This window comes from Mycobacterium kyogaense (assembly GCF_003254575.1).
GTDB lineage: Bacteria > Actinomycetota > Actinomycetes > Mycobacteriales > Mycobacteriaceae > Mycobacterium > Mycobacterium kyogaense.
The window spans coordinates 1-56,328 of sequence record NZ_QJUA01000011.1 but is presented as its reverse complement, the minus strand read 5'-3'; the positions used below and the strand labels follow the sequence as shown (position 1 = coordinate 56,328).

Below are 56,328 nucleotides of genomic sequence, written 5' to 3'. Positions count from 1 at the left end.
AGTTGAAGAAGTCACCGTAGATGCCGCCCGCCCGGCCGATGATCTTCAGCGCGGTCGGGACGCGGACCAGCAGGTCGTTGAGCTGATCCTTCTGATCGACCAGCGGCTGCTGGAGGATCTCGAGCTTGCTGGTGGTCTGCTGCAGCAGTGGCCGGTTGTCGGCCAGCAGGTCGGCGATCGTGCCGGCGGCATCGCTGATGTCTGCCACCGACTTGGCGATCGGATCGGCCCGATTCTTCAGTCCGGTGATCAGGGTCTCGAAGTTCTTGACCGTGTCGTCGAACTGCTGCTGGTGCTTGACCGTGGTGGCCAGCACGGTGTTCAGGTTGTTGATCACCTCTCCGATCGCCTGGTCCCGATCGGCCAGCGCGGACGTCAGCGACGCGGTCTGATCCAGAATGTCGTTGATGGTGCCGCCCTGACCCTGGAAGACCGTCACGATCGACTGCGCGATCGTGTTGACCTTCTCCGGATCGAGCGACTGGAACACCGGGCGGAAGCCGCCGATCAGTGCGTCGAGGTCGAGGGCCGGCTCGGTGCGCTCGACCGGGATCGTGCCGCCGGGCTGCAGCCGGGTGTTGCTGTCACCGCGCTTGAGCTCGAGGTAGCGGTCACCGATCAGGTTCAGGTAGCGGACCGATGCGGTGGTCTCGTCGAACAGATCGAGTGAGCGGTCCACGTCGAAGTCGACCTGGGCCTTGCTGCCCCCGTCGATCAGCTTCACGTCCTTGACCTTGCCGACCTCCACGCCCGACGCACGGACGAACTGCCCGGAGCGCAGGCCGCTGGTGTTGGTGAAGATCGCGGAGTAGCTGTTGGTGCGGTCGAAGCGCATCTGCCCGAACACCACGATGATGAGCGCGGTGAACAGCAGCAGCACCAGGGAGAACGCCCCCAGCTTGATCGCGGTTCCGGTGATTTTCATGGGTTGATCGTGTGCTCCCCGACTTGGCGGCCCCAGACGTACTCGGTGAGCAGCGGCTGGCCCAGTTCCAGGTGGTTGTACGGCGCGATCGACGCTCCGGTGTCCATCACCAGGTACGGCGACGGCCACAGATCGCGGGTGACGGGCTGCCAGCAGCCGGGGCGGCCCTCGGGCCCACCCTTGGCGTTCACCCGCGGCAGGTTGTCGGGATAGACGTAGGCGTTACCGGCGCCCAGCCCGATCAACTCCGAGTGGGTGCGCAGCGAGTAGCCGTTACCGCCCAGCGAGGCGGCGACCTTCGGCTCCACGTCGTGGTAGTTGCGGATGGTGCAGAACAGCGCGGGGCTGTACTTGTCCAGCAGCGCCGAGGTGGGCACCAGGTCCTTGAGGCCGCGCTGCAGGTACGGGCCGCCGCGCTCGAAGATGTCGCCGCCGTTGTTGCCGAATCCGACCGCGGCCATCAACGCCTGGTCGACGTTGCCCTGCTGCTCGTTGAGGGTGCGCGCGGTGGTCACCGCGTTCTGCAGGCCGTCGAACAGGTCGGGTGATGCATCGGCGTACACGTCGGCCAAGTCGGCGAGAAGCTGGTTGTCGCGGCGCAACTGCGGCATCTGCGGGTTGATCTCGTCGAGGATCTGATTCCCGTTGACGATCGACTGACCGAACCGGTCGCCGAGCCCGCTGAGCGCCTGTGCCGTCGCGGTCAGCGTCTGGTTCAACTTGATCGGGTCGACCTGACCGGCAACCGACACCACGGTCTCGAACAGGGTGTTGAACTCGGTGGTGACCTTGGTGACGTCGATGACGTCGGAGCTGTTGATCCGCTGCGGGGACGGATTGTCCGGCGATGAGAACGACACGTACTTGTTGCCGAACACCGTCGTCGCGCTGATGTCGGCGGTGACGTTCTGCGGGATCAGGCCGAGGTACTTGGGGTCGACCTCGAGCAGGATCTTCGCCCGCGGCTCCTCACCGACGGTGACCTGCTCGACCTCGCCGACCCGGCCGATCTCGACACCGTTGTAGGTGACCTTGGCGCCCGGGTCCATGGACAGGCCGGACCGGGCGGCCATCATCGTCAGCTGCGTGCGTGGGAGGAAGTCCCCGCGGAACTGGAAGAAGACCAGCACCAGGACGACGATCGCCACGAGTGCCATGACGAGACCCGCGAGCTTGTACGGCGGCGTGCGCTTGGTGTTCATGGGTGCGGTCATGGCTACACCGTCAGGTTGAAGTTCGGATCGACGCCGTAGAGCGCCAACGAGGCGAACAGGACCACACAGACGATCGCGATGAGCGAGGCGCGCATCGACCGGCCGACAGCCTCACCGACGCCGACCGGACCGCCGCTGGCGTAGAAGCCGTAGTAGCAGTGGTTCAGCATGACGATGACCGAGATGATGACGGCCTGGACGAACGACCAGAACACGTCGTCGGGGCGCAGGAACGTGCGGAAGTAATGCTCGTAGGTTCCGGTCGACTGCCCGTAGATCAGCGTCGTCGTGACCTGCGCCGAGATGAAACTCATGATGATCGCCATCGCGTACAGCGGGATGATGACCACGAAGCCGGCCACGATGCGCGTCGACACCAGGTAGGAGATGGACTTGATGCCCATCACCTCGAGGGCGTCGATCTCTTCGCTGATGCGCATGGCGCCCAGCTCCGCGGTGGCGCCGGCGCCGACGGTGGCTGCCAGCGCCTGCCCGGCGACGACCGGAGCGGCGATCCGGACGTTGATCAGCGCCGCGAAGAAGCCGGTGAACGCCTCGACACCGATGTTGCCCAGTGATGCGAAGCCCTGGATGGCGACCAGTGAGGATCCCGACAGGGTGACGAAGCCGACGATGGCGACGGTGCCACCGATGACGGCCATGGCACCGGTGCCCATGCCGATCTCGGCGACCAGGCGCAGCATCTCTTTGCGGTAGTAGCGGACGGCGTGGCCGATGGAGCCGACCGCGGTGACCACGAACCAGGCGACGTGGCCCATCGAGTCCAGCCCGCGGGCGGGCGCACCGGCCACCTTCTGAGCGGTGGCGACTCCGCGGGGGAACCGCGAGCGCAGGACAGCGCCAGTGGACATGTCAGCTCCCCGTTCCGAATTTGACGCCGATGGTGGTCAGCACCACGTTGACGGCGAACAGCGCGATGACGCACAGCACCAGCGTCTCGTTCACCGCGGTTCCGACGCCCTTGGCGCCGCCGGCGCAGGTGAGCCCGCGGTAGCAGCCGACCAGCCCGGCGATCAGCCCGAAGGTGAGCGCCTTGATCAGCGAGATGAGGACCTCGGGCAACCCGGTGACCAGGGTCAGCGTCGACACGTAGGCACCGGCCGACACGTTCTGCAGATACACACCGAAGACGAAGCCGCCGACCAGGCCGATCGTGATGACCGCGCCGTTGAGCAGCATCGCGACGAACGTGGAGGCGATCACGCGGGGCACCACCAGGCGGTGGATCGGGTCGATGCCGAGCACCTCGAGGGCGTCGATCTCCTCGCGGATGGTGCGGGCGCCGAGGTCGGCGCAGATCGCGGTGGACCCGGCGCCGGCGACCACCAGCACGGTGACCAGCGGGCCGAGCTGGGTGACCGCACCCAGGGCCGCACCGGCGCCGGAGATGTCGGCCGCGCCGAACTCGGTGAGCAGGATGTTCAGCGTGAAGATGAGCAGCACCGTCAGCGGGATGGACACCGCGACGGTGGGCAGGAACGCGACGCGCAGCAGGAACCAGCTCTGCAAGATGAACTCGCGCCACTGGAACGGCGGCCGCAGCAGGGCCTTGCCGACCAGCACGCACATGCGGACGAATCCGCCGACCGCTGTCAGCGCGGGCCTGACCTGATCGCGCACGTAGCCCGTCAGGTTGGAATTCGTCGTCACCGCGAAGTCCCCGCGACGCAATCGTCGGAGATGTAGCGCACCGGCAGCACCTGTCGCACGCTCCCTTCCAGCCCCGACCCCAGACGTGTGAGCCACGTCTTACTACCGGTCGGTAGTAAGACGGACCACCGGACTGTACCCGATGTCAGGGACGCCGCGTACCGCATCGGCGGGATTGCGCACTCAACCGTTAGCACTGGCTCCCCCTACCTGTTGGCCTCACTGCTGCCCCGTCGAAACCGTTGTCCGCGTGGAACTTTCGTCGGCGTCAATCTCAGACTCCGTCGCTGGGGTGTATCCGAAGCGATTCCGCAGCTCCGTCTTGAGCACCTTGCCGGCCGGGTTGCGGGGCAGCGTCTCGATGATTTCGAGGACGCGGGGGTGCTTGTAGCGGGCCAACCGCTCGGTGAGGAACGCGTCGAGGTCGGCCAGCGACAGCGGCGCGTTCCCAGCCGATGTCAGCGAAGTTCGCAGGGCTACCACAGCAACGGGCACCTCCCCCCACTTCGGGTCCGGGCGGCCGATCACGGCGGCCTCGGCGATGTCCGGGTGTGCGGCGAGCGCGTTCTCCACCTCGGCGCAGTAGATGTTCTCCCCGCCGGAGATGATCATGTCCTTCTTGCGGTCGACGACCCAGATGTAGCCCTCGGCGTCCTGCCGAACCAGATCCCCGGAGTGAAACCAGCCCCCGGCGAAGGCCTCCGCGGTGGCGTCGGGGTTGTTCCAGTAGCCGGCCATCAGCGTCGGGGCGCGGTAGACGATCTCGCCGACCTGGCCCACGGGCACGTCGTTCATCTCGTCGTCGACGACGCGGGCCGACACCGTGGGAATCACCTTGCCCACCGAGCCGAGCTTGCGCAGCGCGTCCTCGCCCAACAGCATGCAGGTCACCGGCGACATCTCCGTCTGCCCGAACGCGGCGAGGATGGCCGCGCCCGGGAACGTGTCGGCCATCTCGCGCAGCAGCGTGTCCGAGGCGGGTGCGGCGCCCCAGGACAACACCCGCAGCGTCAGGTCGCGCGGACGAGCGCGCTGCGCGGCGCAGACCGCCTGCCACTGGGCCGGCACCAGGAAGATGCCCGTCACCTTCTCCGCGGCGAGCACGTCGAGAAGCTGGTCCGGGTCGAAGGCGCCGAGCGGGTAGAGCACGGTCGGCCGGCCGAGAAGCAGTCCGACGATCGTGTTGCCGACACCCGCGATGTGGAACAGCGGCACGCCGACGAACCCGATGTCGCGGTTGAGGTCGGCGCCGTTGGTGAACAGGTGGGTCATCGCCTGCCCGGCCAGGTTGTTGTGGGTGAGCACGGCACCCTTGGGCCGGCCGGTGGTGCCGGAGGTGTACATGATCAGCGCCGGCGAGTCGTCCGGCACGTCGACGGCCGGACACGACGCGTTCTCGGCGAGCAGGTCCTCGTACCCGAGCACCCCCTGTCCGGTCTCGCCGCCGGCGACGACGACCGTCTGCAGCGTGGCGTCCAGGTCACGCACCGCGGTCGCCACACCGGCGAGGACGGGTTCGGTCACGACGATCGACGCGCCGCAGTCCGAGACGAGGAACGCGATCTCCGGCGGCGTCATCCGGAAGTTCACCGGAACCGCGATCGCGCCGAGCTTGTTGACCGCGATCGTCGCCTCGATGAACTCCGGCCGATTGAGCATCAGGATCAGCACGCGGTCCCCGGCGCCGACGCCTCGTTGATGCAAGGCCCCGGCCAGGGCGGTGACGCGGCGATCGAGCTCGGCCCAGGTGGTGGTGGCGCCGAGGAACCGCAGCGCGGTGTTCTGCGGTTGCATCAGCGCGTGCCGGGAGAGCTGATTGGCCCAGTTCTGCCTGCGGGCCAGATACGGCTGCTCCAGATCGGATGTCACCAGGATCGCTCCGTCGTCCTTCGAATTCGTGAGTTGCGCGGTGATGATATTTGATCAAACATTGTGTTGCCTGGGTCACACTATGGCCAAGGCGCCGTCGGGACAACCCGTCGCGCACCCTCGGGGGAAGGGCGTCATCGCCATGTCAGCTCCGGCCGGTCTCCCGCCGTCCGGCAGGGTTCGGCGGGAACAGCTGTCCGACGAGGTCGCCGGCCGGCTGCGCACGGAGATCGTGACCGGCGCGCTGCGCCCGGACACCTTCGTTCGGCTCGACGAGACCGCTGCTCGCCTCGGTGTGAGCATCACCCCCGTGCGCGAAGCCCTGCGGACGCTGCGGGGCGAGGGCATGGTCGAACTCGAGCCACATCGGGGTCACCGCGTGGTGCCGCTGTCGCGCACCGATATCGAAGACATCTTCTGGATGCAGTCCACGATCGCGCGGGAACTGGCCGCCACCACGACCTTGCGTATCACCGAATCCCAGATCGACGAGCTCACCGAGCTCAATGCCAAGCTGGCCGATGCCGTGCACCGGGACGACGCCGATGGCATCGTGGCGGCCGAGTTCGCATTCCACCGCGCCGTCAACCGTGCCTCCGGACGGATCAAGCTGGCCTGGTTCCTGTTGCACGCCAGCCGCTACCTGCCGCCGCACGTGTTCGCCTCGGACCCCCGCTGGGGCGCTGACGTGGTGGCCGGTCACGAGGTGCTGATCGACGCGCTGCGCAGGCGCGACGTCGCCACGGTGACGCGCCTGACCGAGGACCAGTTCACCGACGGATTGGCGCGGCTTTTGGAATACCTCGACGGAGTCGGTCTGTGGGGGTCTTCTCCCTAAGTCGCAGCCAGCTGTTCGGCACGCGTTTTCAGGTTCCCGGCGAGATAGTCGAGGGTGTCGCCGATCGCCTTCTTCACCATCGGTTTCGGCAGCGGCAGGGTGGTCTCGACGTCGAGGTCCACGGTGAGCAGCGACGTCGGCCCCATGGCCACCACGGAGAACTTCTGCTCCTGCTTCTCGAAGTGATCGCCCTGCTGCAGCATCGTGAAGATCTGGTTCTCGCCCGGGTAGTAGACCGCGGTGATGAACGTGCCGGCCTGGCCCTGCACGACCACGTCGAGACGCAGCTGGCTGGGTCTGCCGTCGGGGTAGCGGGCGAGGACCCAGCAGCCCTTGATCTCCTCGTTCCACTGCGGGTACGCCTCGAAATCGGCGACGATCGCCATGATCGACTCGGCGGGGGCTGCGACCTCCACGGTTTTACTCACCAGCGGCATCGGGTGAGCATAGCGACTTCGCACTCACCTCATACCGGCGTGGCGATGCCCTCCCGGCGCAGCGCGGGAACGACGAGCGCCCTCAGTTCCCGGCCGACCTCGAACTGCTTGCCGGGCAGGGTGCGCGCCACCATCTGCACGTTGATCGTGTCCACCTGGATGCTTTCGACGCCCATCACCTGGGGCTCGTCGAGCAGCAGGTGCGCGAGGCGATCGGTGCGCAGCGCCTGTGCCGACACGTCGCGCAGCACGTCGTTGACAGCGACGATGTCCGCGGTCGCGGGCAGCGGGATGTCGATGACGGCGCGCGCCCAGTCCTTGGACAGGTTCAGGGACTTGACGATCGTGCCGTTGGGGATCGTGTAGACCTCCCCGTCACCGGTGCGCAGCCGGGTCACCCGCAGCGTGACCGCTTCGACCGTGCCGCGCGCGGTGCCGCCGCCGGTGATCGTCAGCTCGACCAGATCGCCGAAGCCGTACTGCTTCTCGGTGATCACGAAGAATCCGCTGAGGAGATCGCCGACGATGCGCTGCGCACCGAATCCGAGCGCACCGCCGAGCACAGCGGCCGGGGCGACGAGCGAACCGATCGGGAAACCCAGTCGGGCCGCGACGTCGAGCGCGACGCCGGTGTAGAGAAGCGTGATCGCCACCGAAGCGAGCACGGACACCAGGGCCTGACGATGTCTGGAGCTCTGCGAATGCTCGGCGTCGTCGCGGGTTCCCAACCGGCGGCTGACGCGGCGGGCGATCGCACGGATGGCCCGGGTGACGAGCACGGCGAACACGACGACGAGCGCGATGTGCAGTCCGGTGGTGAGCAGCCACCGGATGACGGTGTCGATCAGCGCCCGGCGCTCCGCGTCGTCGGCGGAAGCAGCGCCAGCGCGGCAACGTATCCGTGCCGCGGAGCGGCGGCGGGGTAACCCGCGCGCACGTAGGCGCGCGCTCGCGTGAGGATCCGTGGGGCCTTCATGGCCGCATGGTCTACCCCGGAGCGGGTGCCCCCAAACCCAGGGCGGTCTTGAGGTCCCGTGCGTTGCGGACGGCGTTGCCGCCGAGATCGTTGTTGAAGTAGACGAGAACATCGCGGCCCTGGGCGTCCCATTCCCGTACCCGGTCGGCCCACCAGCGCAGGTCGTCGCCGCTGTAGGAGCCGCCGTAGAGCGCGCCGGGGTCCGGGCCGTGCAGCCTCACGTACACGAACGGCGCCGTCGCGCGCAGGACGCACGGCAGTCCGGAGCCGCTCATCACCACGTAGGCCGCCGCGTGCCGTTCCAGCACGTCGAACGCGGCCGCCGACTCGTGCCACGACGGATGCCGGAATTCGACGGCGACCGGGATCGCGGCCGGCATGACGTCCAGGAAGTGATCGAGCCGCTGGAGTGTCTCCGCGTCGCGCTCCATCGTCGGCGGCAGCTGCACCAGCAGCGGGCCGGCACGGTCGCCGAGCTCGCCCCACCCGCGGTGCAGCCGCTCCACCCAGATCTCGGGGGACCTCAGGCGGCGTGCGTGCGTCAGGCCCCTGGGCGCTTTGACGGCCATCAGGAACCCGGGCGGGACCTGGTCACGCCACCGGGCGAACCAGGCATCCGGCGACCACCGGTAGAAGCTGCCGTTGAGTTCGACGGTGTCGAACTCGGCGGCGTACCGCCCCAGGCGCTGCGCTGCCGGCAGCCCTCGTTCGTAGAGCACGCCGATCCAGTGGTTGTAGGACCACCCCGAGGTGCCGACGCGGATCGTCACGCCTGCGCGGGTACCCCGCCGTTTCATGATCAGCACCGTTTGAAGTTCACGGCATCGGAAATCGCTACGCCGTGACCGCGACGAGGTCGGACTACCGACCGCTGCTTCAGGAGCTGCTGTTCGCCTACGGGCCGTGCGGCCAGGAGGACGCGGTGCGGGACGTCTGCCGGCGAGAGCTCACCCCGCTGGGCACGATGTATCCGGGCAACTTCGGCCTGGGAGCGGTCGCCGTGCTGGGCCGGCACACGACGGTGTGCGGGGTCCTCGCTCTGGGCTCCGAGCACACCACCCAGGAGAGCCCCCGGATCTGGCGGACGAAACCGGACCAGGGCGGCAAGGCCTTGGATTGGCCCGACGTGTACGTCTTCACCGGACTGGACGCGGACGGGCTGCGCCAGGCCGGCATCGAGCCGGGCACCCGCGTGTGCGTCGACCGGACCAGACGTACCGCCGTCGACGTCGGTGACGACTATCTCGGCTGCTACTTCCTGGATGACCGTGCCGCCGTCACGGCGCTGCTGTGCGCCGCCCGCGAGCTGCGCGCCGGACCCGCGCCCGCGGACGATGTGTACCTGGTGTTCACCACCGACGAGGAGGTCGGCGGGGTCGGGGGTGGCTACGCCAGCCGAACGCTGCCGGGTGAGCTGACCCTGGCGCTGGAGGTCGGCCCGACCGAACCGGAGTACGGCACGCGGGTCAGCGGCGGTCCGATCGTCGCCTACAGCGACGCCCTGTGCGTGTACGACAAGGCTGTGGCCGACCGATTGATGGACGTCGCCGACGAGTTGGGGCTCGCACCGCAGGCCGCGGTGCTGGGCGCCTTCGAATCCGACGCATCCCACGCGAAGGCGAACGGGCACACTCCCCGGGCCGGACTGCTGTGCCTGCCGACGCTGAGCACGCACGGCTACGAGGTGATCGCAAAAACCGCGATTCCCGCGATGGCCGCCGTGCTGCGCGAGTTCCTGCGTCGGCCGTCCGGCTAGGCGCCCGAGCTGGCCTGGGCCTGGTCCACGCCGAGAGGGGTGGTCTCCCGCACCGCTTCGTCACGGATGAGGCCACGCAGCAGCGCTGTGCTGAACTCGACGGCGATCTCCTGGGCGGTGCGGCGGCCGTGTGGGCGCAGCCAGCGGTAGGACCCCAGGGTCATCCCGATGTAGCCGAGCGCGAGGACGTGGGAATCGCACTCGTAGAACTCGCCGCTGGCGATGCCGCGGTCGATGACGTCGCGCACGTGCTCGTAGACCTGGGTTTCCTTCTCCCGGATGTAGGCCACCTGCTCCTCGGTGAACCACTCGGTGATGTAGGGGCCCTCTTGGAAGTACACGGCGGCGCGTTCGATGTCGCCGGCGATCCCGACCAGCAGGCGCCGGGTGAAGTGGTAGATCGTCTCGCGTGCCGACGCCGACGGATCGTCGTGGAGTGCGCCGACGGTGAAGTCCGCGGCACCCTTGTAGATGTCGTAGAGGATGAGCGACTTGCTCGCGTAGTAGTGGTAGACGGTCGCCTTGTTCAGCCCGACGGCGTCGGCGACGTCGTCCATCCGGGTGCCGTGATATCCGCGTGCGGCGAACAGCCGGGTGGCCACAGACAACAACTCTTCGCGCCGGGACATCCCGTTGCCCGCGCCGGACGGCACAGCGGTCTCAGACATGGTGACTCACTCTAAAAGGGACCGACCGGCCCACGCTCCACTAACTGGTTGGTTCAGTCTAGGTGGTTGCCCTGTGACCGCGGTCTCGTCCGGTCTAGACTCGTCGCAAGCGTGCACGCCAGCCCGACGGAGGTATTGCGGTGGACCCGAATCCCGATTACGACGCGAGCGACGAGCTCGAGTACGGCATCAACTGGTTCGCCTGGATCCTGCGCGGCGTGTACCCGCCACCGGCGTACCCGCCGGTCTAGTCCGCCGCCACCATTCGCCCAAACCGACGTTTGGGCGCAATCGTGCGAGTGAGTCGCACCATTTCGTCGAGTTCGGCACGGCTCCAGAGCACCGCCGCTGACACATGGCCCCGAATGTCGGCGACCCAGTCTCGCGGCGGCACCGGCTCACGGTCGGGTGGCCACAGCAGCGGACGGTCGACACGCACCAATTCCGCGCCGGGCGTGGGCCACATGTCCTCGGAGTAGCGCTCCCCGCACTTGCGGCATCGCACCTCGTAGCGCATCCCGTGCGGAACGGATTCGATGAAGACGTAGTCCGCCATCGACACGCACCGCGGACATCTCGCCAGACCTCGCTCGACCACCATGCTCACGCCGATCATCGTGCGGCTCACAGGCCAGTGGGCGCACCGGTCCGGTCGATGTCGTTGCGGGATCGGTGCCGTTTCGAGACCCAGCCTCAGGATCGTCAGGCCGCTGCGGCTTTGACCGCCCGGCCGACCTCGGCGCGCAACCGGCCGTACTCCGGGGATCGCCGCAATTCGTCGGGATCGACACCCGAGCGCGGCAGGTCCACCGGGATGTCCAGCGCGACCTGCCCCGGCCGGCGGCTGAGCACGATGATCCGCGAGCCCAGGAACGCCGCCTCGTCGGCGCTGTGCGTGACGAACACGGTGGTGCGACCGGATTCGGCGCTCACCGCTCGCACGTCCTCCTGCAGCCGCTCACGCGTTAGCGCGTCGAGCGCGGCGAACGGCTCGTCGAGCAGGAACAGCGGTGTCTCCGCGGCGAGTGCCCGAGCGATCGCGACTCGTTGCTGCTGACCGCCGCTGATCTCCCAGATGCGGCGATGTGCCATGCCGGACAACCCCACCCGGTCGAGCAGTTGTTCGCGCCGCTCGGCCCGTCGCTCACGCGGCACCTTCGCGTAGGTGAGCGCCAGCTCCACGTTGCCGCCCACGGTCCGCCACGGGAACAGCCGCGGCTGTTGGAACACCACGCCCGCGCTGACGCCGGGACTCGGTGGCGCACCGCCGATCTCGACCGAGCCCTGGGTCGGCGTCTCGAAGCCGGCGAGCAGTCGCAGCAGCGTGGACTTGCCACACCCCGATGCGCCGACGAGTACGACGAAGGAGCCGGGCTCGATGGTCAGATCGACCGGGCCGACCGCAGTCACCGCGTTCCGGCCGCTGCCGTATCGGTGCGAGACCGCGTTGACCCGGATCGCCGTGTCAGTGGTCGCGGTCATGGAGCGAGAACATCCGGCAGACCCTTGGTGTAGATCGCATCCTGGAAGGTCTGCAGGTTGGCCGCCGACGGGATCTGCTTCTGCTCGGCGAGGAACTGCGACGCGCTCTGCAGGTTCACCGCGATGTTGCCCGGCTTTCCCTCTGCGCCAAGCCATTCCGGCGACGCAACCTGTTGGGGCGTCAGGTACACGCCCTGCTTGAGCTGCCCGGCGACCGCATCCGGGGTCAGCCCGATTTCGGCGGCGATCGCCGTGGCGGCTGCCTGGGGATCGCTCTGGATCAACGACAGCGCACGCGCCTCCTGCTGACGCCAGACGTCGACGACGTCTGAGTGCTTGGCTGCGAAATCGTCGGAGACGGCGCCGAGGTCCAGGGTCGGCTTCCCGTCCTTGGCCAACTGGCGGCTGGTGATCAGGTCCTTGCCGGTCTTGCGCAACTCGTCCAGCGTCGGCAGCCAGGTGTAGGCCGCGTCGATGTCACCGCGCTCCCAGGCCGCGAGGATGGCCTGCGGTTGCAGATCGACGAGCTGAACGTCGTTGGGCGACAACCCGTTCTGGTTCAATGCTGCGAGTAGGCTGTAGTGCGCGGTCGACGCGAACGGTGTGCCGATGCGCTTGCCCTTCAGCTGGGCGATCGTGTCGACGCCGCTGCCGTTGCGGGCGACCAGCGCCTCGTTGTCACCCGCGACGTCGAGCACGAACGCCACCTTGTAGGGGATGTTGAGCGGAGCCGAGAGGCCGCGCGCCACCGGGCTCGACCCCAGCGCGCCGAAATCGAGTTCCTTGGCGATGAACGCGGTGTTGACGTCGGCGCCGGAGTCGAACTTCGTCCACTTGATGTTGTAGTCGGGCAGCGCGTCCTCGAGCCAGCGCTTGTTCTTGACGATCAGGTCACCGCTGGGGAAGGCCTGGTAGCCGATGCGGATCGTCTCCTTGGACGCATCCTGACCGCTGTTGTCGACCGAGCAGCCGCTCAGCGTCAGCACCGAGATCAGTGCCGTGATCAGCACGGCCAGTGACCATTTCAGCTTCATACTTTTCCTCTCCAGGGGACTGCGCGCCGCTCCAGGGCACGCAGAAGACCGTCGATGACCAGACCCGAGAAGCCGATCGCGAAGATGCCGACCAGCACGACGGGGGTGTTGTTGTAGTTGCTCGCGTCTTTGACGAGGCCGCCGATCCCGGGAATGCCGTTGAACAGCTCCGCGGCGACCACCGACGAGTACGCCATCCCGACGGCCAGCCGAATCCCGGTGAACGTCTCGGGCAGGGCCGACGGGATGACGACGTCGCGGATCACCTGCCGCCGTGTCGCACCGAGAGCGCGGGCGGCTTCCTGCAGCGCGACGGGCGCGGCGACGACGGCGGCCGTGGTTGCCACGGCGGCGGGCGGTAGGGCCGCCAGTGCCAGCAGCGTGATCTTGGGTGCCTCGTCGATGCCGAGCCAGATGATGAGCAGGAAGAAGTAGGCCAGCGGCGGCAGCGCCCGCAGGAACGTCAACCACGGTTCCAGCACGGAACGCAGCCAACTCACCGAGCCCATCAGCAACCCGAGCACGACGCCGAGCGCCACGCCGATCACGACGCCGGCGAGCACCCGGCGCAGGGTCATGTAGAGGTGCTCCCACAGCAGGTATCCGGCGTAGCCGCGGGTCCCGTCGTGCGTCGTGGAGACGTCGAGGAAGGCGCGCCACACCGTGGCGGGGTAGGGCACGAACGTCTGGTTCCAGATGCCACTGGCCGCGGCGAGCTGCCACACCACGCCGAAGACGACGACGGAGAGGAGCGGCAGCGCGGCCCGGGTCAGCCGGGACCGCCACCGACCGCCGCGCGGGCGCGCATCGACGACCGGGGTCGCGGTCTCGGCACCCTCGGGCGTGATGTCGACGAAAACAGACACCGGCAGATGCTGACGGACACGTCAGCTTCTGAGAAGCGCTGTGCTCAGCGCGAAGTTAAGTGCTGTTCACCAGGTGAGCACGGGTTTGACGACATCGCCGCTGTGCTGTGCCGCCAGGGCGTCGTTGACCTCGGTGTGCGGAAACGCCGTGATCAGCCGGTCGATCGGCAGCCGACCGTCGGCGTGCAGCTCGAGCAGCCGTGGGATGAACGTCACAGGTACCGAGTCGCCCTCCAGGCAGCCGTGCACAGTCTTGCCGCGCAGCACGAGGTCCCGCAGGTCGATCGCGGGCACCCCGGCGCCCAACCCGACCGCCACCGCCGATCCGCCGACGGCCAGTGCGGCGACGGCGTCGGCGAGGACGTCAGGACGGCCCGTGGTGTCCAGGGCGTGGTCGGCGCCTCCGCCGGTGAGATCGCGCACGGCGCCCACGACGTCGTCGCCGGGCGCCAGGCTGGCATGCGCTCCGAGGCTTTCGGCGAGGGCGCGGCGCTGCGGGGACGGTTCGATCACCACCACGGTCTGCGCATCGGCGGCCAGCGCGGCCAGCAGTCCCGCCAAACCGACTGCGCCACCGCCGAATACGACCACCGAACTGCCCGGGCGCGGTCGCATCAGGTTGAGCACCGCACCGGCCCCGGTCTGGAAGCCGCACCCGAGTGGCGCCGCCACCACGGGATCCACGTCGGCGCCCACCACCACGGTGTTGTCCGGCGTGCTCAAGGCGTAACCCGCCAGGCTGGACTGACCGAAGAAACCGTCGAGCACCCGGGTATCATCCGCCGTCACGCGCGCCGATCCATCGGCGCGTTGTCCGAAACCGTTGAGGCGCAACGCGTCGCGGCAGTACGCCGGTCTGTCTGCCACGCAGTTGCGGCAGCGGCCGCAGGACCGGAACGTCAGCACGACCCGGTCGCCGGGCCGTACCCCGTCGACCGCTTCACCCACCGCTTCGACGGTCCCGGCGCCCTCGTGACCGAGCAGCACCGGCCGGTCTGCCGCTCCGACAGCCCGATTCACCAGGTCGGTGTGGCAGATGCCCGACGCCTCGATGCGCACCAGGATCTCGTGACCGCGCGGTTCGTCGACGTGAACCTCGGTCAGGACGAAGGGATCGGCGGGGTCGTAGGACAGTGCCGCAGTCGTCGTCGGCATCAGAACATCAGCCGTCGAACAGCGGGAAGTGGGGTGCGACGGATCACCGGGCGAGGCTATCCCCCGCGCCTCCCCCATGCGGGGGAGACCCTGCTCCGGGTTGTGAGCTGCACGGGGAGTCTCTTTAGACTGTCAACCTCCACGTCCAGCGACGTGCCTTCGGCGGCACGGTGCGCGAAGCCTAGATCGGATCGACATCGATGATCATCGGGATACCGAGAGAGTCCCTGCCCGGGGAGACGCGCGTCGCCGCGACCCCGCAGACCGTCGGGCAACTGCTCAAGCTCGGCTACGAGGTAGCCGTGGAGTCCGGGGCAGGTGCGGCCGCCAGTTTCTCCGATGCGGCGTACACCGAGGCCGGCGCCACCATCGGTGATCCGTGGGCCGGGGACATCATCCTCAAGGTCAACGCCCCGAACGACTACGAGATCGCCCTGCTGCGCGACGGCGCCACCCTCATCAGCCTGATCTCCCCGGCCCTCAAGCCCGAGCTGGTGGAGAAGCTGTCCGCGCGGCCCGTCACGGTGCTGGCGATGGACGCCGTACCCCGCATCTCGCGGGCGCAGTCCCTCGACGTGCTGTCCTCGATGGCCAACATCGCCGGGTATCGCGCGGTGGTCGAGGCCGCGCACCGCTTCGGCCGGTTCTTCACCGGGCAGGTCACCGCGGCGGGCAAGGTCCCCCCGGCCAAGGTCCTCGTCGTCGGCGCCGGCGTGGCCGGCCTCGCCGCGATCGGCGCGGCGGGCAGCCTGGGCGCCATCGTGCGCGCCACCGATCCGCGTCCCGAGGTGGCCGACCAGGTCAAGTCCCTGGGCGGTGAGTACCTGGCTGTCGATCCGGCCGCGGCCGAGGTGTCGGTGACCGGATACGCCAAGGAGATGGGCGACGACTACAAGGCCCGCGAGGCCGCGCTGTACGCCGACCAGGCCAAGGACGTCGACATCATCATCACCACGGCGCTGATCCCCGGACGGCCCGCGCCCCGGATCATCACCGCCGACATGGTCGCCTCGATGCGGCCCGGCAGCGTGATCGTCGACATGGCCGCCGCCAACGGCGGCAACGTCGAGGGCACGGTCAAGGACCAGGCCGTCGTCACCGACAACGGCGTCACGATCATCGGCTACACCGACCTCGCCGGCCGGCTGCCTGCCACCGCGTCGCAGCTCTACGGCACCAACCTGGTCAATCTGCTCAAGCTGGTCACGCCTGAGAAAAATGGCGAACTTCGACTGGATTTCCAGGATGTCGTGCAGCGGTCGGTGACCGTCGTCCGCGACGGCGAGCTCACCTGGCCGCCGCCCCCGGTGCAGGTCTCCGCGGCGCCCGCCGCGAAGGCCGCCGAGCCGGTTGCGCAGAAGCCCGTGAAGAAACCGATGTCGATGGGCCGGCGGCTGGGCATCACCTTCGCCGCCGCGGCCGTGCTGTTCGCGCTGATCGCCCTGTCCCCCGCCGCGCTGCAGGTCCACCTGACGGTGTTCGCGCTGGCGATCGTGATCGGCTACTACGTCATCGGCAACGTGCACCACGCGCTGCACACCCCGCTCATGTCGGTGACCAACGCGATCTCCGGCATCATTGTCGTCGGCGCTCTGCTGCAGATCGGACACGGCAACCCCGTCATCACCGCGGTCGCGTTCGCCGCGATCCTGCTCGCCAGCATCAACGTCTTCGGCGGCTTCGCGGTGACCCGCCGCATGCTGGCCATGTTCTCGAGGAGCTAGAAGCAATGTTCACTCTCGAAACCGCGGCCACTGCCGCCTACGTCGTCGCCGCGCTGCTGTTCATCCTGGCGCTGGCCGGCCTGTCCAAGCACGAGACGTCGCGCGCCGGTAACTCGTTCGGCATCGCCGGCATGGCGATCGCGCTGGTCGCGACGATCGTGCTGGCGCTGGCCCGCCACATCGAGCCGCTGGGGCTCGCGCTGCTGGTGGTGGCGATGGCCATCGGCGCCGCGATCGGACTGTGGCGCGCCAAGGTCGTCGAGATGACGGGCATGCCGGAGCTGATCGCGCTGCTGCACAGCTTCGTCGGCCTGGCCGCCGTGCTGGTCGGCTGGAACGGCTACCTGCATGTCGAACGTGATCTCGCCGGCGCCGAGGCCGTCCAGCTCGGCAGCGAGGGCATGCTCGGCATCCACTCGGCCGAGGTCGTGATCGGCGTGTTCATCGGCGCCGTGACGTTCACCGGCTCGATCGTCGCCAACCTGAAGCTGTCGGCACGCATCAAGAGCGCGCCGATGATGCTGCCGGGCAAGAACGCGCTGAACGTGGGCGCGCTGGTGCTGTTCGCGGCGTTGACGGTGTGGTTCGTGATCGACCCGCAGCTGTGGCTGCTCGTCGTCGTCACGGCGCTGGCGCTGCTGCTGGGCTGGCACCTGGTCGCCTCGATCGGCGGCGGCGACATGCCCGTCGTGGTGTCGATGCTCAACAGCTACTCCGGCTGGGCCGCGGCGGCGTCGGGCTTCCTGCTCGGCAACGATCTGCTGATCATCACCGGCGCGCTCGTCGGCTCCTCGGGTGCCTACCTGTCCTACATCATGTGCAAGGCGATGAACCGGTCGTTCATCTCGGTCATCGCCGGCGGCTTCGGGATCGAGGCCGGCCCGTCCGAAGACAAGGATTACGGCGAACACCGCGAGATCACCGCTGATGGCGCTGCGGAGCTGCTGTCCAACGCCAGCAGCGTGATCATCACGCCGGGTTACGGGATGGCCGTCGCCCAGGCGCAGTACGGGGTGGCCGAGCTGACCCGCAAGCTGCGCGAGCGTGGTGTCGAGGTCCGCTTCGGCATCCACCCCGTCGCCGGCCGCCTGCCCGGGCACATGAACGTGCTGCTGGCCGAGGCGAAGGTGCCCTACGACATCGTGCTCGAGATGGACGAGATCAACGACGACTTCGACGGCACGTCGGTCGTGCTGGTCATCGGCGCGAACGACACCGTCAACCCGGCGGCGTCGGAGGATCCGGGGTCACCGATCGCCGGTATGCCGGTGCTGACGGTGTGGAACGCCGACAACGTCATCGTGTTCAAGCGGTCGATGGCCTCCGGCTACGCCGGCGTGCAGAACCCGCTGTTCTTCCGGGAGAACACGCAGATGCTGTTCGGCGATGCCAAGGACCGGGTCGACGCGATCAACGCCGCCTTGGGAGCGACTCAGACCGTCTGACGACGATCAAGCGGCGAGGGGACGAGCCGCGTTGTGGGGGCACCTCCCGCTTGCGGGGGAGAGTCGGACAATTACGGCACCGTCTGAGGTTCCCGCGGTGACGCGGCGACGATCCGGCTGCCACGTCCGTCGGCCGACTCGATGTGCATCGATCCGCCCATCGCGTCGAACCGGGCCTGCAGCGAGCCGAGTCCGATGTGCCCGGCCGCCAGCGACCGGCCGACGACACCGGGATCGAAGCCACAGCCGTCGTCGGCGACGGTCAGGATGACGCGATCACCGCAACGCACCAGGTCGACGTTCACCGTCGTGGCACCCGCGTGCTTGCCGACGTTGGTGAGCAGCTCACGGGCCGCCCGGTACATCAGCGTCTGCGACGCTGGGTGGCCGACCTCGTCGAGTTCGGCGATGACGTCGACGTCGTGGCGAGTCTGGAACTGGCGCAACAGCTCTCGTACGCCCGCGGTGAGACCGAGCTGCGCGAGCACCTGCGGGTGCAGCTCCGACACCGTCGAGCGCAGCCCGGCGGCCGTCTCCTGCAGCGCGGTGTAGACGAGGTCCAGCGCGGGGTCGGCGTGACGCTCACGGGCCTCGTCGAGTTCCAGCCGGGCGGCGAGCAGCGTCTGCAGCGGCCCGTCGTGCAGGTGCTCGGCGACCTCGCGGTTGTGTCGCTCGTCGGACTGCATCGCCTCGGACACCAAATGCCTGCGCACCTCCTGCAGCGCGGTCAGCCGGGCCGCGCGCCAGGCCAGCACGAGGCTCAGCGCGGTGGTGGCCACCGCCATCCACACCATGAAGCCGAAGTGCGTGTAGACCATGTTGGGCAGACCGACGCGGTCATCACGCTTGGAGTAGAAGATCCACACCGCGAGGTAGCCGAGCGCCGTCACCCCGCCGATGAGCGCCGAGAGACCCGGCCGGTCCTGGAACGCCACCGAGATGGGCAGCAGGAAGAACACGGGGAGCAGCGCCGCGGTCGCGCCACCGGACACCAGGCAGAGCGCGATGATGACCGTCAGATCGATGACCGTCGACGTCCAGTCGGCCCAGCGCGGCACCGGGCCGCGCACCACCGCGATCAACCACACCACGGCCGCGATCGCGTAGCAGCCCAGGATCGCGGCGTAGAGCTGTGGCAACCAGTGGTCGACATCCCAGATCCACACCAGCACACCGATCAGGGCGATCAGGGGCAGTCGCAGTAGCGCCGAGACGCGCACCGGTTCGGCGGCCAGGAAGTCGCGCCAGAGGCGCACCCGCTCCATCCCGGGTCAGTCCAGCAGTTTGCGACGCATCGCCTCGGCGACCGCGGCCGCCCGGTCGCTCACGCCGAGCTTCTCGTAGAGCCGCTGCACATGCGTTTTCACCGTCGACGGCGCCAGGAACAGCTCCTTGGCCATCGCGGGAATGCTGGCGCCACCTGCGATGAGCACGAGGACTTCTCGTTCGCGCGGACTGAGCGCCGGGGCGTCGGGTTCGGCGCGCCGCCGGATCTCGCCCGCGAGCCCCGCGGCGAGGCTCGGCGCGACCACGTCGCGGCCCTTCGCGCAGTCGAGCACCGCGTTGACCAGTTCGCTGCGGGTCGACTCCTTGGGCAGGAATCCGGCCGCCCCGTCCTGCAGCGCCCGGTACACGATCGCCGACTCGTCGTGCGCGGAGATGAGCAGCACCCGGGTGGGCAGTGCATCGCGGACCACTGCGGCGGCAACGGCGGCGCCGTCCATCCCCGGCATGCGGTAGTCGAGCAGCGCCACCTGGGGCCGGTGCTCGCGGATGGCGGCCAGCGCGGCGGTTCCGTCGTCGGCCTCGGCCACCACCTCGATGGAGCCGCTGGACTGCAACGCCCGGACCACGCCGTCGCGGAACATCGGGTGGTCGTCGCCGACCACCACGCTGACCCGCTCCGACATGGCGATCAGCATTCCACAGCGAATCCCTGCGACGTCCCGTTTCCTCGCGCGCGAGCCGCACTGGGTAGACTGGCGCGCAGTTGAGGGGGCGAAGCCATGGCCCCGCGGCACCGCTGTCTGTTGGCGTGAGGCCCTGATGACCACTGCACATGAGGATCTCGAGTTCGAGAGCCGTGATCTCGCGGCCACGGAGGATTTCCTGGTCCGTGCCTACACCAAGATGTCGATCGGTGCGGGCGACGGTGAGACCGCGTCCGCCCGGATCGAACGTCGCTGGTTGGGTGAGATCAGCTATGACGAGCTCGATCTCGGCTTCTCGATGTCCTATGACGCCGACCCGCTGGGCCGTATCTGTCTGTGCCGGGTGCACGACGGGACGATCGAGGAGAACTTCATCGACGAGCCGACCGACGTGTTCGCTCCCGGCGATGTCACGCTGTTCTCCCCGCCCGAGCTGCCGTACTCCGGGCGGGTGCTGAGCGCACGGTACGACCTGACGATGTTCGGCACCGATCTGCTGGACCGGGTCGCGTCGACGGTCGACGGCGCGCGCGTGCGGTTGACGGGTCACCGTGCGGTGTCTGTTGACGCACACCAGCGCCTGGACCGCGCGATCTCCTACGTCCGTGATGTGGTGATGTCCGACGAGGTTGCGGTCACCCCGCTGGTGGCGTCGACGACGGAGTCGATGCTCGCGGCGGTGGTGCTCGAGGCGTTCCCGACGACCGCCGCCGTCGAGCTCACGGCGACGGACCGCCTCGACGCGAAACCCGAATTACTCAGGCGTGCAATTTCTTTCATCGAGAGCAGTGCCGATTGCGATGTCGCGGTGACCGACATCGCGGAGAGTATCCACGTGACGCCGCGGGCCCTGCAGTACATGTTCCGCAAGCACCTGGACATGACGCCGATGGAGTACCTTCGCCGCGTCCGGCTCGACCATGCCCACCGCGACTTGCTCCGCTCCGATCCGGCGGACACCACGGTGTCGATCATCGCGGCCCGCTGGGGGTTCGCGCACACCGGCCGCTTTGCGGCGATGTACCGCCGGGCCTACGGGGTCAATCCATCGGATTCGTTGCGCCGCTGAGCTATTGGGATGCCGTCAACCCTCGGGTGGCCGGGCCCTCGATGAGCGCGCCGTCGGGTGCGAACCGGGATCCGTGCAGCGGGCACTCCCAGGCGAGGTCGGAGTCGTTCCAGTTGACGACGCCGCCGAGGTGCGGGCACACCGGGGACACGGTGCGGGTGACGCCGTCGACGACGCTGGTGGCCGTCATCTTCCACGGCGCACCGCTGACCACGCCCTGCCCCTCCTCGGGAACCTCCGACGACGCGGTGAGCGGGGAGATCCACCCCTTGGCGAGCTGGAACCCGACCTCCATGTTGAGCTGCAGCGCGGTCGGGATGCCGGTGAGTTCGTGCGGGCTCCAGCTGGCGAACGCCGCCGCCCAGTCCATGCGGCCGCCGAGGATGCGGGAAGACAGCGCCAGCGCCGCGGCCACCCCGTTGGTCATCCCCCACTTGTCGAATCCCGTTGCCACGAGGATGTTTTCCATCTTCGGCAGCAGCGGCCCGACATAGGGCAGTTCGTCGATCGGGTGGTAGTCCTGCGCCGACCAGTAGTGGGTCTGTACGGCGCCGGGGAAGTGCAGGGCCGCCCAACGCGCCAGTTCGGTGACGGCGTCCTTCGGGTGCGAGGACCGCCCGACGGTGTGGCCGGCACCGCCGACGATGAGCTTGTCGCCGGTGTCGCCGGGTGCGTACCGCACCGAGCGGCTCGGCGAGTCGACCGATAGGTACATCGATCGGGTGATGTCGCCGGGAACGTCAAAAGCCATGCAGTAGGAGCGTTTCGGCTCCATGCGAGCGAAGAAGAGGCCGCGGTCGAGGACCGGGATCCCGGTGGCCAGCACGACGCGCTGCGCGGTGACGGTGTGCTCGGCGGCCCGGGTGTCCTGTTCGCCGGCGGTCCGACGCAGGGCCACCCGCAGCGGCCCGCTGCCCGACACCGAGGTGGCGCGCACCCCCTGAAGCAGGATGCCGCCGTGGCGTTCGAGTTCGGTGACCAGGCTGGACAGGTAGGGAATCGGGTCGATCTGCGCCTGATCGCGCAGCCGCACCCCGCCGGCGAACGGGAACGGGACGTCGGCCTCGTCGACCCAGTGCGCATCCAGTCCGGCCTCGCGGCACGCCGCGTGGACGTCGCGCACCGTGCTGAGCCCCTGTGCGTTCTGTGCGTACGCGTGGTCGTCCTCGCGCTGGTAGCTGAGCCCGTGTTCCTCGCAGTGCCGCACGAGCCAGTCCCGGCCCTCGGTGTTGCCGGTGACATAGGCGCGCAACGTGTCGGTGCCGTGCTTTCCGGCGATGCTGGCCAGCTTGCTGCCCTGCAGCACGCTCACCTTGCCGGTGGTGTTGCCGGTCGTCGCCGCTCCCACGTGGCGGGCTTCGACCACGACGACCGACTTACCGGCCCGCGACAGCAACAGCGCGGTGGTCAGGCCGGTGATCCCCGCGCCGACCACGACGACGTCGGCGGCGGTGACGCTGTCGATCTGGCTGGCCGGGGTGGGGGCTTCCAGGCGGCCGTCGGTCCACAGTGAAGGCATGGCGCGCGGTGTACCCGTGGCCGGTGCGGCCAAACGGTGCCACGTTTGATCGCCTCGGATCGGGGCAGACATCTTCAGGTGAGCATCTCGGACCTGACCACTCTCCCCCTGAAGGCCGGTTCGGCGCTGCGCAGCCGGCGCGTCTTCCACCCCGCCGGGGTGTTGTGTGCAGGGACGGTCACGCGGGTGGCCCCGGACGGCGAGGGGCTGCCGCTGGTGTCCGGTGAGGTCGTCGGCCGGATCTCCAAGGGCGCAGGCACGCCCGGCTCTCTGCCCGACTTCGCCGGGCTGGCGTGGCGGATGCAGCGCGACGCTGACGCTGCGGTGCCGTGGGACGTGCTGATGGTGTCGTCGACGGCGCGGGTGGTGCTGCGGCCGACGCGGACGTGGCCGGCGGCGCAGTACTCCACGCTCATGCCGCTGGGGTATCGCGGTGGTGTGTTCTGGCTGCGGGCTCACATGGTGACCGCGGTCGACCACGATGGATTGTCGGTGGAGGCGATACGTACGCGGCTGGCCTCGGGACCGGTCGAGTTCACCGTCGAGCAAGCCCGCGGCGGCGGGGCTTTCACACCGCTGGCGACGTTGCGATTCGAGCGCGCGCTGTGCGGTGACGAGCCCGAATGCGATCAGCCGTTCGACCCGACGCAACGCAGCGGCGCGCAGATCGAGCTGCTGCCGCAGTGGCTCACGTCACTGCGCAAGTCCGCCTACCGCAACAGCCGGGAGGGCCGCGGAGCGGAGTGAGACACGTGTCATATCGTGGCGGGCATGGACTTCGCGATGTCTGCCAAAGGGGCCGATTACCACGCGCGGTTGACCGAGTTCATGGTCGAGCGCGTCATCCCCGCCGAGGAGTCCTACGAGAGGTACCGCCGAGAGGCCGGTCCCGGGGATCACACGGTGCCACCGGTGGTCGAGGAGTTGAAGGCCGAAGCCAAGAAGCGCGGCTTGTGGAATCTGTTCCTGCCCGCTGAATCCGGGCTCACCAACCTGGAATACGCGCCGCTGGCGGAGCTGACGGGCTGGAGCATGGAGATCGGCCCGGAGGTCACCAACTGCGCAGCCCCCGACACCGGCAACATGGAGACGCTGCATCTGTTCGCGACTCCGGAGCAGCGCGAGCAGTGGCTCGAACCGCTGCTGGCCGGCGAGATCCGCAGCGCGTTCGCGATGACCGAACCGGCGGTGGCCTCCAGCGATGCGCGCAACATCGAGACCACGATGTTGCGCGACGGGGACGACTACGTCATCAACGGCCGCAAGTGGTGGATCTCCGGCGCCGCTGATCCGCGGTGCAAGATCCTGATCGTGATGGGTCGTACCAACCCGGATGCGGCCAGTCACCAGCAGCAGTCGATGATCTTGGTGCCCGTCGACACCCCGGGGGTGTCGATCGAGCGGTCGCTGCCGGTGTTCGGCTGGCAGGACCAGCACGGCCACTGCGAGGTCTCCTTCGACAACGTGCGAGTGCCGTCGTCGAACCTGCTCGATTCCGAGGGCAGCGGGTTCGCGATCGCCCAAGCCCGGTTGGGCCCGGGCCGCATCCACCACTGCATGCGCGCGATCGGCGTGGCCGAGCGGGCGCTGGCGCTGATGATTGACCGGGTGCAGAGCCGCGTCGCGTTCGGCAAGCCGCTGGCCGAGCAGGGCGTGGTGCGTGAGCAGATCGCGTTGTCGCGCAACCAGATCGATCAGACACGGATGCTGTGCCACAAGGCGGCGTGGACGATCGACCAGGTCGGCAACAAGCACAAGGACGCCCAGCTGCTGGTCGCGCAGATCAAGGCGGTGGCGCCGAAGATGGCGTGCGACGTCATCGACCGCGCGATCCAGGTGCACGGCGGGATGGGCATCTGTGACGATGTGCCGCTGGCCCGCATGTACGGCTGGCATCGGGCGATGCGGCTGTTCGACGGGCCTGACGAGGTGCACATGCGCACGATCGCCAGAGCCGAGTTGGGCAAAGAGAAGTCGGCGCTGGCCGCGGCGGCATGCCGCCCGACGGGCGTAGCGGTGACCAGCTAGTGGCTTCGGCCGGCGACGAGCTGTCGGGCGCCTGGAACTTCCGCGATGTCGCCGAGCAGACCGGCATCGTGCCCGGCCGCTTCTTCCGCGCCAGCGAGCTGTCCAAGCTCGACGACGCCGGGCGTGCCGCGTTGCGCGGGTTCGGCGTGACCGACGTCGCCGATCTGCGCACGCTGCGCGAGCTGGAGCGTCATGGTCCCGGGCTGGTGCCCGACGGGGTCGACATCCACCATCTGCCGTTCGTCGAGACGACGGCGTCTGATGACGAGGCGCCGCACGAGCACGCGTTCAAGCGGATGATGACCGAGAAGTCCGACGGCGAGTCGGTCGCCGACGCGGCGGCGCGCTACATGACCGAGGAGTACGGGCGGATCGCGAGCGCTCCGCTGGCGCAGCGGGCGGTCCGCGAGGTGGTGACGCTGCTGGGCTCGGGGCGACGCGTGTTGGCGCACTGCTTCGCGGGCAAGGATCGCACGGGCTTCACGACCGCGGTGGTGCTCGAGGCGGCCGGCGTGGGGCGCGACGCGGTGATGGCGGACTACCTGCGCAGCAACGAGGCGGTGCCGCAGCTGCGGGAGAGCATCCTGGCAAATTTGAGGGCGCGGGCGGCGGAGTCGCCGGAGGTGTTGGATCTCGCGGAGGCCCGGCTCACCGATTCGGTGCTGGGGGTGCGCGAGCAGTACCTGGCAGCGGCGCTGGGCACGGTCGATGACCAATTCGGTTCTCTGACAGGCTATCTGGAGGCCAGCGGGCTCACGGCGGCGGATCTGCAGCGGTTGCGCACGCAGCTGCAGGGCTAGTCCAGGTAGAGCGCCACCCGGTCCCAGAAGTGTTCGTCGTCGCGGCCTGCGGCGATCCCAGCGCGGGCGCGCAGTTCCATCGCGCGGCGGTGGATGCGTTGCTCGGTCGTCCGAGGCATCTCGGCCGGCGCGTACTTGCCGCGGCGGACCAGCCGCACGCGGCCCCGTTCGCGCTCCCACCGCAAAGCATCGGACACGGTCTTGGCGGGACGGCCCGCGACGGTGAAACCCTGGTATTCGAGCGCGTCGAGCAGGTCGGGGATCGTCTGTGGGCCGACGCGGAACAGGTGGTCGGTGATGACGGACCGCAGGCCGATTCCGCGGATTTCGTAGAGCTCGGACATGAGCGCAATCTCGCACGGCGCACCGACAGCGCACGGCATCGCGCGCGAGACAGAGTTACTCGCCGGCCCACCCCGAGCGACTTTGTCGCCGGATACACAGCCCGGCTAACCTGACACCGACACTGTCGCTGACGGTGGGCCGCCGGCACACATGCCCGTCACACGGTCAGATACACCCCGACCGCCCACGCCACCGTCGCCAACAGCGCCCCCGTCAACTCCACGCCCACCGACAACGCCGCCCCTTTGACCGCGTGCACCGTCGACGCCCAAGCACGCCTCAGATCGCCACGCGACACCAGTTCAGCGCCGAACACCCCGCCGACGAATCCGATCACCAGCCCGACGACCGGGATCACGAAGAAGCCGACGATGCCGGCCAGCGCCCCCACCACCAGTACCGACGTCCGCACCTGGGCGTCGCGCATACGCCGCGCCGGCCACACGTACTTCACCACTGCCGCCGCAGCGAAACACGCCGCCGCGATGCCGAACGTCACCCACGCGACGGCCCCGCCTTCGACGAACGCCCACACCCCGATCGCCGCGATCACCAGAATCCCGCCGGGCAGGATCGGTACCAGGATGCCCACCAGACCCACCGCGATCACCAGCCCGACCAGGACGATGCCGGCAGCGCTCACGCCCGATCAGCCCGCCATCGGGGTGTTGACCTTGTCCGCCTCGATCGTCACGATCAGCCGGGTCTCATCCGGGTTGCCGCTGAAATAGGGATACGGGATGCCCAGGTACTTCTGCGACAACTCGTCGATGTGTTCTTTGCCGCCCTCGCTGGTCATCGACGTCACGCGGCCGCGCACCTCGTAGAACCGGGAGACGTTGTCGGGGTCGGCGACGTTGACCGCGATGCGCGGATCGCGCCGCAGGTTCCGTTCCTTCTGCATGCCGCCCACGATGTTGAGCACGACGTTGGCGCCGTCGGTGGTCACCCATGTCTCCGTGAGCTGCGGTGAGCCGTCGGCCATCAGCGTGGCAACGAAACACGGGCTCGGCTTGCCGAGCAGTTCGATCAGATCATCCGGCAATGCGACAGCCATGGTCACGATCCTCTCACGCTCCGAGTTGCTCGGCGAGATCACCGAAATCATCTGCCACGACGTCGAATTCATCCGTAGCAGGCTTGCGCAGCGTCCGCTCCGGACCGTACTCGGCAGGCCGGAACACGAAGCCGGTGCGCAGACCGGCGTCACGCGCCGCCCGCAGGTCCGACGGGTGCGCAGCCACCATCATCAGCTCATCCGGCGCCACATCGAGGATCTCGGCGCAGCCACGATACGTCTCAGGGTCGGGCTTGTAATGCCGGAATATCTCGGCGGAGAGCACGCAGTCCCACGGCAGCCCTGCGTATTTGGCCATGTTCGTCAGCAGAGACACGTTGCCGTTGGACAGCGTGGTGATGACGAATCGCTTCTTGAGCCGCGTCAGCCCCGCCACCGCATCCGGCCACGGGTCCAACCGGTGCCACGCCCGGTTCAGGTCGTGGATCTCCGCGTCGTCGACGTCGATCCCGCGGTCACCGAGCAGCTCCACGAGGCGCCCGCGATGCAGGTCGTCGATCCGGGTCCACGGCAGCTCCCCGCGGCGCACCCGATCCATCGCGGGGACGTAGCCGGCCCGCCAGTCATCGGCGAACGCCGACCAGTCGTCGGAGATCCCATGCCGGTCGCCGAACGCCGCCAGTTCACGGGCCACGCTGGAGCGCCAGTCGACGACGGTGCCGAACACGTCGAACGCCAGCGCCCGGATCATCACGTCTCGAGAACCAGCTTCCCGTTGATCGCGCCGTCGGCCAGCTTCTGCAGCGCCTCCGCCCCGTTCGAGAGCGGAAACCGCACCGGCTCAGGGGGTCTCAGGCCCTGCGCCACCAGCTCGGCCAAGCCGGCACCGACCTCGGCCTGGGCGCTCGGGGTGCGTCTGACGAATTCGCCCCAGCCGACCCCGACGACACTGACGTTGCGCAGCAACAGCCGGTTCACCTTGACCGTCGGGATGCCACCGGCCGCGAAACCGATGACCAGCAGCCGGCCCTCGGGGGCCAGCGCTCGGATGGCGTCGTCGAAGGCAGACCCACCGATCGGGTCCACCACGACATCGACTCCGCGGCCGTCGGTGTGCTCCTTGACCGCATCCAGCCATCCATCGGTCAGCGGCAGAACGACGTCGGCACCAAGGGATTTCACGAAGTCCACCGCCGACGGACGGTGCACCATCGCGACCACGCGAGCGCCCAGACCTTTCGCGATCTGCACCGCCGCGGTCCCGACGCCGCCGCCTGAGCCGAGCACCAGCACCGTTTCCCCAGCCCGCAGCGCCGCGCGGCGCTGCAGCGCGAAGTACATCGTGTAGTAGTTGCCCAGCAGGGCCGCCGCGGCCGCGTCGTCCACGTCGGGCGGTGTGGGCACCACGCTGCCCGGGTCGACGGCCACCTGCTCGGCGTACCCGCCGAGCATCGTGAAGGCCGAGACCCGTTGTCCGACAGTCAGAGACGAACCCGCTGGCGCAGACCGCACCGTGCCTGCCACTTCCATGCCCGGCACGAACGGCGGATCCAGCCGCAGCTGGTACTCGCCGCGCAGCAGCAGAAGATCCGGGAAGCAGACCCCGGCCGCTCGTACGTCGATCACCACCTGCCCGTCGCCCGCGGGGTCTGGCATGTCCGTGTAGGACAACCCCGCGGGTCCGGACAACTCCTGCGCGACAAGCGCTTTCATACAGTGCTCAGCCGAGGTTGAACGACGCGCGCTCGGCCGCGGACAGATCGGTGATCTCGCCCCACTTACCCGCGACGTCGTCGACCGACGGCACCTCGGTGAACGTCACACCCTTGTTCTGGAACAGTGCCACCCGCTGGACCTTGCCGCCGCCGACGATGAACACCGACGCGGTGTCGGGCACCTCTTCGGTGCACAGGTAGGCCACCACCGGGGCGACGTACTCGGGTGTGAGCTTCTCGAAGACCTCGGGCGGCAGGATGTCCTGCGTCATCCGGGTGGCCGCGATCGGGGCGATCGCGTTGGTCTTGATGTTGTACTTGGCGCCTTCCTGGGCCAGCGTGTTGATCATGCCGACGAGGCCGAGCTTGGCAGCGCCGTAGTTGGCCTGGCCGAAGTTGCCGAACAGTCCGCTGGTCGAGGTCGCGACGACGACGCGGCCGAACCCGTTCTCCCGGAAGTGCGGCCAGGCCGCCCGGACGACGTTGTAGCCGCCGTACAGGTGCACCTTCAGCACGGCGTCCCAGTTGGCGAACTCCATCTTGTGGAAGGTGCCGTCGCGCAGGATGCCCGCGTTGCTGACCACACCGTCGACCTTGCCGAACTCGTCGACCGCGGTCTTGATGATGTTGGCAGCGCCCTCGGGCTCGGCGACGGAGTCGTAGTTGGCCACCGCGCGCCCACCGGCGTCCTTGATCTCTTTGACGACCTCGTCTGCCATGTTGTGGCCGGCGCCGGTGCCGTCGCGCGCGCCGCCGAGATCGTTGACGACCACGCTGGCACCTTCGCGGGCCAGCGTCAGCGCGTATTCGCGGCCGAGGCCGCCTCCGGCGCCGGTGACCACGACGACGCGATCCTGCACTCCTGGCATGTCTATCCCCTTTCAGAACAACCGACGGGCGAGCTTCCAAGCCTTCTCTGTATACGGGGGATAGATGAAGCCGCCGACGTCGGGTCGGGTCGTCTTGGTCATCACCGTCTTGCGGTGGCTGAACGTCTCGAAGCCGTACTTGCCGTGGTAGGCGCCCATGCCGGACGGGCCGACGCCGCCGAACGGCAGCTTGTGGGTGGCGAAGTGGAACAGCAGGTGGTTGATCACCATGCCGCCGGCGGCGACGTCACGGATCACGCGCTCCCGCACGGCTTTGGTCTTGGTGAACAGATAGGCCGCCAGCGGCTTGGGCCGCGCATTGACGAAAGTGATTGCCTCGTCCAGGGATCCGACGGTGACCACGGGCAGGATCGGACCGAAGATCTCGTCGGTCATCAGCGGCTCGGCGGGGTCGGGATCGACGACGACCGTCGGCTGGATCCTGATGTCGGCGGCACTCGAGCCGCCGCCCACCGCCACGTTGCCCTTGGTGGCCGCCAGCGCGTTGACCAGCCGGTTGAAGTGGCGCTCGTTGACGATGCGCTTGCCGCCGGGGTTACCGGCCTCGAACTCGTTGACGGCATCGCGCAGTTTGTCGACCAGCTGGTCGCGGATGGACGCCTCGGCGAGCACGTAGTCCGGTGCGATGCAGATCTGCCCGGAGTTGATCAGCTTGGTCCAGGCGATGCGCTTGGCGGCGACGTCGATGTCGGCATCGGCCGACACGATCACCGGGCTCTTGCCACCGAGTTCGAGCGTCACCGGGGTCAGGTGGGCGGCGGCGCTCTCGTAGACCTTGCGGCCGATCTCGGTGCCGCCGGTGAACAGCAGGTAGTCGAAGCCCTGCTCGATGAGCTCCTGGCTGACCACACCGTCGCCCTCGATGACCGCGATCGCGTCGTTGTCGAGGTACCGCGGCACCAGCTCGGCCATCAGCGCCGACGACGCCGGTGCGATCTCCGACGGCTTGAGCACCACCGCGTTTCCGGCCGCGATGGCGCCGACGGCGGGGCCCAGTGTCAGCGCGAACGGGAAGTTCCATGCGCCGATGATCAGCACGGTGCCGTACGGCTCGTACTCGACCCAGCCGCGGCCGGGCAGCTGGGAGAACTCCAACATCCGGTAGCGGCGCTTCATCCACTTGCCGACGCTCTTGGCGGCCGAAGCAGCCTCACCGGCGGTGCTGGCGACGTCGGCCAGCCACGCCTCGAACGGCTTGCGGTCCAGGTCTTTGGCCAGCGCGTCGGCGATCGCCGCCTCGTTCTCGGTCATCAACCGTTCGAGCGCTTGCAGCTGCTGTTTGCGCCATTCGACGCTGCGGGTGCGGCCGGAGGCGAAGGTGTCGCGGAGCCGGCGGACGGTGGCCGCGATGTCGGGGGTGTCGGCGCCCAGGTCGACGGGCACGGCGGAATCGGTGGTCATGAAGGGTCTCCTTGGTCTGACCGGCGAGTACCCCGAATCGTAGCCAACCATCCAGTTGGTGAACAGGCCGCTCAGAGTCGCTCGGCGGTGGTGAACGTCGAGAACGACTCGTTGTCGCTGTCCTCGAGTTCCACATATCGGTTCAGCCGCCGCATCTCGTCCTGCGACGGGATCGCGTGTGCGCGCCAGCCGTGCGCGCCGAGCCAGTCGGCGACCTCGGCCCGGTCCGGGTCCTCGTAGGTGAGGTCGGTGATGTCGGCCGGCTGCGTGCCGAACTGGGCGACGATGCGGGAGAACCGTTCCCGCATCCGCTCACGCCGGTCGGTCGCATGCAGGCCCATCGATTCCGCGGCGACGCGGCTGCCAGGCGCGCTGAGCTCTGTCATGCGGGCGAACAGCAGATCCTGCGCATCGGACGGCAGGTACATCAGGAGACCCTCGGCCAGCCACGCCGTGGGCTGGGCGGGATCGAAGCCGGCGCTGCGCAATGCGGCGGGCCAATCCTGGCGCAGATCGATCGGCACGGCACGGCGGTCAGCGCTCGGCTCGACCTGATGCGCGGCCAACGTCTTCGCCTTGTAGTCGAGCACTTTGGGCTGGTCGAGTTCGTAGACGGTGGTGCCGCTCGGCCACGGCAGCCGGAAGGCGCGGGAGTCGAGGCCGGAGGCCAGGATCACCACCTGCCGGATGCCGGCGTCGACGGCCTCGGTGAAGAAGGCGTCGAAGAAGTGCGTGCGCACCGCCTGGTAGTTGTTCATGTTCTCGAACATCGCCGCGACCTCCGGGTCGGACGCGGCCACCGTGTCGAGGAATCCGTCGTCGAGCATCAGCTCCCACACCCCGGTCCCGGCGTCGGCGATCAGGATCTTGGCGTAGGGATCTCGGATGAGGGCGTCGTCGCGGCGGCTCTCCGCCGCCCGGGCGGCGGCGACCATGACGGCCGTGCTGCCGACGCTGGTGCTGATGTCCCACGTGTCGTCGTCAGTGCGCGCTGAGCTCATACTTCGGCAGTCTATCTATCGACTGCACGCCGGTTCTAGGAACCGAGATGCCACAGCTTGTTGGCGAGCAGGAGCTCGAGCTTGTGGACGACGGCGCCGAGCGCCGCCCGGTCCCCGACGAATCCCGCGTAGAAGCCCATGCCCCACAGCACCGCGACCAGCATCTCGACCAGGTGGTCGACGTCGGTGTCGGAGCTGAGCTCCCCCCGAGCGATCGCGTCGCCGACCGCCCACGCAACGAAGGAGCGCGAGTTCTTCAGCGGATCGTGGTCATCGCTGACCAGCTCGGGATGACGCTGGGTCTCCAACACCGAGGTGACCAGGAACGCCGCCGCGGAGCGATCCTCGGTGTCGACCTGCGTGGTGGCTGCGAGAAAGGCCGCCAGCCGGTCGACCAGGCCGGTGCGTTCGCGGGCGCGCGAGACTCCGGTGCTGATGATCGTCGCGTTGGTCTGCTCGACGACTTCGCCCCACAACACACGCTTGCTGGCAAAGTAGTGATTGATGGCTGGTCGGGTCAGATCGGCCCGGACGGCGATCGCCTGGAACGTCGCGGCGTCGTATCCGAGCTCGCTGAACACCTCGCGCGCGGCCAGCAGAATGCGCTCCCGCGTCTCGGCGGCCTTCGCCGCGGGGGGACGACCTGGGCCTCTACTCGCCGTGTAAGGCACCCCGAAATTGTGCCACACGTCACCGGCAGTACCGGCACGCCGTCTTTTTCAGCCCCGCAGTGCCGATTCGAGCAAACTACGGACCACATTCTCCGGGTCACGGCGGTCATGTACGCGCGAGTCGAATTAGAGTTTGAACATGGGGGCAACGGGGTCACGGGAATTGTTTTTTCAGGCGGGGTTCGACGTGCTGGCCGAATCCGGGTACGGCGGGCTGAAGCTGGCATCGGTGTGCAATCGGCTCGGCGTCACCAGCGGGTCGTTCTACCACCACTTCGCCAGCTGGTCGGAGTACACGCGTCAGCTCGTCACGGACTGGCGGGACAGGATGACGGTCCGCGTCGAAGAGGTGGGCGACGATCCCGATCCGCGGCGCCGGCTGGACCGGCTGATCGAGGGCGGGTTGACTTTGCCGCACGGCGCAGAGTCGGCGATCCGCGTGTGGGGGTCGATCGATCCGCTCGTGCGCGACACTCAGGCCGCGGTGGACCGTCACCGTTTCGACGCGGTGTTCGAGTCGGCTTTGCAAGTATTGGGGCACAGACGGCAGGCTGAGCTGTTCGCATCGTGGTCGATCTACCTGCTCGTCGGGTACGAGCAGGCGCTTCTGCCGCGCGACCCGGAGGGATTGGAGTGGCTGGTGACCCAATTGCTCGAGAGTTTGGATGCCGGGCGGTTCGCGTCGGTGCCCGACAGTGACTGAAACGGCCGGCAGCGAGGTCGAGGAGGCGCCCGTCGAGCATGTCGTGGCGATGCTGCGGGAGCGTCTCTACGGGGCCATCTCGTGTCTCGCCACGCTGGTGGTGCTGACGCGCTACACCGAAGACGACACCAGCGGCTGGGCCCGGATGCTCGACGTCGCGGTGACGATGGGTGGGTTGTGGGCGGCCAGCCTGTTGGCCGACTGGGTCGCTCACCTGGCCGTGCACGAGCAGGCGCCGCACGGTATGGAGCGCTGGCGGATCCTGCAGGCGTCGGGGCAGATCCTGCAGGCCGCGGCGCTGCCTCTGGCGGCGCTGGCGACCGCCGGATTCGGGCTTCTCGACACCGACACCGCCATGTGGGTCGCGAAATGGATCCTCGTCGGCGAGCTCGGGTTGATCGCGTTGCTGGCGGTGCGCCGCACCCGGTTGCCCTGGTGGCAGCAAATCCTCACCGTCGCCACCCTGGTCGCGGTCGGCCTGCTCGTCATCGCCGTCAAGGTGCTCGCGCATTGACGACTGCGCCGACGCTCGACGTACGCGCCCGCATCGTTCGCCGGATGCATCAGCGCGATCCGGACAACGATGCGCTGCGTCGGGCTGTGCGGGCGGCGACGGTGGTGCCGATCGCCGCGGGTACGAGCTTCCTGGTCGGCGGCGGGAACCCGCAGACGGCGCTGTTCACGCTGTTCGGTTCTGTCGCGCTGCTGGTGTTCTCCGATTTCCCGGGCAATCGGCAGAACCGTGCCGTGGCCTATGCGGGCCTGGGCCTCAACGGGTTCGTGCTGATCACGCTGGGCACGCTGATCGCGCCGTATCCGTGGCCTGCGGTGGCACTGATGTTCGCCCTCGGTGTGGCGGTGACGTTCTCGGGGGTGTTGAGCGAGACGGTCGCGGCCGGGCAGCGGGCCACGCTGCTGACGTTCGTGTTGCCGGCCTGCACGCCGCCCGGGCCGATCGGTGAGCGACTGGCGGGCTGGGCGATCGCCCTGGCCGTCTGCGTGCCCGCGGCTCTGTTCGTCCTGCCGCCGCGCCATCACGGGCAGTTGCGGAGGCGCGCCGCGCGGGCGTGCCACACGCTGGCCGACCGGATCGAGGGCACGGCGAGCCCGGGCGATGTGCGCCGCGCGATGGACCGGCTGCGGGAGACGTTCCTGGGGGCCGATTTTCGGCCGGTCGGATTGACCGCAGGCAGCAGGGCGTTGGTCCGGGTGGTCGACGACCTCGAGTGGGTGTCCGATCGGGTGGGGCAGGACCCCGGGGTCACGCTGCGCGACCGGAAAGCGGTGGTGCATGTGCTGCGGTGCGCCGCGGCCGTGCTGCGGATCTCGCGCCGGCCCGCCAGGGACGTGGCTCGCATGGAATTGGACGCAGCGCTCGAGGTGCTGCGCACCACCGCGCGGGGTCGCTGGCGGGAAGACCTCGACGAGATCCTCAGCGCTCCCGACGACGACTGCGCCGTCGCGTTGGGCCGTGCGTTGTTGCGGCGGCGCACCATCGCCGCCACGATCGGCGCGACGGGGCGCATCATCGCCGCCGCCGCGGCGGCAGACGCGCGCCCCGTGTGGGCCCGCGCCCTCGGGTTACGCCTGCCGCCGACCGGTGCGTCGGACCGGCTGCTCCCGGAAGCCGCGGCGGCGGCGCAGATCACCTCTGGTTTCCTCGCCAATCGCGCGGTGGCGGTACGCAACAGCGTCCGCACCGGCCTCGGGTTGGCCATCGCGGTGGCTGTCACGCACATCTTCCCCGTCGAGCACGGGTTCTGGGTGGTGCTGGGGGCACTGTCGGTGTTGCGCAGCAGCGCTCTGTCCACCGGGACACGGGTCTGGCGGGCGGTGACGGGGACGGCGATCGGGTTCCTGCTCGGCGCCCTGCTGATCGGTCTGGTCGGGGTGGATCCAGTCGTGCTGTGGGTGCTGATGCCGCTCGCGGTGTTCGGCTCGGCCTACGTTCCCGAGATCGCCTCGTTCACCGCCGCGCAGGCCGCGTTCACGATGATGGTGCTGATCTTCTTCAACCTGATCGTGCCCACGGGGTGGCAGGTCGGGCTGATCCGGGTCGAGGACGTGATCGTCGGCGCGCTGGTCGGAGTAATCGTGTCGGTGCTGCTGTGGCCGCGGGGCGCGACGGCGTCGGTGACCCGGGCGATCGATTCGGCGCGGGCGGTTTTCGCCGGCTACCTGTGGGCGGCCGTGCTGCGCATCACCCGCGGCGCGTTCGAAGAACGCAACGACGAGGTGGCCACGCTGAGCCATCGCGCGCTGGCAGCCTCCCGTGTCATCGATGATGCTGTGCGGCAATATCTTTCGGAGGGCGGTGGCGACTCAGATTTCCGGGCTCCGGTGGTGCGGTCGTTCCACCGGGCGATCCGGCTGCGCGCCGCGGCCGATCTGATCGCCGACATTCCGACGCCGCCGCCGCTCGCGGCGTACCCGGCGGTGCGCGAGGTCGTGGAGTCGCACGCCGAGGCGATCCGCGATCGAGTGCTCGGCGGCACGGCCAGTTCGCCGCCACCGGTCAGCGACGACTTCGTGCGGGCGCTGAGGAGCGAGATGCGCGAGAAGGCCGCGGACAACGATCTCGGCATCTCGGCGGCGCTGCCGTTGCTCACCGTCGCCGCCCTGCTGGGCGAACTGGAGCTGATCTACCCGGCGTCAGCGGGTTGACCGATGCGGCGTCAGCGCGTCCGGCGGGATGGTCCCGAACCGGCCGGCGTTGAAGTCCTCGACCGCCGCGATGAGCTCGGACTTCGAATTCATCACGAAGGGGCCGTACTGGAACACCGGTTCCCGCAGCGGGCGGCCGCCGAGCAGCAGCACCTCCAGCGCGGGACGATGCGCGTCCTGGGTGGGTGCAGCGGAGACGGTGATGCGGTCGCCGGGGCCGAGGACCGCGAGCTGCCCCTGTTCGATCGGATGGCCGACGGGGCCGACTGAACCGCGGCCCGACAATACGTAGACGAGCGCGTTGAAGTCGCGGTTCCACGGCACGTCGAGCTGGGCGCCGGGCGCAACGGTGGCGTGCGCCAACGTGATCGGGGTGTGGGTGGCTCCCGGGCCGGCGTGCCCGCCGATGTCGCCGGCGATCACGCGGACCAGCGCACCGCCGTCCTCGGAGGCGACCAGACCGACCTGCGGGCCCTCGATGGACTGGTACTTGGGGGCAGCGAACTTGTCGCTGCGGGGCAGGTTCACCCACAGCTGGATGCCGTGGAAGAGGCCGCCGCTCTCGACCAGTTCGGCCGGCGGGGTCTCGATGTGCAGGATGCCGGAGCCCGCGGTCATCCACTGGGTGGCGCCGTCGGTGATCATGCCGCCGCCCCCGTGCGAGTCCTGGTGGGCGAAGCGGCCGTCGATCATGTAGGTGACGGTCTCGAAGCCGCGGTGGGGGTGCCAGTCGGTGCCGCGGGGCTCGCCGGGCTGGTACTCCACCTCCCCCATCTGGTCCATGTGGACGAACGGGTCGAGGTCGCGGGCGTTGACGCCGGCGAAGGCTCGGACGACGGGAAAGCCCTCCCCCTCGTAGCCGCCGGGGCCGGTGGTCACCGAGCGCACGGGACGTTCGGTGTCGGCGGGCGTCGGTCCGGACAACCGGGGCAGAGTCAGGGTGTCGGCTGTAATTGCGGGCATGTCCTTCTCAACCGGACCGCAGTCCGATTCATTCCTGGCGTCGGCGCCTCTGGTGTGCACTCAGGTCGCGCAATCCGCCTGATCGGCGCTCTGGACGCACACCAGGCGTCAGCCCAGCACCTCGAGCGCGGCGGCCCGCGCCTCGGCGGCACTAGCGGTGGCCAGCACGGCGTCGGCGGCGTCACGGCACTGCTCGAGCGTCACCTGTGCGAGTTTCGCGCCCACACCCTGCACTGCCGCGGCCGCTGCGGACAGGGACGTCACGCCCAGGCCGGTGAGCACACACGCGAGTAGCGGGTCGGCCGCGGCCTCGCCGCACACTCCGACTGGCTTGCCCGCGGTCGCTCCGGCGCGCACGGCCATCGCCACCAAGGCCACGACGGCGGGCTGCCACGGGTCGGTGAGAGTGGCCAGATCGGCGGACATCCGGTCGGCAGCCATCGTGTACTGCGCGAGGTCGTTGGTGCCGATCGACAGGAAGTCGACGTGTTCGAGGATGCGGTCGGCCAGCAATGCTGCGGCCGGCACCTCGATCATGACGCCGGGGGTGAGGCCGCGGCTGCGCACCTGCTCGGCGAAGTTCTGCGCCTCCAAGGCGGTCGCGATCATCGGCGCCATCACCCAGGGCTGCTGGCCGGTGCGCTCCGCAGCAGCGGCGATCGCGTCGAGCTGGTTGGCCAGCAGGCCGGGGTTGTTCTCGGCGATCCGGATGCCGCGCACGCCGAGCGCCGGGTTGGCCTCGTCGGGGTGGCCGGCGAACTTCAGCGGCTTGTCCGAGCCGGCGTCGAGCGTGCGGATCACCACCTTGTGGCCGGCGAACGCGTCGAGCACCTCGCCATAGATCTGCGCCTGCTCGTCGACGGTGGGCTCGGCATCGGTGTTCAGGAAGCACAGTTCGGTCCGGAACAACCCCACGCCCTCGGCCGGGGTCTCGCGTGCGGCGCGGGCAGCAGCACCGTCCTGCACGTTGGCCAGCACCGCGACCTGATGGCCGTCGGCCGTCGCGCCCGGTCCCGTCCACCCGGCGGCCGCGGCGGCCACGCGTGCGGCGTCGTCCACGGCGGCTCGCGCCTCCGCCTCGTCTGGGGTCACGGTCACGGTGCCCCGGGTGCCGTCGACCAGCACTGTCGTGCCCACGGGCACGTCGTCCAGCCCGGCGACCGCGACGACGCAGGGAATGCCCAACTGCCGGGCGATGATCGCGGTGTGGCTGGTGGGCCCGCCCAGCGTGGTGGCGAGCGCGACGATCAGTGAGGGATCGAGCCCGGCGGTGTCGGCGGGGGCGAGGTCCTCGGCGCACAGCACCGACGGCTCGTCGGGCAGCGGCACGCCGGGTTCGGGCAGTCCGTTGAGCTCGGCGATCACCCGGTCGCGGATGTCACGCAGGTCGGTCACCCGCTCGGCCATCAGGCCACCCAGCTTGGTGAACATGTCGACGAACTGGTCGATCGCGCCGGTCACCGCGCGCACAGCGGGTGCGCCGTCGGCGATGCGTTTCTCGGCGGCGCCGAGCCAGCCGCGGTCCTGCGCGAGGGTGGCCGTCGCGGCGAGGACTTCTGACGCCGCCCCGGTCGCGTGCGCGGCGCGCTCGCGCAGTCGGGTGGCCACGGTGGCGGCGGCCGCGCCGAAGCGTTCCTTCTCGGCGGGCCGGTCGGCCTCCGCGATGTCGGGCAGGGCGCCGACGTCGACCTTGGGCAGCGTGCCCGGGCGGATCACCGGTGCGTAGGCGACCCCGGTCACGACGGGGACCCCGTGCAGAACAGTGCCGGATGCGGCCGAGTCGGTGACCTGTGAGCTAGACAGAGACGTCGCAGTCATGTGAACCAGGTTACAAGAAACCGTTGACAAGTCAACACGTTCAGGAGTAAAACCAAACATATCAACAACCAATCGCACATATCCCCACACAAACGGAGCTCCATGTACCCCGAAGAGCGTCAGCAGGCGATCGCCTCGCTGGTGATGGCCAAAGGCCGCGCCTCGGTGACCGAGCTCGCCGCGGCCTACGACGTCACCACCGAGACGGTGCGTCGCGATCTCGCGGTCCTGGACAAGGCGGGCATCGTGCGACGGGTGCACGGCGGCGCCGTGCCGGTGCGGGCGCTGCACCTCGTCGAGCCCGGCGTCGGCGAGCGCGACGTCACCCGCTCCGAATACAAGGATGCGATCGCCGCGGCGGCAGCCGAGTTCTTCCCGCTCAGCGGCGCGACCGTGCTCCTCGACGCGGGCACCACCACCATGCGGATCGCCGCGCACCTACCCACCGATCGCGAACTCGTCGTCGTCACCAACTCCGTGCCGATCGCCGCGCGCCTGGCCACCATGCCCACGGTGTCGCTGCAGCTGCTGGGCGGACGGGTACGCGGGGTCACCCAGGCCGCCGTCGGCGAGCAGACGCTGCGGGTGCTCGACACCCTGCGGGTGGACATCGCGTTCATCGGCACCAACGCCATCAGCGTGCGGCACGGGCTGTCCACTCCCGACAGCGACGAGGCCGCCGTCAAGCGCGCCATGGTGCGGGCAGCCAATTACGTTGTCGTCGCCGCGGATTCGTCCAAGGTGGGCCGGGAGGACTTCGTCAGCTTCGCGCCCATCACCAGTGTCGACACCCTCATCACGGACCCGGAGATCAGCGCCACCGACCGGTCCGCGCTGACCGATCAGGGCATCGAAATCGTCTGCGCAGGAGACCAGCTGTGATCGTCACCGTCACCCCGAATCCGAGCATCGACCGCACGGCGTCGCTGCCGTCGCCGCTGACCCGCGGTGCGGTACACCGGGTCACCTCGGTGACCGATCAAGCCGGCGGCAAGGGCGTCAACGTCGCCCGGGCGCTGACGCTCGCAGGCCTCGACGCCCTCGCCGTCCTGCCCGCAGCCACCAATGACCCGTTGATCACCGCACTGCAGACCGCGGCGGTGTCCTTCCGTGTGGTGAACTCCGCCGAGCCCGCGCGGACGAATCTGACGATCACCGAACCCGACGGCACCACCACCAAGATCAACGAACCGGGCGCGACGCTCGACGCGGCGACGGTGGCGGCGCTGACCGATGCGGTGCTGGCCGCCGCCGACGGCGCCGACTGGGTGGTGATGTCCGGTTCGCTGCCGCCGGGGATGCCGACGTCCTGGTACGGCGACGTGGTGGCGATGCTCGCCTCGTACCGCTGCCGAGTCGCCGTCGACACGTCCGACGCGCCGCTGGCCGCGCTCGTCGCGTCACTCGAGCGCGGCGCCCCCGACCTGATCAAGCCCAACGCCGAGGAACTCGCCGGCGTGCTGGGCCTCTCCCCCGAGGTTCTCGAAGAGGCCGTCGCACAGGGTGATCCGGAGCCGGTCGTGGCCGCCGCGCGCCAGCTCGTCGACCGCGGAGTGGGCGCAGTGCTCGCCACCCTGGGCGCCGAAGGCGCTGTGCTGGTCGACGCGAACGGCGCCTGGATGGCGACCCCGCCGCCGATCGTGCCGCGCAGCACCGTCGGCGCCGGCGACTCCTCGCTGGCCGGCTACATCCGCGCCGAAGTCGGTGGCGCCGTCTCCCCGCAGCGGCTGCAGATGGCCGTCGCCTACGGCAGCGCCGCCGCGGCGCTACCGGGAACCACCCTGCCCTCACCCGCCGAGATCGACCTGGCCGCCGTCCAGGTCGCGCCGATCTCTCCGATTCCCGCCACCCAGTAACGCTCGACGACGAAAGTAGTGATCATGTCCAGCTCCACCACTGCACCGCCGATCATCACCTCCGATCTGGTTCTCCTCGACGTCGCCGTCGACGGTGACAAGCAAGCCGTCATCGAGCGGATGGCCGGCGCCCTCGGCGCGGCCGGTCGCGCAAACGACACCGACGGGCTCGTCGGTGCCGCGATGGCCCGCGAGCAGCAGTCGGCCACCGGCCTGCCGGGCGGCATCGCGATCCCGCACTGCCGCTCGCCCTACGTCGACACCCCGACCATCGGGTTCGCCCGGCTCAGTCCCGCAGTGGATTTCGGCGCCCCCGACGGCCCGGCCGATCTGGCGTTCCTCATCGCCGCGCCGGATTCCGGCGGCCAGGAGCACATGAAGCTGCTGTCCAGCCTGGCGCGTGCGCTGGTGCGCAAGGACTTCGTCGAATCGCTGCGCAACGCGTCGTCGGCCGATGAGGTCGTGAGCTTGGTCGACGCGGTGGTGAACCCGGCACCGGCCGCTCCGGCTACTGCTCCCGCGGCGGCCGCCGCCGCTCCTGCCGCTCCTGCCGAGAAGCCGGCCACCAAGACGCTGATCGCGATCACCGCCTGCCCGACGGGCATCGCCCACACCTACATGGCCGCCGATGCGCTGGCCGCGGCGGCCAAAGAGGCCGGCGTCACGATGGTCGTCGAGACGCAGGGCTCGTCCGGCAGTACCCCGGTGCCCGCGGAGACGATCGCCAAGGCCGACGCCGTCATCTTCGCCACCGACGTGGGCGTCAAGGATCGCGGTCGCTTCGCCGGCAAGCCGGTGATCGCTTCCGGGGTCAAGCGTGCGATCAACGAGCCGGCCAAGATGGTCGCCGAAGCCGTTGCCGCAGCAGACGATCCGAACGCGCCGCGGGTTGAGGGGTCCGCGGCGACGGCATCGGCAGGGTCCGCACCCGGCGGCAACGTCGGGTGGGGCACCCGTACTCGGCAGATCCTGCTGACCGGTGTGAGCTACATGATTCCGTTCGTCGCCGCGGGCGGTCTGCTGATCGCGCTCGGCTTCCTGTTCGCCGGGTACGAGATCGCGAACAAGCCCGAGGGTGAGACGCAGTCGCTGGGCAACATCATCGCGCTCAACAACTCGCTGACCAACCTGCCCAGCGGTGGCTTCGCCCAGTATCTCGGCGCGATTCTGTTCAGCCTCGGCGGTCTGGCGTTCAGCTTCCTGATTCCCGCCTTGGCCGGCTACATCGCCTTCGCCATCGCCGACCGGCCCGGGCTCGCGCCCGGCTTCACCGCGGGTGCTCTCGCCGGATTCGTCGGCGGCGGTTTCATCGGCGGCATCGTCGGCGGCGTCATCGCCGGCTTCGCCGCGCTGTGGATCAGCAATATCAAGGTGCCGCAATGGTTCCGCGGGTTGATGCCGGTCGTCATCACGCCACTCGGCGCGTCCCTGGTGGTCGGTCTCATCATGTTCTTCCTCGTCGGCCGCCCGCTGGCCCTGATCAACACCGGCCTGACCAACTGGCTGAGCAGCATGTCCGGCACCTCGGCGATCCTGCTCGGCGTGATCCTCGGCCTGATGATGTGCTTCGACCTCGGCGGCCCGGTGAACAAGGCGGCCTACGCGTTCGCCACCGCCGGACTCGCCGCCTCGACCACCGCGTCGATCCAGATCATGGCCGCCGTGATGGCCGCCGGCATGGTGCCGCCGCTCGCCATGGCGCTGGCCACCACGGTCCGGCCCGGACTGTTCAGTGAGCCCGAGCGCGAGAACGGGCGCGCCGCATGGCTTCTCGGTGCATCGTTCATCTCCGAGGGCGCCATCCCGTTCGCCGCGGCCGACCCGCTGCGTGTCATCCCGTCGATGATGTTCGGCGGCGCGATCACCGGCGCGCTGTCCATGGCGTTCGGTGCGACGTCGCGGGCGCCCCACGGCGGCATCTTCGTGCTGTTCGCGATCGACAACAAGCTGGGCTTCGTCATCGCTCTGCTGGCCGGCACGGTCGCGGCCGCTATCGCCGTCATCGCGGCGAAGCAGTTCCTCAAGCCCAGTGCGGCGAAAGCCGAGCGCGAGCTCGTCGCCGCCTGACCACTACCTTCCACTCACCACCCACTGAAAGAGGAGAGTTCATGCCCACCAAGACCGTCATCGTCGGCTCGTCCATCGGACTGCACGCCCGGCCCGCGGCGATCATCGCCGAGGCCGTGGTCAACGCCGGTGTACCCGTCACGCTCTCGGTCGACGGCGGTGAGCCGGTGGACGCCGGCTCGGCGCTGATGATCATGACCCTCGGCGCGGGCAACGGCGCGCAGGTCACCGTCGCCTCCGACGACGAGGCCGCGGTGAACACGATCGCCGAACTGGTGCAGAAGGACCTCGACGCGTAAGGGGCGCCGCGCCCCGAAAGAAAGCGGAACGACCTCCCTCCGCGGGACCTTAGGCTTTCCCATGTGCCCGCACCGCAGACCTCTGACGTGACCTTTTGCGCCGCGATCGAGGCGGCGCTATGTTTGCTGACATCGGTACGGGCAGTGCCGGTCAGGAAACAGGGAGCGGGGGGTGACCAGTAGTGCGGCGACTGTCTTCTCTGTTTGCTGCACTACTGCTGGTCGTTCTGCTGGCACCGCCCAGCGCGCAGGCCATCGAACCGCCGATCATCGATCCAGCCGCGATCCCGCCTGATGAGACTGGTCCTGATCAGCCGATGGAGCAGCGCCGGGTGTGCGCTGCGCCCACAGTCTTTCCCAATTCGAACTTCGCTGACCGGCCATGGGCGAGCGACTACCTGCGACTGGCCGACGCGCAGCGGTTCGCAACGGGAGCCGGGATAACTGTTGCTGTGATCGACACCGGCGTCAACGGGTCGCCGCGAGTCCCCGCCGAGCCAGGCGGCGATTTCGTCGATCAGGCCGGTAACGGCATGTCCGACTGTGACGCACACGGCACTTTGACCGCCGCAGTGATCGCCGGTCGGCCCGCCCCCACCGACGCCTTCGTCGGCGTCGCTCCCGACGCCCGCATCCTGTCTCTGCGGCAGACCTCCGACAGCTTCCAGCCGGTCGGCACGCGGACCGACCCCAACGATCCCAACGCGACACAGACGGCGGGGTCGCTGCGCAGTCTTGCCCGCGCGATCGTGCATGCGGCCAACCTCGGCGCGCAGGTGATCAACATCAGCGAGGCCGCCTGCTACAAGGTGACCCGCCCCATCAACGAGAGCGTCGTCGGCGCAGCCGTGAATTACGCCGTCAACGTCAAGAACGCGGTGATCGTCGTGGCGGCCGGGAACACGGGCGCCGAGTGCACGCAGAATCCGCCGCCGGACGCCGCGGTGCCCGCCGATCCTCGGGGCTGGCGCAACGTGCAGACCATCGTGTCGCCGGCCTGGTATTCGCCGCTGGTCCTCTCCGTCGGCAGCATCGCCCCCAACGGTCAGCCGAGCGCCTTCTCGATGCAGGGGCCATGGGTCGGGGCCGCCGCACCGGGCGAGAACCTGGTGGCACTCGGCTACGACGGCAACCCGGTCAATGCACTCCAGGGTGAGGACGGCCCGATCCCGATCAGCGGTACGTCGTTCTCCGCGGCCTACGTGTCGGGGCTCGCAGCGCTTGTCCGGCAACGCTTCCCGGAGCTGACCGCGGCGCAGGTGATGAACCGCATCACCGCCACGGCACGTCATCCCGGCGGTGGTGCGGACAACGTCGTCGGCGCCGGCGTCGTCGACCCGGTCGCGGCACTGACCTGGGATGTGCCGCCCGGCCCGGCCACTATCCCGTATCAGATCAAGGCGATTCCCCCGCCGGTGTACGTGCCGCCACCGGACCGCAGCCCTATCACATGGGTCGTGATCGTCGGCGCGAGCGTGGCCGCGGCTCTGGGGATCGGTGCGATGGCGCGGCGAGCGTTGAGGCGCCGATGAGCAGGGTGCTGTCGCTGTTCGGGGTGCGATTCACCACCGGGCACGCGCTGTGGGCGGCGGTGCTGATCCCCGCCTGCCTGTTGCTGTTCTCCCAGATGCATCTGATGTGGCTGGGCATCACTTTGGCAGTGCTGATCGGCATCGGCGCGGTGTTCACGCTGCGCGGCCGTCGCGTGACCGGTTGGATCGCAGCGCTTTTCGCGTGGCGGCGGCGGCACCGCCAGCCGCCCCCGGCGCCGTCGGAACCAGCGGTCGGGGCGACCGTGATCCCCGGTGACCATGTGGCGCTGCGCTGGCAGGGCGACTACGTCGTCGCGGCGATCGAGCTGGTACCCCGTCCCTTCACGCCGACGGTGATCGTCAACGGTGCCGCATTCACCGACGACGTCGTCGACACGCGCACCATCGACGAGCTGCTGGCCGCCTACTGCCCCGATCTCGAGGCCGACGTGGTGTCAGCCGGGTACCGGGTCGGCAGGACCGCGCCGTCCGCACTGGTGGCCCTGTACGACCAGGTGGTCGGGCCCTACCCGGCGCCGGCGAACCGTCGGACCTGGATAGTGCTGCGAGCCGATCCGGAGAAAACCCGAAAGGCGGCGCTGCGCCGCAACACCGGGGTGGCCGGGCTCGCCCAGTACCTGATGGCGTCCACCACGCGGATCGCCGATCATCTGGCGAGCAAGGGTATCGACGCCCGCCCCGCCCGCAGCTTCGACGATTTCGACCGTGCGACCGAGATCAGCTTCGAGCGCGAAACATGGTCGATGATCAAGGGGCGCAGCACGTTCACGGCCGCCTACAGTGCGCCCGGCGGTCCCGACGTGTGGTGGTCGGCCCGTGCCGACCACACGCTGACGCGCGTCCGCATCGCGCCCGGCGTCGCGCCGACGACGACGGTTCTGCTGACCACCCTCGCGAATCCCTCGACACCGCGCGGTTTTTCGTGTCTGTTCGGCGGCCAGCGCGCAGCATTGTTGGGCGAGAGCCCCGTCACCGACCGGCACTACGAGGTGCCGATCGGATCGGCCGGCATCCTCGTCGGCGAGACCGCGGACCGCTACCCGGTCTACATGCCGTTCGACGACGTCGACGTCAGCATCAACCTGGGCGACGCGCGACTGTTCACACAGTTCGTCGTCCGCTCGGCCGCGGCAGGCGCCGTCGTCACGCTCAGCCCGCAGTTCGAGGAGTTCGCAGGTTACGTCAACGCGCGCATCGGGCAGGTCGCCAAGGTGGCGTGGCCGACAGCGACGACGTATCTGGGGCCGCATCCGGGGGTGGGCCGAGTCATGTTGCGCAGCACCTACATCGCCACGCCGCGGCACAAGCAGCTGCCGATTCGGTTGATCAACCCGCGGGAAGAGAGCCGGTACCAGACGGTGCTGGAAGGAGAACGCGCATGAGCGATGAGGTGCGGGTCCAACCGTCGGACCTGAGGGCCAAGGCGAACCAGATCCGAGGACTGACGTTCGCTTCGGCGCAGGCGCAACCGCCGTTGATCTCCGCCGATGCGCTGATCATCGCCAGCGTCGCGGTGACCAACATCTCACAGAACGCCGAAAACCTCTGGGCCTACCAGGAATACGGCCGTCTCGAGGGGCAGCGCCTCGCGCAGACGCTGGACAACGTGGCGGCCGCCTATACGCAGATCGACCAGCAATCCGGTGAGGGCATCGGCTCGACGTTCGACGTGCCGGGTGGTGCACCGGGCGGCGGTCCGGTGATGCCGAAGGCGGTGGACATCCCGGCACCTCCACGCCCACCGAAGATGCCGATCCCGAAAGGGCAGTTGGCGTCCGAACAGGGCTTCATGGATCCCGAGTCGACGCAGACAGCCCTGGATTCCGGTGACGACGCAACCTCGCTGCGGGCTGCCGCCACGATGTGGCGGGCCAACGCCGACTCGCTGGCCGCATCGGCCGAGGAGTTCGAGGTCAATTCCACGGATTGGGAGGGCCAGGCGGCCGACGCGGCGTACGCGAAGTTCAATGCCTACCGCGACTGGCTGATCTCCCTGTCGGGAGCGTGGAAACGGTTGGCGGACGAGGCCGATGTCGCGGCGAATGCGCACAGCAAGGCGAAGAGCGATCATGAACCGATCGCGCAGCGCTACCGCGAGTTGTCGCAGCAGGTGGTGGACAACCCGCCCTACAGCCCGGCCTGGGTCGACGCGATGAACAAGATCGCCGACGAGCAGAAGAAGTCCGAGGAGCTGCGCAACACCTACGCGCGGGAAGCCGTGGTCAATCAGATCGACGCGGAAGAACCGCCGGCACCGGTGATGTCGGGCATCCCGGTCACTCCCGAGGACCACCGACGGGCGAAGCCGTATCGGGAGGGCGAGCAGCAGGGCGGCGGAGGTGGCGGGCAGCAGGCGCCCGGCGGCTCGGGCGGTGGTGCCCCCCAGGAGTCGCCGACGTCCCCGATGTCGGCTGGCGATCCGGCGGCTCAGGCAGCGCAGGCCGCCCAGCAGGCGGGGCAGCAAGCCGGTCAACAGGGCGGCGGATCGCCGAGCGGCGGCTCTCCTGGCGGACAACCGGGCGGCGGTCAGCCCGGCGGCGGCGCTCCTGGTGGCGGGATGCCGGGTCTCGGCAAGGGTGATCCGAAGTCGCCCAGTGACCCACGGTTGCGCCCGGCAGCGGCCAAGGGCGGCGGCGGGGCAGGGGCCGGCGGTGGTAGCGGCGGCGGTGGGCTCGGCGGTGTTCCGTTGCAGCCCGCGGTCAGCGCCGAGACAGTGGCGCCCACGCCGTATGCGGCATCGGCCGGTCCGGCGGCGGCCGGAGCAGCCGGTGCAGCTGGCGGAGCCATGGCCGGCGGCGGTGGGATGGGCGGCATGGCGCCGATGCACGGCGCACACGGCGCCGGCGGCAGCGGTGAGAAGAAGCGGAACCCGCAGCTGTCGCAGGACGAGGAGATCTACGTCGAGGAGCGCCCGCACACCGAGCCGGTGATCGGGCTGCAGGCGCGTCGGCGCCCCGGCTCCGAGGGCACGAGGAAGGAGTCGTAGTGAGCGAGGACATGCACCCCGAGGTGGAAGCGGTTCTGCGACAGGCGCGTCGGCTGCAGTCACTGATGGACGAGCAGCTCGACAAGATGGCCAGCGAATCGTTCACCGCGGCCGACGAAACCGAGACCGTCGAGGTGACACTGAACGGGCATCACTGGTTGCAGGACGTCTACATCCAGGACGGTCTGCTGCGGCTGGGTGCAGAGACGGTCGAGGGCCGGGTCAACGAGGCGCTACAGAAGGCATCGGCGGATGCGGCGGCGTCGATCGACGCGGACCGGGAACGCATCGACGCGGTGGTCGCGGAGATCACTGCGGAGATGACGCAGGAGTAGTCCGTCCGCGTAGAAGGGCGACGTAGGGCAGCCGACTTAGACAGATCTGACGATTTGTCTGCAAAGATCCACGGTGATGACGGCTTACCAACCCGCGCTGAGGCTTGCCTCCACGTGAGCAGACCTGACCAGATCCGCGATGCGGCGATGAAGTGTTTCGCTGAGGACGGCATTGCCAACACTTCGCTGCGCGCGATCGCCGAGGCCGCGGGCGTGAGCCTGGGTTTGGTGCAGCACTATTTCGTCACCAAGAGCCAACTGATCGACGTCATCGATCAGCATGTGCTCTCGATCTTCGGGCAGGTCCAGGCCGAGCCGTCCTCTGGGTCAGACGCTGAGGATCGCGTCGGCGATGCGGGCAGCCGACTGGCTCAGCTGATGTCCGAGAATCCCACGGTGATGGACTACGTCGGCAGGGCACTGGCTGAACGCGGCGAGGTCGGCAACACCATCTTCGACGGCTTCTACGCCATCAGTGCTCAGCAGGGTGCTGAGTTCGCCGCTCAAGGCCTCACTCCTGACGACTTGGATCCGTTGTGGGCCAACATGTTGCCGCTGATCCTGCGTGTCGGAACCATCATGTTGCGGCCGTACATCGAGCGACACGTGGACGGCTCACTGTATGACCCCGAACAGACGGCCAGGTGGGACGCTGCGGTCACCCGGTTGATCCGGCAAGGACAGATGAAGTGACGGACCGGACTGTTGCGCGGTGGGACGTGACGTCAGCTGGGTTGTTGTTCGGGGTCGTCGTCGGCGGGCGGCTCTGGCGGCGCTGAGGTCTGCGTGGTGGGACGTGACGTCAGCTGGGTTGTTCGGGGTCGATGTCGGCGGGCGGCTCTGGCGGCGCTGAGGTCTGCGTGGTGGGCGGACGCGTCCGACGCCACCGGTTGGAGAGGACCTCGGAAGCGTTGATGATGACGTCCTGCCAGTCCTGCACCGCGATGCGGCGTTCGTTACCGACGGCATCTGAGGCGGTCAGTTCACCATGATCGATGCGGAGGTCGGAACCGGCACCGTAGGTGAGGCGTTGTCGATCGACCAAGGTGATCACGAAGGCGCAGTTGACATAGTCGGCGCTGTCCGGGCGTGGCTTAACCATTGAGCCGCGAGGAGGCCGCAGGTGCCATGGCTAGCGACGAAATCGGCATCACGGTGTAGGTCCTTCCGTCGTGCCGCGGGTTTTGCAACCACCTGTTGCTAGCAACATCTCCGCTTTGCTTGAACTGCGTCAACCTATGGCTCTTTCCCGCTGACGATACCATTACGATATGGCTGTATTGTTGCGGGAAACTACGCAGCTGTCCCCGTTGACGATGCCAGGACGGGCGCTTCGTCGTCGGTTTGTCACCGGGCGACCCCGGCTCAGCGGGCGTCGCAGTGCGGGCGGGCGCATTTTGCTGCTGTGGCTGGCACTGCTATGTCGCCTTTCACACCGAGGCATGACGGTTTCAAACCCAACCCGCCTGGACTCGCGCCTCGTGCAATGGCACCCATCTCGACCGGATTTGGGGTGCGTTGAAGAACGCAGAGTTCTCTAACGGGGATTGAGATTAGGCGTGGCGCCAGAGAAATCGGTGCCCTAAGGCGCCTGCAGCGTCTCGTAAGCTGGATTGGTCAAACGTTGGCGATAGCCGTCGCTGAAATGCGCTGACTGGGAGGTTGGGATGTTGCGGCAAAAACCGGAGCGGTCTGCATGACGATGCCGCCGTCCGGCCAATGGCCGCCGCCACCGCAAGGTCCACCGCAGTACTGGGGCCCGCCACTCCCGCCGCCAAAAGGTGGTGGAAAGACGAAGTGGGTACTTGGCGGACTCGGCGTCCTTATCGTTGTAGTGGTCACGGTGGTGGCCACGTTGATGCTTACACGCAACAGCAGTCACGGGTCGGCACGGCCGTCAGGCCCTCCGGAGTCGACTACTCCTCCTACGGCAGCCGACGTTGCCAGCGCGGACGATCGGGGACCCGTCAGCATCGTTACCGAGGACCCGACTTGCGCCGCCTGGGGCCCCATTAACGACACGCTGACAGAACAACTCGCGAAGGGCTGGTCTAACCGCGACCCGTCCGTGCCATCGGCGTCTTGGACACAACAGCAGAAGGAGCAGTATCAGCAAGCTGCTAAAGCCATGGGAAGCGCTGCTGACCAAACCGTCCCTTTGGTGTCAAAGACGCCACACCGGGTGATGCGCGAGCTTTACGCCCAGACAATCGCCTATCTACGCGCCTACGCAGCCGCTACACCGAACTACGTGCCGTCGGACGATCATCTGGCCAACGTATCGACGGCAAGCTCCAACGCGTTGGTTTGGATTTGCTCGGCGATCTCTACTGGTTCTGCTGCGTCAAGATCGCAGCTCGTCCCTGCCACGAGTGCACCGGTAGAAGTTGCCCCGATAGGTGACCCGATCCAGCCGTCGCGATTCATGACCAAGGCTTCTCCTGTGTGCCCTGATTGGAAACAGACAGCGTCAGAATTTGACGCAGTGAGCTCGGATTGGCTTGCCTCGAATCCGAATATCCCCGTTAGTCAGTGGTCTCCTGAACAGCAGGCGATCTATGCCGCGGTCGCGGCGCCGATGTCGGCCAACGCGGACCAACTCCAAGAGATGGGCATTCGCAGCCAAAGTGCAGTGTTTGCAGATTTCGCTGACCTCGCAGCGCTTTACAGCCGGGCATACGTGCAGTCCTTCGCAACCTACGTGCCGGCCGACGCGTATCTTGCAAATGCCTCGGCTCAACTCGTGGCAGTCAATAATCAGGCTTGCTTAGCGGCGGAGAATTGAATGGGGGTCGGCAAAACATCGGGCGAATACATCGAAGAGATGACCGAGCCCCTCGGTTGGCCCGAAATCGATGAGGACGCGCTTCGCAAGCAGGCCACACAGTACCTAAATCTCCGCAACAAGGTCCATGCAGTCTGCACCCAATGGCAGGACCGAAAGACGGAGATATTCGACACCGGCACCTGGAGCGGCGATGCCGCTGACGCAGGTCGATCTGCTCTCCAGAAACGTATCGTGGATCTCCAACAGCTTGAGATGCACCTGGCAAAGGCGTATGCCTTCTACAACTTAGCTGCGAGCAGCGTTGCGGAGGCGAAGCTTGCTGTGAACAAGAACCTCCTGAGCGCGCAGGCGAAGATTGAGGAAATTCGAAATCGCCCAACAAATCCGGAACTCCGCGAGTTCGAGCTGAGCGCATATCTCGGAGCTCAGAACGGACTAAACTCGGGACTTGTCGCCGGAGCCGCCTCGAAGATACCGGTTTTCGATCTCTGGAATCCGCCTATTGATTCGATCCCAGAATTCTCGCCGCCGAGCCCGACTCAACCCGGCGCCCCCCAGCCCCCACCGACGACCTTGAATTCTCAGTCAGGTAGTACTCAGCACGTCATCTCTCCTGTGAAGAATTCGACACCTACCCCCATAGCTTTAGCAGGGCAACAAGGCGGATCGACTAATCCGAAAATAGAACAGGGCGAAATAAGTTCGCCGACAACGCCTCAGGCGACCACAGCCAACGCGCCCGCACTGGGTTCACAACCACCATCCGCCGCTATTCCGAGCAGTACAGGTGGAAGCGGCTCGCCTGTAACGACTGGCTCCGGGTCTACTCCTGGGGGTGGCGCTAGCTCGGCGTCGACAACTTCGGCCAGCGCGTCGTCCAGTAATGCCGCTCCTGCATCGGGCACTCCTTCGAGCGCGGCTGGCGGCGCGGGCGCCCCGAACCCAAGCGCTTCTGGGACCGGCAATCCGAATACGACCCAGTCAGCGAACTCCTCCGCCGGTTCCGCCAAACCCACGACCATGCAGCCGATAGCGAGCCAACCGCCCGCGCCGTTGTCCTCCCCCGCACCAGCGAGTGCTCCCGCCCCCGCGCAAGCTCCGGTCAACCAGGCCGCAGCTGCTGCACCTCCCGCAGGTGGCTCTGCAGGCGGTGCTTCTGGTGGCGCCATGGGTGGCGGGTCGGCCGGCGCCGCACCGGTGGCTTCTGCCCCGACCGGGGCACCCGCATCGCCCCCGCCGGTGCCACTCGGACCTCCCACCACGCCAGCACCTCCGGCACCTCCGGCACCTCCGGCACCTCCCGCGCCGGGTACCGCACCCGCCGCCACCGGTCCAGGCGTCGCTCCGATGTCGGCTGCCAGCGCCGCCAACGCCGCGGCTGCGCCTGCACCTGTTCCAGTGTCAGCGAGCCGCGCCGAACGCGACGCAATTGCCGCCGCCACCACCGCAGGAGCGTTGCGCCGCAATGCAACTGGTAACGATCCGCTCCAGCGTGCCCGCCACATCGCCGCCGCCCTCAACGTCGGTGTCATGGACTTCGGCTTCTTCTGGGTCACCGGCGTGACCATGGACGGCACCATCGTCGTCGCCAACAGCTACGGCCTGGGCTACATCCCCGACGGCGTCCACCTCCCCGACACCGTCAAAATGGCCTCCGCCGACGAAGCCATTCCCCTCTCCGAACGCGCCACCTGGGCCACCTACCCCATCCTCGCCATCCAGCGGTGGGCTCAACACCACGACAAGAAACTGCGCGCCGTCGTCGCGACCGAAGAGCAGTTCGCCACCTTCGACCCCGGCGTCGCGAAAGTCATCCTCACCGCCGACGACATGCCCGAGAGCGGAAAGATGCAGGGCCGCAGCCGGTTAGACGTCATCGCACCCGCAGCCGCTCAGCAACTCAACGCCGCCAGCGACACCGGACTCACCGAACTCCTCCCCCCGGCACCAGCCGACCAAGAACCACCCGCCGACGACACCGCCAAACTCTGGTTCGAGGTCGCCAAACCCTTGATGAGCACCAGCCCGCAACGCGGCACCGCCCATCTGCAGGCCTTCGTCACCTACGCCGAGCACGCGCAGGTTCACGCACTCCACCGCGCCCACACCGCAACAGACGCTGCGACTCAGCGGCAGGCTATTGCGGATTGGGTGTACTGGCAGCACCTCGCGGTGATGATCGGCGACGCAGTCAACGCCACCGCGACCGTCTGATCAGCCGCCGGGTGCCGGCATCGGAACACCGGCGATGTTGCCGCCCGACGCCTGATCGGTGCTCTCGTATTTGTCGGCAGCCGACGTGAGATTCCCGCCGAAAGTGCGCGCCGCGCTGGTAATCGCGATCATCTGCTGCGCCACTGACTCTTTGGCCGTCAGGCACGCCCCCGCCGTCTTCAGACCCGGCACGGCCGCCGCCGCATCGGCCAGCGGCGTTCCCGGGTCCAAAGACACGAGCTTGTCCGCGACACCCGTGAAAGACGTTCCGGCAGAACGCAATTCACCCGGATTGACCTGCAGTGAGCCCGTCACAGATTGATCCGATCATCTGCGGCCCGATGCCGACCCGGCGTCTCTTCGTCGGCCTTGTCCTTCTGCTCTGCCTCCGGGGCTCGCTCCGCGCCCGGATCGCCGCCCGTAGCGCCGTCGTTCGCGCTCTCAGCTTTCTCGGCCTCGGGTATGTCGATGCCCGACCCCGACTCACTTCCGCCACTACCGGCACCCCCCGCGCCACCAGCGCCGCCGAACTGGCCGACCATCTGCTGCACCTGCTGCCCCACCTGCTGCGCACCCTGCATGATGCCCTGCGGTACCTGCTGCACGGCACCCATCATCTGCATCGGCATCTGCGTCATCTGCGAGGCCATCTGCATCGGCATGCTCATCATCTGGCTCATGCCGCCGCCAGCTGATCCCGCGGCGCCAGCCCCCGCACCTGCAGCGCCACCGGCTGCACCCGACAAGCCGCCACCGACCCCGGCCGCGTTCTGCATTTCGGCACTGATCGCACCGCCGAGTCGCTGATCGGTCGCCGTGTAGGCATTGGCCGCGTTCGTGACGTTGCTCGCGGTTTGCGTCGCCTGGGTCTTCACCACGGGGAGCTGCTCGTAGATGGGCCCTTCGACAGCCGGGATCTGCCCGATGATCGTGGTCGACAGCGGATCCGTCCCCACCGGCATGAAGGGTTCAGGCGCCGCCGGCAAGTCGGCGGCCGCTGCCGACAATGCGCCACCTGCAGCTGCCAGTGCCTCCGGATCGACTGTCAGCGGAGCGGGATTGGTCACCAGAACCTCCTAGAACCGCAGATTTCGCAACAGGTCGTACACGCCGGCGATCCACAGCAGCATCGGGATGACCGCCGCGATCGTCGCCCCGTCGACGAGCTCGAGGATGCGCTTGGTCACCGGTGACACGCGCCGCACGCCGTCCGTCGCGCCGATCGTGATCACCGCGACGACAGCCACCGCGGTGTAGATCGCGAGCACCAGCCAGGCCTGCTCGGGGTACCAGAGGCACAGGCGCACGGTCACACCCGTCGGGATGATCACCGCCGCCGCCATCAACGCCCAGGCACACCACCGCTCGGCGTACAGCCGAGACCGGAAGCCGCACAGCACCGTCACCAACGCGGCCACGATGAGGCTGTGCAGGAAGAAGTGCCCCTGCACGACAACGGCGATCGCGCCGACCGCGAGGATCAGAGCGCCGGCGGTCAGAAATCCGATCAGCAGCCGTTTGGCCAGCCGGCTGCGCTCGGTGAGCCGCGCCGCGGAGTCGGGCACCGACGCGATGATGGCCTGCCAGGTCTCCGATTCCTCCGACGTGTCATCCGTTGTCACCGGGTCCAGCAGTTCGTCGTTGGCCACCGTCTCGCCCGGCGCCGGGATCGGCGGCAGGGCGATACGTGCCACGGCTACAGTCAGTTTGGCGGCGTTCGTGACGACGATCAGACCGAACGCGATCGCGCCGGCAGGCACCCAGTCCTGCCAGCCGTAGCCGAACGCGACGGCGGCGAATGTCACGGCCGTGGCGACCACCGCGAGGAAGGCAGCGATCTCCGCCCGTCGTCGCGGTCCGCCGCGGGTGGCCAGCACCATCAGCAAGACCAGAGCGCCGGCGCCCGCGATCTGCGGTGAACCCAACGACTCCACGCCGCGCGGTAGCGGAACGGCCAGCGCGACCCCGCCGCCGAGGGTCAGCAGCGACGACACCAGCAGGCTTTCCGCCATATCGAGACTGCCGTAACGGGTTTGGGCAAACCAGCTGCCGCCCATCAGCGCCACGCCGAGCACGCCCAGCGAGACGGGCCACCACCAGTCATGACCCGTCGACGTCCACGACAGGATCGCGACTGCGGTGATCATCAGCGCGACGAGCGGCAGCATCAGCCCGACGAAGCGGTACAGCGCGGTCCGGTTGAACTCCGGGGTCTCGTCGAGCACCGCGATCGCGTCGATGACGTCCTCGACGAGCGGCCGGTAGCGCTCCGTGCGACTGACCGACACCACCGTCAACAGTGAGCCGTCGACCACTCCCGCATCGTCGAGCGACTCCGTCAGCTTGATCGGCGGGGCACCGGGACGCGCGAACGACCACACGCCCTGGGCCTTGAAGTCGAAGCCCTCCAACAGTTCTGGTGGGGTGTCCTCCAGGATGTCGGCGAGCACGTTCACCGTCTCGTCGACGTAGGTCTCGATCGGCGCCGCCGACGGCAGCACCAGATCGGTCATGCGGCGACCCGTCAGGATCGTGACGCGCGTCGTCGCCGGGCGCCCCGGAGTGACGCTCGACGACGACGGGGGTGCGGCGGTCGCGGTCAACGCCGCTCGAGCCTGTCGAAGTCATCGGACAGCGCTGCGGCCAGTTCGACCATGCGGCGCCGGAAGTCCTTGCCCAACAGGTCGAGCTGGATCTCGGTGCCGGCAGCGATGTGCTTGTCCCACGGCAGCACGATGACCCGGCCCGGAGACACGTGGCGCTCGAACTGCTGCACCAGATCGTCGACATCGATGTTCGGCTTGCCCGGCACGACATGGTTGATCACCACGCACGAGCGCCCGAGCAGATCCTGATAGCCGTTCTGCCGCAACCAGTCCATCGTGATCGCCGCCTGGCGTGCGCCGTCGATCGACGCGCTGGCCACGATCACCAGCCCGGAGACCGTCGAGAGCACCCCGCGGGCTCCCGGCTGGAACAGACCCGCGCCGCAATCGGCCAGGACCAGGTTGTAGTAGCGCGACACGATCTCGGTCGCGGAGCGCCAATCCTCGTCGTTGAACTCGCGGCGCGCGGCGCTGTACTCCTCCGACGACAACACCTCGAGGTTCGCGCCGTTCATGCTCGTGTAGGCGCGGATGTCATTGTAGCGGTGAAGTTCCTTGTCGCTCAACAGGTCCGAGATCGTTGCCGCGGACTGGCGGCCGGCCCGGTCGGCGAGGTTCCCGCCGTCGGGGTCGGCGTCGATCGCAAGGATGCGATCGCCTCGAATAGAGCTCAGGGCCGAACCCAGCGCCACCGTGACCGCGGTCTTACCGACGCCGCCCTTGAGGCCGAAGATTCCGATCTGGTACGAGTCGCGGGCGTTGCGCCGGATGCGGTTGTGCAGATCCATCTCGTAGAGCTCGTCGGGCGAGAGCCCCAGGTTGATCCTGGTCAGCAGGTAGATCCAGTGCCGCCAGCCGCGCTGCGAGGGCATCTTGACCGCGGAGCGGACGCCGACGTGGGAGAGCGCGTCGATGGCGCGATGGTTACCCATCGATGCGGCCGACGTCGGTGCGGATTGCACGACGGGCCGGCGGTCGACCTCGACGTCGGCGAAGTGCTGCGACGGTGCCGGCGCGGGGGCCGGGCG

57 protein-coding genes and 1 pseudogene (1 of these 58 only partly in view) are annotated in these 56,328 nt (G+C 68.4%); 23 read left to right on the top strand and 35 right to left on the bottom strand.

The genetic code is table 11. The features are described from left to right. The 5 genes from DMB80_RS10580 to fadD5 all read right to left on the bottom strand — a co-directional run. Positions 1–925, bottom strand: the 5' portion of a protein-coding gene (locus tag DMB80_RS10580; protein WP_048424913.1) for a virulence factor Mce family protein. It extends 107 nt beyond the left edge of the window; 925 of the gene's 1,032 nt are visible here — the first part of the coding sequence; the start codon lies at positions 923–925; the stop codon falls past the left edge of the window. Beyond that, positions 922–2,139 (bottom strand): MCE family protein, encoded by a 1,218-nt coding sequence (locus DMB80_RS10575; protein WP_111509814.1) that lies wholly within the window; start codon positions 2,137–2,139, stop codon positions 922–924. The genes DMB80_RS10580 and DMB80_RS10575 overlap by 4 nt, the downstream gene beginning before the upstream one ends. 2 nt (positions 2,140–2,141) lie before the next feature. Further along, a complete protein-coding gene (locus tag DMB80_RS10570) occupies positions 2,142–3,011 on the bottom strand; it encodes an MlaE family ABC transporter permease (protein WP_048424911.1) in 870 nt (289 codons plus the stop codon). 1 nt (position 3,012) lies between these two features. Then, positions 3,013–3,810, bottom strand: coding sequence for an MlaE family ABC transporter permease (locus DMB80_RS10565; RefSeq protein ID WP_048424910.1), 798 nt, complete (start codon positions 3,808–3,810; stop codon positions 3,013–3,015). Between the two features lie 219 nt (positions 3,811–4,029). Then, positions 4,030–5,679, bottom strand: a complete 1,650-nt coding sequence (fadD5, locus tag DMB80_RS10560) for a fatty-acid--CoA ligase FadD5 (RefSeq protein WP_276131533.1) — start codon at positions 5,677–5,679, stop codon at positions 4,030–4,032. Between the two features lie 142 nt (positions 5,680–5,821). Between fadD5 and DMB80_RS10555 the strand changes: the two genes are divergently transcribed. Next, positions 5,822–6,517, top strand: a complete 696-nt coding sequence (locus tag DMB80_RS10555; protein WP_111509876.1) for a GntR family transcriptional regulator — start codon at positions 5,822–5,824, stop codon at positions 6,515–6,517. Here DMB80_RS10555 and DMB80_RS10550 read toward each other — a convergent pair. From DMB80_RS10550 to DMB80_RS10540, 4 genes are read right to left on the bottom strand one after another with little or no spacing between them, the layout of a single operon-like run. Beyond that, positions 6,514–6,954, bottom strand: a complete 441-nt coding sequence (locus DMB80_RS10550; protein ID WP_111509812.1) for an SRPBCC family protein — start codon at positions 6,952–6,954, stop codon at positions 6,514–6,516. The genes DMB80_RS10555 and DMB80_RS10550 overlap by 4 nt on opposite strands. A gap of 29 nt (positions 6,955–6,983) precedes the next feature. Next, a complete protein-coding gene (locus DMB80_RS10545) occupies positions 6,984–7,802 on the bottom strand; it encodes a mechanosensitive ion channel family protein (protein ID WP_240431119.1) in 819 nt (272 codons plus the stop codon). Continuing rightward, positions 7,799–7,930, bottom strand: a complete 132-nt coding sequence (locus tag DMB80_RS28530) for a DUF3349 domain-containing protein (protein WP_236728532.1) — start codon at positions 7,928–7,930, stop codon at positions 7,799–7,801. The genes DMB80_RS10545 and DMB80_RS28530 overlap by 4 nt, the downstream gene beginning before the upstream one ends. Positions 7,931–7,941: 11 nt before the next feature. After that, on the bottom strand, positions 7,942–8,700 hold the full coding sequence (locus tag DMB80_RS10540; RefSeq protein WP_111509875.1) for a DUF72 domain-containing protein: 759 nt from the start codon (positions 8,698–8,700) through the stop codon (positions 7,942–7,944). A 71-nt stretch (positions 8,701–8,771) separates the two neighbouring features. Between DMB80_RS10540 and DMB80_RS10535 the strand changes: the two genes are divergently transcribed. Continuing rightward, positions 8,772–9,686: a M20/M25/M40 family metallo-hydrolase gene (locus DMB80_RS10535; protein WP_111509810.1), complete on the top strand. Its 915-nt coding sequence runs from the start codon at positions 8,772–8,774 to the stop codon at positions 9,684–9,686. Here DMB80_RS10535 and DMB80_RS10530 read toward each other — a convergent pair. Further along, positions 9,683–10,339: a TetR/AcrR family transcriptional regulator gene (locus DMB80_RS10530; protein WP_420812165.1), complete on the bottom strand. Its 657-nt coding sequence runs from the start codon at positions 10,337–10,339 to the stop codon at positions 9,683–9,685. The two genes, DMB80_RS10535 and DMB80_RS10530, sit on opposite strands and share 4 nt — an antisense overlap. A gap of 149 nt (positions 10,340–10,488) precedes the next feature. Between DMB80_RS10530 and DMB80_RS28345 the strand changes: the two are divergent. Beyond that, positions 10,489–10,605: pseudogene (locus tag DMB80_RS28345) on the top strand (CAP domain-containing protein); the annotation flags it as partial. Here DMB80_RS28345 and DMB80_RS10525 read toward each other — a convergent pair. The 5 genes from DMB80_RS10525 to DMB80_RS10505 form a co-directional block, all read right to left on the bottom strand. After that, positions 10,602–10,955, bottom strand: a complete 354-nt coding sequence (locus tag DMB80_RS10525) for a hypothetical protein (protein ID WP_240431118.1) — start codon at positions 10,953–10,955, stop codon at positions 10,602–10,604. The pseudogene DMB80_RS28345 and the gene DMB80_RS10525 overlap by 4 nt on opposite strands. Positions 10,956–11,056: 101 nt before the next feature. Beyond that, complete coding sequence (locus tag DMB80_RS10520) at positions 11,057–11,836, bottom strand: ABC transporter ATP-binding protein (RefSeq protein WP_111509809.1); 780 nt, start codon at positions 11,834–11,836, stop codon at positions 11,057–11,059. Then, a complete protein-coding gene (locus DMB80_RS10515) occupies positions 11,833–12,870 on the bottom strand; it encodes a taurine ABC transporter substrate-binding protein (RefSeq protein WP_111509808.1) in 1,038 nt (345 codons plus the stop codon). Before DMB80_RS10515 ends, DMB80_RS10520 begins: the two co-directional genes overlap by 4 nt. Then, positions 12,867–13,736, bottom strand: coding sequence for an ABC transporter permease (locus DMB80_RS10510; RefSeq protein ID WP_111509807.1), 870 nt, complete (start codon positions 13,734–13,736; stop codon positions 12,867–12,869). The genes DMB80_RS10515 and DMB80_RS10510 overlap by 4 nt, the downstream gene beginning before the upstream one ends. Positions 13,737–13,802: 66 nt before the next feature. Next, a complete protein-coding gene (locus DMB80_RS10505) occupies positions 13,803–14,891 on the bottom strand; it encodes an NAD(P)-dependent alcohol dehydrogenase (RefSeq protein ID WP_111509806.1) in 1,089 nt (362 codons plus the stop codon). Positions 14,892–15,091: 200 nt separating this feature from the next. Between DMB80_RS10505 and DMB80_RS10500 the strand changes: the two genes are divergently transcribed. Continuing rightward, a complete protein-coding gene (locus DMB80_RS10500; protein WP_111509805.1) occupies positions 15,092–16,615 on the top strand; it encodes a Re/Si-specific NAD(P)(+) transhydrogenase subunit alpha in 1,524 nt (507 codons plus the stop codon). 5 nt (positions 16,616–16,620) lie between these two features. After that, complete coding sequence (pntB, locus tag DMB80_RS10495) at positions 16,621–18,060, top strand: Re/Si-specific NAD(P)(+) transhydrogenase subunit beta (protein ID WP_111509804.1); 1,440 nt, start codon at positions 16,621–16,623, stop codon at positions 18,058–18,060. Between the two features lie 71 nt (positions 18,061–18,131). On the opposite strand, the gene DMB80_RS10490 is transcribed toward pntB, so the two are convergent. Together DMB80_RS10490 and DMB80_RS10485 are read right to left on the bottom strand one after the other, a co-directional pair. After that, the gene (locus tag DMB80_RS10490; protein ID WP_111509803.1) at positions 18,132–19,325 is read right to left on the bottom strand and encodes a sensor histidine kinase; all 1,194 of its coding nucleotides are present in this window, start codon (positions 19,323–19,325) and stop codon (positions 18,132–18,134) included. 6 nt (positions 19,326–19,331) lie between these two features. After that, the gene (locus tag DMB80_RS10485; protein ID WP_111509802.1) at positions 19,332–19,982 is read right to left on the bottom strand and encodes a response regulator; all 651 of its coding nucleotides are present in this window, start codon (positions 19,980–19,982) and stop codon (positions 19,332–19,334) included. Between the two features lie 124 nt (positions 19,983–20,106). Between DMB80_RS10485 and DMB80_RS10480 the strand changes: the two genes are divergently transcribed. Next, positions 20,107–21,060 carry a helix-turn-helix transcriptional regulator gene (locus DMB80_RS10480; RefSeq protein ID WP_111509801.1) on the top strand — a complete coding sequence of 318 codons (954 nt, stop codon included), beginning with the start codon at positions 20,107–20,109 and terminating at the stop codon, positions 21,058–21,060. A 1-nt stretch (position 21,061) separates the two neighbouring features. Here DMB80_RS10480 and DMB80_RS10475 read toward each other — a convergent pair whose 3' ends face one another. Next, on the bottom strand, positions 21,062–22,579 hold the full coding sequence (locus DMB80_RS10475) for an FAD-dependent oxidoreductase (RefSeq protein ID WP_111509800.1): 1,518 nt from the start codon (positions 22,577–22,579) through the stop codon (positions 21,062–21,064). Positions 22,580–22,657: 78 nt separating this feature from the next. Here DMB80_RS10475 and DMB80_RS10470 point away from each other — a divergent pair, with 78 nt between their 5' ends. From DMB80_RS10470 to DMB80_RS10460, 3 genes are read left to right on the top strand one after another with little or no spacing between them, the layout of a single operon-like run. Further along, complete coding sequence (locus DMB80_RS10470; protein WP_111509799.1) at positions 22,658–23,326, top strand: phosphodiesterase; 669 nt, start codon at positions 22,658–22,660, stop codon at positions 23,324–23,326. A 36-nt stretch (positions 23,327–23,362) separates the two neighbouring features. Further along, positions 23,363–24,607, top strand: coding sequence for an acyl-CoA dehydrogenase family protein (locus DMB80_RS10465; protein WP_240431117.1), 1,245 nt, complete (start codon positions 23,363–23,365; stop codon positions 24,605–24,607). Then, positions 24,607–25,407, top strand: coding sequence for a tyrosine-protein phosphatase (locus tag DMB80_RS10460; RefSeq protein ID WP_111509797.1), 801 nt, complete (start codon positions 24,607–24,609; stop codon positions 25,405–25,407). The genes DMB80_RS10465 and DMB80_RS10460 overlap by 1 nt, the downstream gene beginning before the upstream one ends. On the opposite strand, the gene DMB80_RS10455 is transcribed toward DMB80_RS10460, so the two are convergent. The 9 genes from DMB80_RS10455 to DMB80_RS10415 all read right to left on the bottom strand — a co-directional run bounded on the left by DMB80_RS10455 (position 25,404) and on the right by DMB80_RS10415 (position 32,448). After that, positions 25,404–25,751, bottom strand: coding sequence for a hypothetical protein (locus tag DMB80_RS10455; protein WP_046364295.1), 348 nt, complete (start codon positions 25,749–25,751; stop codon positions 25,404–25,406). The two genes, DMB80_RS10460 and DMB80_RS10455, sit on opposite strands and share 4 nt — an antisense overlap. A gap of 158 nt (positions 25,752–25,909) precedes the next feature. Continuing rightward, the gene (locus DMB80_RS10450; RefSeq protein ID WP_111509796.1) at positions 25,910–26,395 is read right to left on the bottom strand and encodes a DUF456 domain-containing protein; all 486 of its coding nucleotides are present in this window, start codon (positions 26,393–26,395) and stop codon (positions 25,910–25,912) included. Between the two features lie 6 nt (positions 26,396–26,401). Continuing rightward, the gene (locus DMB80_RS10445) at positions 26,402–26,809 is read right to left on the bottom strand and encodes a PPOX class F420-dependent oxidoreductase (protein ID WP_111509873.1); all 408 of its coding nucleotides are present in this window, start codon (positions 26,807–26,809) and stop codon (positions 26,402–26,404) included. A 13-nt stretch (positions 26,810–26,822) separates the two neighbouring features. Then, positions 26,823–27,521 carry a haloacid dehalogenase type II gene (locus DMB80_RS10440; RefSeq protein ID WP_205538618.1) on the bottom strand — a complete coding sequence of 233 codons (699 nt, stop codon included), beginning with the start codon at positions 27,519–27,521 and terminating at the stop codon, positions 26,823–26,825. Beyond that, positions 27,521–28,483, bottom strand: coding sequence for an NADPH:quinone oxidoreductase family protein (locus DMB80_RS10435; protein WP_111509794.1), 963 nt, complete (start codon positions 28,481–28,483; stop codon positions 27,521–27,523). Before DMB80_RS10435 ends, DMB80_RS10440 begins: the two co-directional genes overlap by 1 nt. Positions 28,484–28,490: 7 nt before the next feature. Beyond that, complete coding sequence (locus DMB80_RS10430; RefSeq protein ID WP_111509793.1) at positions 28,491–29,354, bottom strand: SDR family NAD(P)-dependent oxidoreductase; 864 nt, start codon at positions 29,352–29,354, stop codon at positions 28,491–28,493. Positions 29,355–29,366: 12 nt separating this feature from the next. After that, a complete protein-coding gene (locus DMB80_RS10425; protein WP_111509792.1) occupies positions 29,367–30,776 on the bottom strand; it encodes an aldehyde dehydrogenase family protein in 1,410 nt (469 codons plus the stop codon). 71 nt (positions 30,777–30,847) lie between these two features. Continuing rightward, entirely contained in the window at positions 30,848–31,777 is a 930-nt protein-coding gene (locus DMB80_RS10420) for a class I SAM-dependent methyltransferase (protein WP_111509791.1), read from the bottom strand. A gap of 35 nt (positions 31,778–31,812) precedes the next feature. Beyond that, positions 31,813–32,448: a TetR/AcrR family transcriptional regulator gene (locus tag DMB80_RS10415; protein WP_046364297.1), complete on the bottom strand. Its 636-nt coding sequence runs from the start codon at positions 32,446–32,448 to the stop codon at positions 31,813–31,815. Between the two features lie 139 nt (positions 32,449–32,587). Between DMB80_RS10415 and DMB80_RS10410 the strand changes: the two genes are divergently transcribed. Genes DMB80_RS10410 through DMB80_RS10400 form a run of 3 tightly spaced genes read left to right on the top strand, consistent with a single transcriptional unit; the run spans position 32,588 to position 35,815 of the window. Then, a complete protein-coding gene (locus tag DMB80_RS10410) occupies positions 32,588–33,151 on the top strand; it encodes a TetR/AcrR family transcriptional regulator (protein ID WP_111509790.1) in 564 nt (187 codons plus the stop codon). A gap of 49 nt (positions 33,152–33,200) precedes the next feature. Continuing rightward, positions 33,201–33,665, top strand: a complete 465-nt coding sequence (locus tag DMB80_RS10405) for a hypothetical protein (RefSeq protein WP_240431116.1) — start codon at positions 33,201–33,203, stop codon at positions 33,663–33,665. Between the two features lie 44 nt (positions 33,666–33,709). Beyond that, positions 33,710–35,815: an FUSC family protein gene (locus DMB80_RS10400; protein ID WP_111509788.1), complete on the top strand. Its 2,106-nt coding sequence runs from the start codon at positions 33,710–33,712 to the stop codon at positions 35,813–35,815. Here the strand turns inward: DMB80_RS10400 and DMB80_RS10395 are convergent. Together DMB80_RS10395 and ptsP are read right to left on the bottom strand one after the other, a co-directional pair. After that, complete coding sequence (locus tag DMB80_RS10395; RefSeq protein ID WP_111509787.1) at positions 35,804–36,778, bottom strand: pirin family protein; 975 nt, start codon at positions 36,776–36,778, stop codon at positions 35,804–35,806. The genes DMB80_RS10400 and DMB80_RS10395 overlap by 12 nt on opposite strands. A gap of 108 nt (positions 36,779–36,886) precedes the next feature. Continuing rightward, positions 36,887–38,656: a phosphoenolpyruvate--protein phosphotransferase gene (ptsP, locus tag DMB80_RS10390; RefSeq protein WP_111509786.1), complete on the bottom strand. Its 1,770-nt coding sequence runs from the start codon at positions 38,654–38,656 to the stop codon at positions 36,887–36,889. A 42-nt stretch (positions 38,657–38,698) separates the two neighbouring features. Here ptsP and DMB80_RS10385 point away from each other — a divergent pair, with 42 nt between their 5' ends. From DMB80_RS10385 to DMB80_RS10345, 9 genes are all read left to right on the top strand, one after another. Beyond that, a complete protein-coding gene (locus DMB80_RS10385) occupies positions 38,699–39,478 on the top strand; it encodes a DeoR/GlpR family DNA-binding transcription regulator (protein WP_046364645.1) in 780 nt (259 codons plus the stop codon). Next, positions 39,475–40,452 carry a 1-phosphofructokinase family hexose kinase gene (locus tag DMB80_RS10380; RefSeq protein WP_111509785.1) on the top strand — a complete coding sequence of 326 codons (978 nt, stop codon included), beginning with the start codon at positions 39,475–39,477 and terminating at the stop codon, positions 40,450–40,452. Before DMB80_RS10385 ends, DMB80_RS10380 begins: the two co-directional genes overlap by 4 nt. Positions 40,453–40,476: 24 nt before the next feature. Beyond that, on the top strand, positions 40,477–42,519 hold the full coding sequence (locus tag DMB80_RS10375) for a PTS fructose transporter subunit IIABC (protein WP_111509872.1): 2,043 nt from the start codon (positions 40,477–40,479) through the stop codon (positions 42,517–42,519). Positions 42,520–42,560: 41 nt separating this feature from the next. Next, positions 42,561–42,818 carry an HPr family phosphocarrier protein gene (locus DMB80_RS10370; RefSeq protein WP_046364643.1) on the top strand — a complete coding sequence of 86 codons (258 nt, stop codon included), beginning with the start codon at positions 42,561–42,563 and terminating at the stop codon, positions 42,816–42,818. A 182-nt stretch (positions 42,819–43,000) separates the two neighbouring features. Further along, positions 43,001–44,350: a type VII secretion-associated serine protease mycosin gene (gene mycP, locus DMB80_RS10365; RefSeq protein WP_111509784.1), complete on the top strand. Its 1,350-nt coding sequence runs from the start codon at positions 43,001–43,003 to the stop codon at positions 44,348–44,350. Further along, the gene (gene eccE, locus DMB80_RS10360; RefSeq protein WP_111509783.1) at positions 44,347–45,753 is read left to right on the top strand and encodes a type VII secretion protein EccE; all 1,407 of its coding nucleotides are present in this window, start codon (positions 44,347–44,349) and stop codon (positions 45,751–45,753) included. Before mycP ends, eccE begins: the two co-directional genes overlap by 4 nt. Next, entirely contained in the window at positions 45,750–47,357 is a 1,608-nt protein-coding gene (locus tag DMB80_RS10355) for a PPE domain-containing protein (protein WP_111509782.1), read from the top strand. Before eccE ends, DMB80_RS10355 begins: the two co-directional genes overlap by 4 nt. Beyond that, positions 47,357–47,692, top strand: a complete 336-nt coding sequence (locus DMB80_RS10350; RefSeq protein WP_276131532.1) for a YbaB/EbfC family nucleoid-associated protein — start codon at positions 47,357–47,359, stop codon at positions 47,690–47,692. Before DMB80_RS10355 ends, DMB80_RS10350 begins: the two co-directional genes overlap by 1 nt. 114 nt (positions 47,693–47,806) lie before the next feature. After that, positions 47,807–48,385 carry a TetR/AcrR family transcriptional regulator gene (locus DMB80_RS10345; protein ID WP_276131531.1) on the top strand — a complete coding sequence of 193 codons (579 nt, stop codon included), beginning with the start codon at positions 47,807–47,809 and terminating at the stop codon, positions 48,383–48,385. A 109-nt stretch (positions 48,386–48,494) separates the two neighbouring features. On the opposite strand, the gene DMB80_RS10340 is transcribed toward DMB80_RS10345, so the two are convergent. Beyond that, positions 48,495–48,746, bottom strand: a complete 252-nt coding sequence (locus DMB80_RS10340; protein WP_162938486.1) for a hypothetical protein — start codon at positions 48,744–48,746, stop codon at positions 48,495–48,497. A 1,074-nt stretch (positions 48,747–49,820) separates the two neighbouring features. On the opposite strand from DMB80_RS10340, the gene DMB80_RS28080 reads away from it, so the two are divergent. Beyond that, a complete protein-coding gene (locus tag DMB80_RS28080) occupies positions 49,821–50,477 on the top strand; it encodes a hypothetical protein (RefSeq protein WP_162938485.1) in 657 nt (218 codons plus the stop codon). Positions 50,478–51,582: 1,105 nt separating this feature from the next. Here the strand turns inward: DMB80_RS28080 and DMB80_RS10330 are convergent. After that, positions 51,583–51,870: a hypothetical protein gene (locus DMB80_RS10330; protein ID WP_162938484.1), complete on the bottom strand. Its 288-nt coding sequence runs from the start codon at positions 51,868–51,870 to the stop codon at positions 51,583–51,585. Between the two features lie 8 nt (positions 51,871–51,878). On the opposite strand from DMB80_RS10330, the gene DMB80_RS10325 reads away from it, so the two are divergent. Further along, positions 51,879–52,694 (top strand): secretion protein EccK, encoded by an 816-nt coding sequence (locus DMB80_RS10325; protein WP_240431111.1) that lies wholly within the window; start codon positions 51,879–51,881, stop codon positions 52,692–52,694. Here the strand turns inward: DMB80_RS10325 and DMB80_RS10320 are convergent, their stop codons facing one another. From DMB80_RS10320 to DMB80_RS10305, 4 genes are all read right to left on the bottom strand, one after another. Further along, positions 52,695–53,009: a type VII secretion target gene (locus DMB80_RS10320; protein WP_111509777.1), complete on the bottom strand. Its 315-nt coding sequence runs from the start codon at positions 53,007–53,009 to the stop codon at positions 52,695–52,697. Then, entirely contained in the window at positions 53,006–53,761 is a 756-nt protein-coding gene (locus DMB80_RS10315; RefSeq protein ID WP_111509776.1) for a hypothetical protein, read from the bottom strand. Before DMB80_RS10315 ends, DMB80_RS10320 begins: the two co-directional genes overlap by 4 nt. 9 nt (positions 53,762–53,770) lie before the next feature. Beyond that, entirely contained in the window at positions 53,771–55,297 is a 1,527-nt protein-coding gene (gene eccD, locus DMB80_RS10310; protein WP_111509775.1) for a type VII secretion integral membrane protein EccD, read from the bottom strand. Continuing rightward, positions 55,294–56,328: MinD/ParA family ATP-binding protein (locus tag DMB80_RS10305; RefSeq protein ID WP_111509774.1), on the bottom strand; the 1,035-nt coding region annotated here is incomplete at its 5' end. The genes eccD and DMB80_RS10305, both read right to left, overlap by 4 nt.

Coding starts and splice junctions, on each gene's coding strand:
- ptsP (WP_111509786.1), bottom strand. CDS start 38,656: ATGTTTGGTTTTACTCCTGAACGTGTTGACTTGTCAACGGTTTCTTGT.
- DMB80_RS28080 (WP_162938485.1), top strand. CDS start 49,821: ATGGGAAGCGCTGCTGACCAAACCGTCCCTTTGGTGTCAAAGACGCCA.
- DMB80_RS10440 (WP_205538618.1), bottom strand. CDS start 27,521: ATGATCCGGGCGCTGGCGTTCGACGTGTTCGGCACCGTCGTCGACTGG.
- DMB80_RS10500 (WP_111509805.1), top strand. CDS start 15,092: ATGATCATCGGGATACCGAGAGAGTCCCTGCCCGGGGAGACGCGCGTC.
- DMB80_RS10555 (WP_111509876.1), top strand. CDS start 5,822: ATGTCAGCTCCGGCCGGTCTCCCGCCGTCCGGCAGGGTTCGGCGGGAA.
- DMB80_RS10435 (WP_111509794.1), bottom strand. CDS start 28,483: ATGAAAGCGCTTGTCGCGCAGGAGTTGTCCGGACCCGCGGGGTTGTCC.
- eccE (WP_111509783.1), top strand. CDS start 44,347: ATGAGCAGGGTGCTGTCGCTGTTCGGGGTGCGATTCACCACCGGGCAC.
- DMB80_RS10480 (WP_111509801.1), top strand. CDS start 20,107: ATGACCACTGCACATGAGGATCTCGAGTTCGAGAGCCGTGATCTCGCG.
- DMB80_RS10550 (WP_111509812.1), bottom strand. CDS start 6,954: ATGCCGCTGGTGAGTAAAACCGTGGAGGTCGCAGCCCCCGCCGAGTCG.
- DMB80_RS10410 (WP_111509790.1), top strand. CDS start 32,588: ATGGGGGCAACGGGGTCACGGGAATTGTTTTTTCAGGCGGGGTTCGAC.
- DMB80_RS10475 (WP_111509800.1), bottom strand. CDS start 22,579: ATGCCTTCACTGTGGACCGACGGCCGCCTGGAAGCCCCCACCCCGGCC.
- DMB80_RS10370 (WP_046364643.1), top strand. CDS start 42,561: ATGCCCACCAAGACCGTCATCGTCGGCTCGTCCATCGGACTGCACGCC.
- DMB80_RS10375 (WP_111509872.1), top strand. CDS start 40,477: ATGTCCAGCTCCACCACTGCACCGCCGATCATCACCTCCGATCTGGTT.
- DMB80_RS10505 (WP_111509806.1), bottom strand. CDS start 14,891: ATGCCGACGACGACTGCGGCACTGTCCTACGACCCCGCCGATCCCTTC.
- DMB80_RS10520 (WP_111509809.1), bottom strand. CDS start 11,836: ATGACCGCGACCACTGACACGGCGATCCGGGTCAACGCGGTCTCGCAC.
- DMB80_RS10525 (WP_240431118.1), bottom strand. CDS start 10,955: ATGGTGGTCGAGCGAGGTCTGGCGAGATGTCCGCGGTGCGTGTCGATG.
- DMB80_RS10420 (WP_111509791.1), bottom strand. CDS start 31,777: ATGAGCTCAGCGCGCACTGACGACGACACGTGGGACATCAGCACCAGC.
- DMB80_RS10430 (WP_111509793.1), bottom strand. CDS start 29,354: ATGCCAGGAGTGCAGGATCGCGTCGTCGTGGTCACCGGCGCCGGAGGC.
- DMB80_RS28530 (WP_236728532.1), bottom strand. CDS start 7,930: ATGAAGGCCCCACGGATCCTCACGCGAGCGCGCGCCTACGTGCGCGCG.
- pntB (WP_111509804.1), top strand. CDS start 16,621: ATGTTCACTCTCGAAACCGCGGCCACTGCCGCCTACGTCGTCGCCGCG.
- DMB80_RS10405 (WP_240431116.1), top strand. CDS start 33,201: ATGCTGCGGGAGCGTCTCTACGGGGCCATCTCGTGTCTCGCCACGCTG.
- DMB80_RS10515 (WP_111509808.1), bottom strand. CDS start 12,870: ATGAAGCTGAAATGGTCACTGGCCGTGCTGATCACGGCACTGATCTCG.
- DMB80_RS10425 (WP_111509792.1), bottom strand. CDS start 30,776: ATGACCACCGATTCCGCCGTGCCCGTCGACCTGGGCGCCGACACCCCC.
- DMB80_RS10445 (WP_111509873.1), bottom strand. CDS start 26,809: ATGGCTGTCGCATTGCCGGATGATCTGATCGAACTGCTCGGCAAGCCG.
- DMB80_RS10385 (WP_046364645.1), top strand. CDS start 38,699: ATGTACCCCGAAGAGCGTCAGCAGGCGATCGCCTCGCTGGTGATGGCC.
- DMB80_RS10490 (WP_111509803.1), bottom strand. CDS start 19,325: ATGGAGCGGGTGCGCCTCTGGCGCGACTTCCTGGCCGCCGAACCGGTG.
- DMB80_RS10395 (WP_111509787.1), bottom strand. CDS start 36,778: ATGCCCGCAATTACAGCCGACACCCTGACTCTGCCCCGGTTGTCCGGA.
- DMB80_RS10485 (WP_111509802.1), bottom strand. CDS start 19,982: ATGCTGATCGCCATGTCGGAGCGGGTCAGCGTGGTGGTCGGCGACGAC.
- DMB80_RS10465 (WP_240431117.1), top strand. CDS start 23,363: ATGTCTGCCAAAGGGGCCGATTACCACGCGCGGTTGACCGAGTTCATG.
- DMB80_RS10575 (WP_111509814.1), bottom strand. CDS start 2,139: ATGACCGCACCCATGAACACCAAGCGCACGCCGCCGTACAAGCTCGCG.
- DMB80_RS10355 (WP_111509782.1), top strand. CDS start 45,750: ATGAGCGATGAGGTGCGGGTCCAACCGTCGGACCTGAGGGCCAAGGCG.
- DMB80_RS10455 (WP_046364295.1), bottom strand. CDS start 25,751: ATGTCCGAGCTCTACGAAATCCGCGGAATCGGCCTGCGGTCCGTCATC.
- DMB80_RS10570 (WP_048424911.1), bottom strand. CDS start 3,011: ATGTCCACTGGCGCTGTCCTGCGCTCGCGGTTCCCCCGCGGAGTCGCC.
- DMB80_RS10400 (WP_111509788.1), top strand. CDS start 33,710: ATGCATCAGCGCGATCCGGACAACGATGCGCTGCGTCGGGCTGTGCGG.